The 56,265-nt window shown below is 70.0% G+C and carries 53 protein-coding genes (2 of these 53 cut by a window edge); 28 read left to right on the top strand and 25 right to left on the bottom strand.

Translation table 11 applies throughout. The annotated features are described in order from the left end of the window. The 3 genes in view from IH68_RS0114060 to IH68_RS0114050 are tightly spaced (at most 4 nt apart) and all read right to left on the bottom strand, a layout consistent with a single transcriptional unit that may run on beyond the window. A protein-coding gene (locus tag IH68_RS0114060) for a dipeptide/oligopeptide/nickel ABC transporter permease/ATP-binding protein (protein ID WP_030934044.1) crosses the window boundary here: on the bottom strand, window positions 1–1,160 show its 5' portion. The gene continues 835 nt to the left of window position 1, outside the view; only the first 1,160 of its 1,995 coding nucleotides appear in the window; it begins with the start codon at window positions 1,158–1,160; the stop codon falls past the left edge of the window. Beyond that, on the bottom strand, window positions 1,157–2,119 hold the full coding sequence (locus tag IH68_RS0114055) for an ABC transporter permease (protein ID WP_030934041.1): 963 nt from the start codon (window positions 2,117–2,119) through the stop codon (window positions 1,157–1,159). Before IH68_RS0114055 ends, IH68_RS0114060 begins: the two co-directional genes overlap by 4 nt. Before the next feature lie 4 nt (window positions 2,120–2,123). Continuing rightward, complete coding sequence (locus IH68_RS0114050; protein ID WP_030934038.1) at window positions 2,124–3,722, bottom strand: ABC transporter substrate-binding protein; 1,599 nt, start codon at window positions 3,720–3,722, stop codon at window positions 2,124–2,126. A 201-nt stretch (window positions 3,723–3,923) separates the two neighbouring features. Between IH68_RS0114050 and IH68_RS0114045 the strand changes: the two genes are divergently transcribed. Then, complete coding sequence (locus tag IH68_RS0114045; protein ID WP_030934035.1) at window positions 3,924–4,622, top strand: FadR/GntR family transcriptional regulator; 699 nt, start codon at window positions 3,924–3,926, stop codon at window positions 4,620–4,622. Next, entirely contained in the window at window positions 4,619–5,047 is a 429-nt protein-coding gene (locus tag IH68_RS0114040; RefSeq protein ID WP_030934032.1) for a protein-tyrosine phosphatase family protein, read from the top strand. The genes IH68_RS0114045 and IH68_RS0114040 overlap by 4 nt, the downstream gene beginning before the upstream one ends. On the opposite strand, the gene bla is transcribed toward IH68_RS0114040, so the two are convergent. Next, the gene (bla, locus tag IH68_RS0114035; RefSeq protein WP_051833420.1) at window positions 5,044–5,940 is read right to left on the bottom strand and encodes a class A beta-lactamase; all 897 of its coding nucleotides are present in this window, start codon (window positions 5,938–5,940) and stop codon (window positions 5,044–5,046) included. The two genes, IH68_RS0114040 and bla, sit on opposite strands and share 4 nt — an antisense overlap. Window positions 5,941–6,037: 97 nt before the next feature. On the opposite strand from bla, the gene IH68_RS0114025 reads away from it, so the two are divergent. Continuing rightward, complete coding sequence (locus IH68_RS0114025) at window positions 6,038–7,165, top strand: hypothetical protein (RefSeq protein WP_030934025.1); 1,128 nt, start codon at window positions 6,038–6,040, stop codon at window positions 7,163–7,165. Between the two features lie 67 nt (window positions 7,166–7,232). Here IH68_RS0114025 and IH68_RS0114020 read toward each other — a convergent pair whose 3' ends face one another. From IH68_RS0114020 to IH68_RS0114010, 3 genes are all read right to left on the bottom strand, one after another. Beyond that, a complete protein-coding gene (locus tag IH68_RS0114020; RefSeq protein WP_030934022.1) occupies window positions 7,233–8,708 on the bottom strand; it encodes an alpha/beta hydrolase in 1,476 nt (491 codons plus the stop codon). A 92-nt stretch (window positions 8,709–8,800) separates the two neighbouring features. Continuing rightward, window positions 8,801–9,628 (bottom strand): ABC transporter permease, encoded by an 828-nt coding sequence (locus IH68_RS0114015; RefSeq protein WP_030934019.1) that lies wholly within the window; start codon window positions 9,626–9,628, stop codon window positions 8,801–8,803. Next, window positions 9,625–10,539: an ATP-binding cassette domain-containing protein gene (locus tag IH68_RS0114010; RefSeq protein ID WP_030934016.1), complete on the bottom strand. Its 915-nt coding sequence runs from the start codon at window positions 10,537–10,539 to the stop codon at window positions 9,625–9,627. Before IH68_RS0114010 ends, IH68_RS0114015 begins: the two co-directional genes overlap by 4 nt. A gap of 133 nt (window positions 10,540–10,672) precedes the next feature. On the opposite strand from IH68_RS0114010, the gene IH68_RS0114005 reads away from it, so the two are divergent. Next, the gene (locus tag IH68_RS0114005; RefSeq protein WP_030934012.1) at window positions 10,673–11,872 is read left to right on the top strand and encodes a sensor histidine kinase; all 1,200 of its coding nucleotides are present in this window, start codon (window positions 10,673–10,675) and stop codon (window positions 11,870–11,872) included. Continuing rightward, on the top strand, window positions 11,869–12,537 hold the full coding sequence (locus IH68_RS0114000) for a response regulator (protein WP_030934009.1): 669 nt from the start codon (window positions 11,869–11,871) through the stop codon (window positions 12,535–12,537). Before IH68_RS0114005 ends, IH68_RS0114000 begins: the two co-directional genes overlap by 4 nt. Before the next feature lie 25 nt (window positions 12,538–12,562). Here the strand turns inward: IH68_RS0114000 and IH68_RS0113995 are convergent, their stop codons facing one another. Then, entirely contained in the window at window positions 12,563–13,063 is a 501-nt protein-coding gene (locus tag IH68_RS0113995; RefSeq protein WP_030934006.1) for a GNAT family N-acetyltransferase, read from the bottom strand. A gap of 276 nt (window positions 13,064–13,339) precedes the next feature. On the opposite strand from IH68_RS0113995, the gene IH68_RS0113990 reads away from it, so the two are divergent. From IH68_RS0113990 to IH68_RS0113940, 11 genes are all read left to right on the top strand, one after another. Continuing rightward, window positions 13,340–14,134 carry an SCO2525 family SAM-dependent methyltransferase gene (locus IH68_RS0113990; protein ID WP_037884814.1) on the top strand — a complete coding sequence of 265 codons (795 nt, stop codon included), beginning with the start codon at window positions 13,340–13,342 and terminating at the stop codon, window positions 14,132–14,134. Between the two features lie 101 nt (window positions 14,135–14,235). Beyond that, window positions 14,236–16,089 (top strand): SCO2524 family protein, encoded by a 1,854-nt coding sequence (locus IH68_RS0113985; protein WP_030934002.1) that lies wholly within the window; start codon window positions 14,236–14,238, stop codon window positions 16,087–16,089. A gap of 4 nt (window positions 16,090–16,093) precedes the next feature. After that, entirely contained in the window at window positions 16,094–17,011 is a 918-nt protein-coding gene (locus IH68_RS0113980) for an SCO2523 family variant P-loop protein (protein WP_030934000.1), read from the top strand. Then, window positions 17,008–17,994, top strand: a complete 987-nt coding sequence (locus IH68_RS0113975) for an SCO2522 family protein (protein ID WP_030933997.1) — start codon at window positions 17,008–17,010, stop codon at window positions 17,992–17,994. The genes IH68_RS0113980 and IH68_RS0113975 overlap by 4 nt, the downstream gene beginning before the upstream one ends. Window position 17,995: 1 nt before the next feature. After that, on the top strand, window positions 17,996–18,967 hold the full coding sequence (locus IH68_RS0113970) for an SCO2521 family protein (RefSeq protein ID WP_030933995.1): 972 nt from the start codon (window positions 17,996–17,998) through the stop codon (window positions 18,965–18,967). Between the two features lie 79 nt (window positions 18,968–19,046). Continuing rightward, window positions 19,047–20,039, top strand: a complete 993-nt coding sequence (locus IH68_RS0113965; RefSeq protein WP_234341340.1) for a DUF6879 family protein — start codon at window positions 19,047–19,049, stop codon at window positions 20,037–20,039. A gap of 383 nt (window positions 20,040–20,422) precedes the next feature. Beyond that, window positions 20,423–20,638, top strand: a complete 216-nt coding sequence (locus IH68_RS0113960; protein WP_030933991.1) for a hypothetical protein — start codon at window positions 20,423–20,425, stop codon at window positions 20,636–20,638. A 15-nt stretch (window positions 20,639–20,653) separates the two neighbouring features. Then, window positions 20,654–21,277 (top strand): DUF1266 domain-containing protein, encoded by a 624-nt coding sequence (locus tag IH68_RS0113955; RefSeq protein ID WP_030933988.1) that lies wholly within the window; start codon window positions 20,654–20,656, stop codon window positions 21,275–21,277. A 77-nt stretch (window positions 21,278–21,354) separates the two neighbouring features. Continuing rightward, on the top strand, window positions 21,355–22,101 hold the full coding sequence (recO, locus tag IH68_RS0113950) for a DNA repair protein RecO (RefSeq protein ID WP_030933986.1): 747 nt from the start codon (window positions 21,355–21,357) through the stop codon (window positions 22,099–22,101). A 23-nt stretch (window positions 22,102–22,124) separates the two neighbouring features. Further along, on the top strand, window positions 22,125–22,976 hold the full coding sequence (locus tag IH68_RS0113945; protein ID WP_030933983.1) for an isoprenyl transferase: 852 nt from the start codon (window positions 22,125–22,127) through the stop codon (window positions 22,974–22,976). A gap of 55 nt (window positions 22,977–23,031) precedes the next feature. Continuing rightward, complete coding sequence (locus tag IH68_RS0113940; protein ID WP_051833419.1) at window positions 23,032–23,565, top strand: YcxB family protein; 534 nt, start codon at window positions 23,032–23,034, stop codon at window positions 23,563–23,565. Window positions 23,566–23,569: 4 nt separating this feature from the next. On the opposite strand, the gene IH68_RS0113935 is transcribed toward IH68_RS0113940, so the two are convergent. The 4 genes from IH68_RS0113935 to IH68_RS0113920 are packed head-to-tail and all read right to left on the bottom strand — an operon-like array spanning window position 23,570 to window position 26,724. After that, window positions 23,570–23,989: a Fur family transcriptional regulator gene (locus IH68_RS0113935; RefSeq protein WP_030933977.1), complete on the bottom strand. Its 420-nt coding sequence runs from the start codon at window positions 23,987–23,989 to the stop codon at window positions 23,570–23,572. Window positions 23,990–24,048: 59 nt separating this feature from the next. Beyond that, on the bottom strand, window positions 24,049–24,951 hold the full coding sequence (locus tag IH68_RS0113930; protein ID WP_030933974.1) for a metal ABC transporter permease: 903 nt from the start codon (window positions 24,949–24,951) through the stop codon (window positions 24,049–24,051). A gap of 10 nt (window positions 24,952–24,961) precedes the next feature. Then, entirely contained in the window at window positions 24,962–25,768 is an 807-nt protein-coding gene (locus IH68_RS0113925; protein ID WP_234341339.1) for a metal ABC transporter ATP-binding protein, read from the bottom strand. Then, on the bottom strand, window positions 25,765–26,724 hold the full coding sequence (locus IH68_RS0113920) for a metal ABC transporter substrate-binding protein (protein ID WP_030933968.1): 960 nt from the start codon (window positions 26,722–26,724) through the stop codon (window positions 25,765–25,767). The genes IH68_RS0113925 and IH68_RS0113920 overlap by 4 nt, the downstream gene beginning before the upstream one ends. A gap of 172 nt (window positions 26,725–26,896) precedes the next feature. On the opposite strand from IH68_RS0113920, the gene IH68_RS0113915 reads away from it, so the two are divergent. Together IH68_RS0113915 and IH68_RS0113910 are read left to right on the top strand one after the other, a co-directional pair. Then, on the top strand, window positions 26,897–28,279 hold the full coding sequence (locus IH68_RS0113915; RefSeq protein ID WP_030933965.1) for a glycine--tRNA ligase: 1,383 nt from the start codon (window positions 26,897–26,899) through the stop codon (window positions 28,277–28,279). A gap of 154 nt (window positions 28,280–28,433) precedes the next feature. Continuing rightward, window positions 28,434–29,045, top strand: a complete 612-nt coding sequence (locus IH68_RS0113910; RefSeq protein WP_030933962.1) for a LysE family translocator — start codon at window positions 28,434–28,436, stop codon at window positions 29,043–29,045. 2 nt (window positions 29,046–29,047) lie between these two features. On the opposite strand, the gene IH68_RS0113905 is transcribed toward IH68_RS0113910, so the two are convergent. Beyond that, on the bottom strand, window positions 29,048–30,094 hold the full coding sequence (locus IH68_RS0113905) for a chitinase (RefSeq protein WP_030933958.1): 1,047 nt from the start codon (window positions 30,092–30,094) through the stop codon (window positions 29,048–29,050). Window positions 30,095–30,251: 157 nt separating this feature from the next. Between IH68_RS0113905 and IH68_RS0113900 the strand changes: the two genes are divergently transcribed. Continuing rightward, window positions 30,252–31,262 (top strand): aldo/keto reductase, encoded by a 1,011-nt coding sequence (locus IH68_RS0113900; protein WP_030933955.1) that lies wholly within the window; start codon window positions 30,252–30,254, stop codon window positions 31,260–31,262. Window positions 31,263–31,287: 25 nt separating this feature from the next. Further along, window positions 31,288–31,878, top strand: coding sequence for a TetR family transcriptional regulator (locus tag IH68_RS0113895; RefSeq protein ID WP_030933952.1), 591 nt, complete (start codon window positions 31,288–31,290; stop codon window positions 31,876–31,878). A gap of 151 nt (window positions 31,879–32,029) precedes the next feature. Here IH68_RS0113895 and IH68_RS0113890 read toward each other — a convergent pair whose 3' ends face one another. From IH68_RS0113890 to IH68_RS0113880, 3 genes are all read right to left on the bottom strand, one after another. Next, complete coding sequence (locus tag IH68_RS0113890) at window positions 32,030–33,178, bottom strand: serine hydrolase domain-containing protein (RefSeq protein ID WP_030933949.1); 1,149 nt, start codon at window positions 33,176–33,178, stop codon at window positions 32,030–32,032. An 87-nt stretch (window positions 33,179–33,265) separates the two neighbouring features. Next, window positions 33,266–33,481: a hypothetical protein gene (locus IH68_RS0113885; protein WP_030933946.1), complete on the bottom strand. Its 216-nt coding sequence runs from the start codon at window positions 33,479–33,481 to the stop codon at window positions 33,266–33,268. Window positions 33,482–33,590: 109 nt separating this feature from the next. Next, window positions 33,591–35,018, bottom strand: a complete 1,428-nt coding sequence (locus IH68_RS0113880; RefSeq protein ID WP_030933942.1) for an MFS transporter — start codon at window positions 35,016–35,018, stop codon at window positions 33,591–33,593. 110 nt (window positions 35,019–35,128) lie between these two features. On the opposite strand from IH68_RS0113880, the gene IH68_RS0113875 reads away from it, so the two are divergent. Then, window positions 35,129–36,028, top strand: a complete 900-nt coding sequence (locus IH68_RS0113875) for a helix-turn-helix transcriptional regulator (protein ID WP_030933939.1) — start codon at window positions 35,129–35,131, stop codon at window positions 36,026–36,028. Between the two features lie 146 nt (window positions 36,029–36,174). Here IH68_RS0113875 and IH68_RS0113870 read toward each other — a convergent pair whose 3' ends face one another. Beyond that, window positions 36,175–37,620, bottom strand: coding sequence for an MFS transporter (locus tag IH68_RS0113870; protein WP_030933937.1), 1,446 nt, complete (start codon window positions 37,618–37,620; stop codon window positions 36,175–36,177). A gap of 98 nt (window positions 37,621–37,718) precedes the next feature. Between IH68_RS0113870 and dusB the strand changes: the two genes are divergently transcribed. Further along, complete coding sequence (dusB, locus tag IH68_RS0113865; protein ID WP_030933934.1) at window positions 37,719–38,861, top strand: tRNA dihydrouridine synthase DusB; 1,143 nt, start codon at window positions 37,719–37,721, stop codon at window positions 38,859–38,861. Between the two features lie 13 nt (window positions 38,862–38,874). Here the strand turns inward: dusB and IH68_RS0113860 are convergent, their stop codons facing one another. From IH68_RS0113860 to IH68_RS0113850, 3 genes are all read right to left on the bottom strand, one after another. Beyond that, complete coding sequence (locus IH68_RS0113860) at window positions 38,875–40,638, bottom strand: hypothetical protein (protein WP_030933931.1); 1,764 nt, start codon at window positions 40,636–40,638, stop codon at window positions 38,875–38,877. Between the two features lie 339 nt (window positions 40,639–40,977). Continuing rightward, window positions 40,978–42,915, bottom strand: a complete 1,938-nt coding sequence (locus tag IH68_RS0113855) for a glycogen debranching N-terminal domain-containing protein (protein ID WP_030933928.1) — start codon at window positions 42,913–42,915, stop codon at window positions 40,978–40,980. After that, window positions 42,912–44,411, bottom strand: a complete 1,500-nt coding sequence (locus tag IH68_RS0113850; protein WP_051833418.1) for an MGH1-like glycoside hydrolase domain-containing protein — start codon at window positions 44,409–44,411, stop codon at window positions 42,912–42,914. The genes IH68_RS0113855 and IH68_RS0113850 overlap by 4 nt, the downstream gene beginning before the upstream one ends. A gap of 120 nt (window positions 44,412–44,531) precedes the next feature. Here IH68_RS0113850 and IH68_RS0113845 point away from each other — a divergent pair, with 120 nt between their 5' ends. The 3 genes from IH68_RS0113845 (at window position 44,532) to IH68_RS0113835 (ending at window position 49,778) form a co-directional block, all read left to right on the top strand. Continuing rightward, window positions 44,532–45,728 carry an ROK family protein gene (locus IH68_RS0113845; protein ID WP_030933924.1) on the top strand — a complete coding sequence of 399 codons (1,197 nt, stop codon included), beginning with the start codon at window positions 44,532–44,534 and terminating at the stop codon, window positions 45,726–45,728. Between the two features lie 406 nt (window positions 45,729–46,134). Then, the gene (gene ppdK / locus IH68_RS0113840; RefSeq protein ID WP_030933921.1) at window positions 46,135–48,855 is read left to right on the top strand and encodes a pyruvate, phosphate dikinase; all 2,721 of its coding nucleotides are present in this window, start codon (window positions 46,135–46,137) and stop codon (window positions 48,853–48,855) included. 278 nt (window positions 48,856–49,133) lie between these two features. After that, window positions 49,134–49,778, top strand: coding sequence for a LysE family translocator (locus IH68_RS0113835; RefSeq protein WP_030933918.1), 645 nt, complete (start codon window positions 49,134–49,136; stop codon window positions 49,776–49,778). A gap of 764 nt (window positions 49,779–50,542) precedes the next feature. On the opposite strand, the gene IH68_RS0113825 is transcribed toward IH68_RS0113835, so the two are convergent. Further along, window positions 50,543–51,076 carry a DUF4232 domain-containing protein gene (locus IH68_RS0113825; RefSeq protein WP_078912449.1) on the bottom strand — a complete coding sequence of 178 codons (534 nt, stop codon included), beginning with the start codon at window positions 51,074–51,076 and terminating at the stop codon, window positions 50,543–50,545. A 161-nt stretch (window positions 51,077–51,237) separates the two neighbouring features. On the opposite strand from IH68_RS0113825, the gene IH68_RS0113820 reads away from it, so the two are divergent. The 3 genes from IH68_RS0113820 to IH68_RS0113810 all read left to right on the top strand — a co-directional run bounded on the left by IH68_RS0113820 (window position 51,238) and on the right by IH68_RS0113810 (window position 53,964). Beyond that, the gene (locus IH68_RS0113820) at window positions 51,238–52,164 is read left to right on the top strand and encodes an oxidoreductase (RefSeq protein ID WP_030933910.1); all 927 of its coding nucleotides are present in this window, start codon (window positions 51,238–51,240) and stop codon (window positions 52,162–52,164) included. 220 nt (window positions 52,165–52,384) lie between these two features. Beyond that, on the top strand, window positions 52,385–53,719 hold the full coding sequence (locus IH68_RS0113815; RefSeq protein WP_078912448.1) for a S8 family peptidase: 1,335 nt from the start codon (window positions 52,385–52,387) through the stop codon (window positions 53,717–53,719). After that, complete coding sequence (locus IH68_RS0113810; protein ID WP_030933889.1) at window positions 53,716–53,964, top strand: hypothetical protein; 249 nt, start codon at window positions 53,716–53,718, stop codon at window positions 53,962–53,964. The genes IH68_RS0113815 and IH68_RS0113810 overlap by 4 nt, the downstream gene beginning before the upstream one ends. Before the next feature lie 9 nt (window positions 53,965–53,973). Here IH68_RS0113810 and IH68_RS0113805 read toward each other — a convergent pair whose 3' ends face one another. The 4 genes from IH68_RS0113805 to nirB form a co-directional block, all read right to left on the bottom strand. Next, window positions 53,974–54,759 carry an SDR family NAD(P)-dependent oxidoreductase gene (locus tag IH68_RS0113805; protein ID WP_030933886.1) on the bottom strand — a complete coding sequence of 262 codons (786 nt, stop codon included), beginning with the start codon at window positions 54,757–54,759 and terminating at the stop codon, window positions 53,974–53,976. A gap of 85 nt (window positions 54,760–54,844) precedes the next feature. Further along, complete coding sequence (locus tag IH68_RS0113800) at window positions 54,845–55,429, bottom strand: TetR/AcrR family transcriptional regulator (RefSeq protein WP_030933873.1); 585 nt, start codon at window positions 55,427–55,429, stop codon at window positions 54,845–54,847. 56 nt (window positions 55,430–55,485) lie between these two features. Next, window positions 55,486–55,836, bottom strand: a complete 351-nt coding sequence (gene nirD / locus IH68_RS0113795; protein ID WP_030933870.1) for a nitrite reductase small subunit NirD — start codon at window positions 55,834–55,836, stop codon at window positions 55,486–55,488. After that, window positions 55,833–56,265: the end of a nitrite reductase large subunit NirB gene (gene nirB, locus IH68_RS0113790; protein WP_030933866.1), read on the bottom strand. Its footprint extends 2,177 nt past the window's final position; only the last 433 of its 2,610 coding nucleotides appear in the window; the start codon falls outside the window, past its right edge — the gene reads right to left on this strand; its stop codon occupies window positions 55,833–55,835. The genes nirD and nirB overlap by 4 nt, the downstream gene beginning before the upstream one ends.

Raw genomic sequence — 56,265 nt, 5'->3', positions numbered from 1 at the left:
CAGCCCGACTCGCCCACCAGGCCCAGGACCTCCCCGGGGTTGACCTCGAAGCTGATGCCGTCGACGATGTCGACCCCGCCGTGCCGGCCCTCGAAGCCGATGGCGAGGTTCTCGACCGCCAGGACCGGTTGTCCGCCCCGGGGGAGAGGCCGGGCCCGGGAGCGCAGCCGTGCGGCCGCCGCGTTCAGCCCCGGCATCTGCAGCACCTCGCCGCTGCCGGGTTCCGCGGCCTCCAGCCGGTCGTCGTCCTCGCGTACGTCGACCTCCCGGGCCGGCGGGGCCGCCCAGGCGTCCGACACGCCCTCCGACAGGATGTTCAGCGACAGCACCGTGACCAGCATCAGCAGGCCCGGGAAGACCGTGGCCCACCAGCCGCCGGTCAGCACCATGTCCTTGCCGTCCGCGATGACACTGCCCCAGGAGGGGTCGGGCGGCCGTACGCCCGCCCCGATGAAGGACAGCGATGCCTCGAAGACGATGGCCTCGGCCACCTGCACCGTGCAGAACACCAGAACAGGAGCGGCGCAGTTGACGGCGACGTGCTTCAGCACGATGTGCGGGGTCCGGGCGCCGATCACCCGTTCCGCCGTCACATAGTCCTCGCCGTACTGGTCGAGGACGTTCGCCCGTACGACCCTCGCCACCGGCGGCATGAACAGGAAGGCGATCGCGCAGATCAGCACGGTGATCCCACCGCCGAACACGGCGACCAGGACAGCCGCGAGCGCGATGCCGGGAAAGGCCATCACCACGTCCAGGCAGCGCATCAGCGTCTCGTCGACCCCCTTGCGGGAGGTCGCCGCGACCGCGCCGATCAGCGCCCCCACGACCAGTGCGAGGGCGGTCGCACCGAGGCCGATCGCGAGCGACCAGCGCGCGCCGTACATCAGCCGGCTGAGGATGTCCCGGCCGAGGCTGTCCTGGCCCATCCAGTGCTCGGCGGACGGGTGCCCGGTGCCGTCGACGGGCGCCTGCTGGTCGAGCGGGTCGTCCGGTGCGAGCAGGGGCGCCAGCAGGGCCACCAGCACTACGACGGCCAGGAAGCAGAGCGCGGCCTTCGACAGCGGCGGCAGCCGGCGCCGGCCGCGCAGGCGGATGCCGGGACGGGACAGTGCCTCGGTGAGGCTCTTGCGCGTGAACTGCGTGAACTGGGAGATCATGCGGTCGTGTCCCTCAGTCGCGGGTTGACCAGCAGGTAGAGGACGTCGATGACGAGGTTGACCACGACGAAGCCGGTCGCGGTGGTCAGGACCACGCCCTGGACGACGGCCGGGTCGCCGTTCTTCACCGCGTCGATCATCAGCTTGCCCATGCCGGGCAGCGAGAAGATCGTCTCGATGACGACCGCACCGCCGAGCAGATAGCCGACGCGCAGGCCCAGCACGGTGAGCGGGTTGATGAGGGCGTTGCGCAGCACGTTCCGCCCGACCACCACCCGCGGCGGCAGCCCGCTCCCGATCGCCGTGCGGACGTAGTCCTTGTCCAGCTCCTCCACCACCGAGGTCCGCACGATGCGGGTGAGCTGGGCCGCGACCGGCAGTGACAGCGCGAGGGCGGGCAGGGTCATGGTCTTGAGCCAGCCGGTGAAGGAGTCGGCCGGGTTGATGTAGCCGCCGGTCGGGAACCAGCCCCGGTCGACCGCCAGGTACTGGATCATCAGCAGTGCCAGCCAGAAGGCGGGGGCCGCGACGCCGGTGAGCGAGACGACGCGGATGATCTGGTCGGGCAGCCGGTCCCGGTAGATGGCCGCCGTCACCCCGCCGACCAGGGACAGCACCACCGCGATGCCGAGGCCCAGGAAGGTGAGCTGGAGGGTGAGCGGCAGCGCGGTGGTGACCTGGTCGACGACGGGGGCGCGGGTCAGGGCGCTGGTGCCCATGTCGCCGTGGAGGAGGTCGCCGACGAAGTGGACGTAGCGCACGGGCAGCGGATCGAGCAGACCGTTCTGCTCGCGGAAGTCGTGCAGCTGCTGCGGGGTGGGGTTGGCGCCCTGGAAGAACGCGGACGCCGGGTCGACGTCCGAGAAGCGCATCACCAGGAACACGAACAGCACGATGCCGAGCATCAGCGGCACGAGCAGGGCGATACGGCGGAGCAGGATGCGGAGGACCGCGACCATGGAGCTAGACCCACTTGGCCTGGAGCAGGTTGATGCCGGGATACGGCTGTGCCCTTATGCCGGTGAGCTTCTTCGGGTCCCAGGCGGTCATCAGCTCGTTGTGGACGACCGGGTAGAGGACGGCCTGTTCGGCGACGACGTCGATGTAGTCCTGGATCATTGCCTTCTTCTTCGCCGGGTCGGCCTCCTGGGTGGCCCGGTCCATGTCCTTGAAGAGCTGCTTGGCCACGGAGTTGTCCGCCCAGCGCGTGTACTGCATCCAGAGGTTGGTGGGGCCGTAGTTGTAGTGCATGATCAGGTCGGCGTCGAGGCCGAACTGGTTGGGGTTCGAGGCCGCGGCGACGACCTGGTAGTCCTGCTTCTGGTCCATCTTGGTGAAGACGGCGGTGGTCTCCTGCGGCGAGAGGGTCGTACGGACCCCGATCGCGTCCCAGGACGCCTTGATGGTCGGCAGGCAGTCGACGATCCAACTCACGTTCACGGCAAGGATGTTGATGCTGAGGTCCTTGACCCCGGCCGCCTTCAGCAGGGCCTTCGCCTTCTCGGGGTCGTAGTCGTAGACGGTCTTCGCCCGCCGGTAGCTGGGGTTGCCCTCGTTCAGGAACGAGGAAGACGGCTTCCCGTGCCCCTTCAGCGCGACCTGCACCATCTTCTCGGTGTCGACGGCGTAGTGCAGCGCCTGCCGCACCCGTACGTCGTCGAAGGGCTTGTGCCTGGTGTTGAACATCAGGAACAGGTTGTTCATCCCGGCCCCGCCCGCGACCGTCAGCCCGCCGCTCTTGAGCTGCTCGATGTTGGCGTAGGGGATGTTGTCGGAGATCTGCGCGCCGGCGCTGGAGCCGGAGATCCTGGCGACTCGCGGGGCGGCGTCCACGATCGTCAGCCAGTTCATCTTCTTGAAGGCCGCCGGACGAGGGCCGTTGTAGTCGGCGAACGCCTCGAAGATGGTGTTCGACTTCGGGTGGTGCGCGGACTGCCGGTACGGCCCGGAGCCGATCGCGAGACCCGTGATCGCCTTGTCCCAGGCGCCCGGCTTCGAGAAGACGTGCTTCGGCATGATCTTCGCGAGGGTGAGCCGGGAGAGCCCGTCCGGGAACGGGAACTTGAGCACCAGCTCGACGTTCTGCGCGTCGATCTTCCGGACCTCCTTCAGCCAGCTCGCGAAGAAGCCCTTGGCGAGCGTCTGCGTCTTCGGGTCGAGGATCCGGTCGAACACGAAGACGACGTCGTCGGCGGTGACGGGCTTCCCGTCGTGGAACTTCGCGCCCGCCCGCAGGGTGAACTTCCAGGAGGTGGTGTTGAGGTCCTTGGGCACCGCGGTCGCGAGCGCGGGGTACGGCTTGCGGGAGATCGGGTCGGTGTCGAGCAGACCCTCGTAGATGTGGTTGTTGGCGGCCATGCAGAAGGCGGACGCGGTCTGGGTGGGATCCCAGGTGCCGTCGTTGCCATAGCCGATGACCGCCGTCAGTGTGCGGTCCTTGCCGCCCCCGCCGCCGGTGTCGTTGGTGGACTGGGGCCCGGACGAACAGGCCGACAGCGACGCGGAGACGGCGGTGGCCGCACCCAGCGCGCCGGTGTACTTCAGGAAGGTCCGGCGATGCACGGTTCCTCCAGCGAGAGTGAGGAGATACGACGTCCTACGTCCTGTCGTCAGCCGCGACCATAAGAGGGGCTCCGGGGGCGGTCAAGGGCTCGCACACGAATGGCGTAGCCGTCAGAGGTCGAGCCAATGGCGGTATGAAATGGCGGGAGTTGGCGCATGTCACCGCCGGACATGGGACGTGGGACGTCCGGCGCGCGTACGATGCGGCGCATGTCCGCGGAGTCGAGGAACAGCCGGATACGGCGCGAGGTCGTGCAGCTGATCCTCGACCGCAGGCTCGGACCCGGCGCCCCGCTGCCCACCGAGGCCGAGCTGATGGAGGACCTCGGCGTCAGCCGCAACTCCGTACGCGAGGCCCTCAAGGCGCTCCAGGCGCTGGACATCGTGGAGATCAGACACGGCTACGGCACGTATGTCGGCCAGGCCTCCCTGGCACCCCTCGTCGACGGCCTCACCTTCCGCACCCTCGCCCGGCACGACGACGACACCGGGGCGCTCGCCGAGATCCTCCAGGTGCGGGAGGTGCTGGAGGAAGGGCTGGTCCGGCGGATCGCGGGGACGGTCACGGAGGCGGAGCTGGACGCGCTGGACGCGGTGGTGGCCCGGATGGAGGCGGCGGTCCGGGCGCAGCGCCCGTTTCCCGAACTCGACCGCGAGTTCCACGAGTTGCTCTATGCCTCCCTGGGCAACGCGTTCGTGCCCCAGCTGCTCGGTGCCTTCTGGACCGTGTTCCGCAGGGTCGCGGGCGCCCGCGGCTGGACGGACGACCCGGCGCCCGAGGTGACGGTCCGCCGCCACCGGGACATCGTGACGGCCCTGCGCGCCGGGGACGCCGAGGGCGCCCAGCGGGCGATGGCGCACCACTTCCGCGGCATCGAGGCCCGTACGCTGACCCGATGACGGACACCTGGCATCCGAGGGACCCCGGTGTGCTGCGACTGCCGTCGGGCCGACTGGTCCGGGGCCGCGGACTACGGCACCCCCTCGCCCCGGGGACGCCCACGCCCTCGTACGCCCTCTACCTCCTCGGCCGACAACCCCCGCCCGTCCCCTGGGAGTTCACCTGGATCCGCTGGCCCGACTTCCGCCTTCCCGCCGACCGCCCGGCCGCCCGCGCCGCGCTGGCCGAGGCCTGGGAGCGGACGGCGGACGAGCGCGTCGAGATCGCCTGCGGGGGCGGACGGGGGCGGACCGGGACGGCACTGGCCTGTCTGGCGGTCCTGGACGGCGTACCGGCCGGGGAAGCGGTGACGTATGTGCGCGCGCACTACGACCGGCGGGCCGTGGAGACGCTGTGGCAAAGGCGGTACGTGCGGAGGTTCTAGCCGAGGGCCGGGGCCAGGACCGCCGCGGCCTCCGCGATCAGTTCGTGGTCCCACGCAGCGTCTCGTTCGGGCTTCGTCACCTGCACGGCGAGTACGACCGGTGTGCCGTCCGGTGTCCACGCGATGCCCACGTTGTTGTTCGCGCCGTAGAACCCTGCGCCGGTCTTGTCCGCGACCGTCCACGTGCTGGGCAGGCCCGCGCGGAGACGGTTGCCGCTGGTGGTGTTGCCCAGCAGCCAGTGGGTGAGGAGGGCGCGGTCCCGGCGGTCGAGGACGTGGCCGAGGACCAGGCGGGCGTACGAGCGTCCGATCGCGCGCGGGGTCGTCGTGTCGGTGATCCGCCACGGTTCCGCCGAGTTGAGGTCGGTCTCCCAGCGGTCGAGGCGGGTCACCGGGTCGCCGACGGAGCGGGCGAACCGGGTGATCGCGGTGGGGCCGCCCAGTTCGCGCAGCAGCAGGTTGCCGGCGGTGTTGTCGCTGTAGCGGATGGCCACGTCGGCGAGTTCGGCGACCGTCATGCCCTCGGCCAGGTGCTCCCTGGTCCTGTCCGACCCGTCGACGAGGTCGGCCTCCGTGTAGTGGATGCGCCGCGCGAGGACCTCGCCGTGCCGGTCCAGATCGCGCAGGACGGCCGCGGCGGCCAGGGTCTTGAAGAGCGAGCAGATCGGGAAGAGTTCGTCGGCGCGGTGCTCGACGGTCCGCTTCGTACGGACGTTGTGTGCGAACACGCCGAGACGGGCGCCGTGTTGCTGTTCCAGCTCGCGCAGGCGGTCGACGACGGCGGCGTGGGCGGGTGCGCCGGTGAGGAGCGCGGTGGCGGTGGCGGTGCCTGCGGTGAGCAGGGTGCGTCGGCCTAAGATCTTGGTCTCCTTCGCTCGGTACGGGGTGTCGATCTCTTCAGTGACCGACGCCGTACGTCATCCCTTGGTTGCCCGGCCGTAGACCATCGGCGGACGGCCGCGCGGGCCCGGTTTCGCCACAGTGAGGGGCATGGAGAAGACGAAGGAGATCAATCGGGCACAGTTCCTGGCGGGAGCGGCGGCCCTCGGTCTGTCGGCGGCAGTGTTGCCGTCCCGCCCGGCCGCAGCGGCCTGCCGTGGCCTGCGGCACCGCGGCGTCGTCTACACCGTCGGCGAGGGCGAGACCCCGGGGACCGCCTGGAGTGCCGCCCGGATGCGCCGGGACATCCGCGCCATCCGCGACCGGCTGCACGCCGACACCGTGGACGTCACCGGCGACGGCGTCGAACGCCTCACCGCCACAGCCGCCGAGGCCGCCGAACGGGGGCTGCACGTATGGCTCCAGCCGACCCTCGCGGACGCCCCCCAGCGCGACACCCTGGAGCACCTGGCGGAGTGCGGCCGGTTCGCGGAGCGGCTGCGGCGGCAGGGCGCGAGTGTCGACTTCAGCGTGGGCTGCGAGTTCTGGCTGCTCGTGCCCGGGATCGTGCCGGGGGAGACGGTCCTGGACCGCGTACGGAACATGCTGAACGGCACCTTCGATCCCGTGAGGATGCAGCGCCGCCTCGACCGCTTCACCGCGAAGGCGGCGGCGGTCGGCCGGTCCGTCTTCCGCGGCAACCTCAGCTATGCCGCCGCCCAGGACGACAAGGTGGACTGGCGGCTCTTCGACATCGTGGGCATCGACTACTACTCGTACTTCCACCAACACACCCACTACGTCCGGGAGTTGAGGAAGTATCTGCGCTGGGGCAAGCCCCTCGCCATCACCGAGTTCGGGACCTGCACCTACGTCGGCGCCCCGGCGGCGGGCGGCATGGGCTGGAACGTCGTCGACTACGACAAGGACCCGCAGGAGATCAAGGGCCATCTCGTCCGCAGCGAACACACCCAAGCTGCCTACCTGGCGGACCTGCTGGACGTCTTCGAGTCGATGGGCCTGTACGCGGCGATGGCCTTCGAGTTCGTCACCCCGGACGCCCCGCACCGCACCGACAACCCGCGCTACGACCTCGACATGGCGAGCTACAGCATCACGAAGAGCATCAAGGACCGCCCCGACGACCCCCGTTCGGGCTGGCACTGGGAGCCGAAGGAGGCATTTCGCCTGCTGGCGCGCCAGTATGGGAGGGCGGCCAGCCTGCGCCGGGCACCGTAGAAGCGGTGGAGCGGCTGACGCGGCAGGAGTTCGAGGCCCGCATCGACGTGGCGTAGGCGGGGAGTGGTCAGCGGCAGTGGACGTCCTGCCGCGGTCGCTCGCCCGTCGCCAGGAAGCGTGAGACCGTTTCGTCGCCGCACCTGGTGCCGTTGGCGAGATAGGCCTCGTGGCCGGTGGCGTCGTTGATGACCATGACGGCGCGGCGGCCGAGCGCCTTGCGGAGCTTGAGGGCGCCGCTCAGCGGTGTGGCGACGTCGCGCTCGTTCTGGACGAGCAGGACGTCGGACGGGCCCCGGTCGGTGATCCGTACCGGAGTCTCCTTCGGCTGCCACGGCCAGGCGGCGCACACCAGCGCGTTCCTCGGCATGCCCGCGGTCAGGGGGTGCTTGGCGCGGCTGGTGTCGACGCCCTTCCGGTACGTGAGGGCATCGCGCGGCCATGCGGCGTCGTTGCAGATGGTGGCGGCGCTCACCGCGACGAGGTTCTGCATGGCAGGGTCCGGCGGGGCTGCCGGTGCGGGCGGGACGGTGCCCTTCAGGGTTGCTGCGATCAGCTTGGCCAGGGCGGGGTACTGGTCGGGGTCGTCGAGGCTGTCCAGCATCGTCTGGCGCAGTACGTTGCCGTTCAGTTCCTCCGGGTTGGCGCCGGGCCAGGGGATCGGCTCGCGGTCCAGGCGGGCGGCGAGGCGGAGGAAGAGCGGGCGGACCTCGGCGGCCGTGTCGGCCAGGCGGTACGGGTTGCCGGGCGCCGCGGCCCACTCGGCGAACTCGGGGAAGTTGTCCTCGACGCCCACCTCGTACGCGGCGACCCAGGCCCGCTCCGCCCGGACCGGGTCGGGGTTGTCGTTGCTGTCCAGCACGATGCGGTCGGTGCGCTGCGGGAACATCTCGCTGTAGGCGGCGCCGACATACGTGCCGTACGAGACGCCCCACGCGGACAGCTTGCGTTCGCCGAGCGCGGCCCGGATGCGGTCGATGTCGCGGGCGTTGTCCTTGGTGGTGATGTGGCGCATCAGCTCACTGCTGTTGGTTGCGCAGGCGGCGGCCACCCGTCGGGCGGTGCGCATGTTCTCGGTGACGGAGCCGTCCGGGGCGGGCCAGGGGCGCAGCTTCGACAGGGCCAGGTCGGCGTGGTCGAGCCCGCAACTGACCGGGGTGGAAGGCGCGTTGCCGCGCGGTGCGAACCCGATCAGGTCGTAGGCGTCCCGCACGTCCTGCGGCAGCTTCTGCCCCTTGCCGGAGGGGTCGCCCAGGCTGGTGCCGCCCGGCCCGCCGGCGATCAGCAGCAGGGCGCCCCGGCGGGCGGACGGTTTCTCGGCGGGGATGCGGGAGACGGCGATGTCGATCGTCCGGCCGCCGGGGTGGGCGTAGTCCATCGGGACTTCGAGGGTCGCGCACTGCTGGCGGGGGTCGAGGCCGCTGCCCGCGCACCTGGTCCACTGGATCGGCTCCTCGGCGGCGGACGCGGTGAGCGGCGTGACGACACCGAAGACGATGCCGGAGGCGGCGGCGATCAGGGCTGCGCTTTTCGTGATCTCCTTCATGAACACGAGACTCCCGGATGCCGCCCCCCCATCCCATCCGGTCAACTGCCTTGTCGGCAGGGGGGTTTACCCCCGCCCGGACGCAGGGTTCCTCATACGTCCCGCCGGTCCACGACCACCACCGCCACGACGGCCGCGACCACCGCCCACACCGCGAACACGACCCACCCGCCCGCGACGGTCGCCGGATACTTCGGGACCAGCATGTGGGACTGCCCGTAACCCACGTCCACGATCCGCGTCCAGGCGTTGAAGGGAAAGGTGTGACGGACCGACGCCGTCCAGCGGTAGCGGTCCGTGACGAAGGACGGCAGGAGCAGCAGCACGAACGTCGTCAGGACCATCGTCGTGGCGCTGTGCCGGATCACCGCGCCCAGACCCATGCCGACCAGCGCACACACCGGGGCGAGCAGGGCCGACGCCACGACCACCCGCCAGGCGCCCGGGTGGCTGATCGGCACGCCCAGGCCCCGCCCGTCGAGGATGGCCTGCGAGGAGGCGTAGGAGGCGGCCGCGACGAGCGCGCCGAACAGCGTCATGACCGCCGTCAGCACGACCACCTTGGCCGCCATCAGGGCACGCCGGTCCGGCACGGCGGTGAACGTCGTACGGACCAGGCCCGTCGCGTACTCGCCGACGATCGTGATCGCGCCGATGCTCGCGCACACCAGCACGAGGATCATGGCGGACCCGTCGGTGAAGGCGTCCCGCAGCGCCCAGTACACGAAGTCGTCGCGGATCGGCCCGCCGTAGTGCGGGTAGTTGACGTAGTCGGCGCGGGCCGCGTTCGCGTTGAAGCCGACGACGGCCAGCGCCCCGCAGCCGAAGGCCCAGTAGGTGGAGCGCAGGGAACGGAGTTTGATCCACTCGGCGGCGAGCAGGTCGGTGAAGCGGGAGGCGGGCAGCGCGAGGGTGGTCATCGGGTCTCTCCAGCCGCGTACTCGACGCTGTCGGCGGTCAGTTCCATGAAGGCCGTCTCCAGGGAGGCCACTTGCGTTGTCAACTCCCAGAGCTGGAAGCGGTGTTCGTGCGCCAGCTCACCGACCCGGACGGCGCTCGCCCCGTCCACCTTCAGCGTCTCCTCGTCGTACGGCGCCACCACCGCACCCTCCGACTCCAGTACGGCGGCCAGGGCACCCGCCTGCGGCGAGCGCACGGTCACCGTCGGCGCCGTCCCGCGTGCGGCGAACGCGGCGAGGCTCTCGGCGGCGATGAGCTCCCCGCGGCCGATGACGATCAACTCGTCGGCGGTGTTCTCCATCTCCGACATGAGATGACTGGACACGAAGACCGTCCGCCCCTCGTGCGCCAGCCTCCGGAACAGCCCCCGCACCCACAACACCCCTTCCGGATCGAGCCCGTTGAGCGGCTCGTCGAACATCAGCACCGGTGGGTCCCCGAGCAGCGCCGCCGCGATGCCGAGCCGCTGCTTCATGCCCAGCGAGAAGGAGCCGACCCGGCGCCGGGCGGCGGCCTCCGTGAGCCCCACCTCGGCGAGCACCTCGTCCACCCGCGCCCGCGGGATGCGGTTGCCGCGGGCCAGCGCGTGCAGATGCGCCCGTGCACTGCGCCCGCCGTGCACGTCATGGGCGTCGAGGAGGGCGCCGACGTGCCGCAGCCCGCGTGGGTGGTGGCGGAAGGAGTGACCGCTGATCGCAGCGGTACCGGCGCTCGGCTCGACGAGCCCGAGCAGCATCCGCAGGGTCGTCGTCTTCCCCGCGCCGTTCGGGCCGAGGAAGCCCGTGACATGGCCGGGGCGGACGGTGAAGGACAGGTCGCGTACGGCGGTCGTGGCGCCGTACCGCTTGGTGAGCTGCTCGACTTCGATCATGCGGACCACGGTGGCGCGGGCGGCGGGTGCGGGGCATCGGGCAGGGGCAGACACTTGTACGGCACTGGTGTCGACCCTGGTTGTACGTCCATGGGCCGATGACCGGGCCGGGCGCCCGGCCTACGATCGCGGCATGCCCGCCACTTCGCCTCCGCTGCCCCTGGTCAAACGCGTGTCGCCGGCCGGGTGGACGGCGGTCGTATGGTGCGCGAGCACGCTGTTCACCCTGCTGACGACGTTCCGGCTGCCCGGTGAGATCCAGCCGGCCCAGTGGCCGGCGGCCCAGTTGTACCGCTGGGACGGACTGACGTTCCTGGTGGTGTCGACCGCGTTGGCGTTCCAGAGCGGTCGGCTGCTGCAGCGCAGGCCGCTGCTCGCGACCACCCTGGCGATCCTGGCCGGGGTCTTCGAGACGACCACCCTCGGTGTCGCCCAGCTGCCGATGAACCAGTACCTCACGGCCATGGTGGTCCTGTACTTCGTCGCGGTCGCCCACCCTCGGCGCACCGCGCTCATCGCCCTGGGCATGGCGGTCGGCACCCTGATCGTGTACATAGCCGTACGGATGGCCCGCTCCTGGCCCGCCGGCACTTCCGCCGAACTGGCCGTCGCCCTGGTCACCGTGATCGTCTGGCTGCTCGGCAATTCCGCGCACCAGTCCCGGGTGCATGCCGAGCGGCTGAGCGCCGAGCACGCGGCCCGGGCGGTCACCGCCGAACGCCTGCGCATAGCCCGCGAGATGCACGACACGGTCGCCCACAGCATCGGCATCATCGCCCTCCAGTCGGGTGCGGCCTCCCGGGTGGCCACCGCGCACCCCGAAGCGGCCCTGGCGGCGATGCGGGCGGTGGAGAACGAGGGCCGCCAGACCCTCGCAGGCCTGCGCCGCATGCTGGTCGCGCTGCGTGCGGCGGACGCCGGGCAGGACCCGGAGCTCGCCCCGGCGGGCCTGGACGACGTCGACCGGCTGGCGGCCACGACGACCGCGGCGGGTGTTCGGGTGGAGGTACTGCGGCTCGGCGATCCACGTCGACTCCCGCCCGACATCGACCTGTCGGCCTTCCGCATCATCCAGGAGTCGGTCACCAACGTCGTACGGCACGCGGGCACCCGCGCGTGCCGGGTCACCGTCGACTACCGCGGCGACGAGGAGCTGGCCCTGGAGATCACGGATGACGGCCTGGGGCAGGGCAGTTCGACCGACACCGGCTTCGGGCTGGCGGGCATGCGCGAGCGAGTGGCCCTGCTGCACGGCGAGTTCAGCGCGGCCCCCCGCCCCGGGGGCGGCTTCCGCGTGGCCGCCCGGCTCCCGCTCCCGGCGGCCGTCCGATGACCGCGCAGACCCCACAGCCCGTACGGGTCCTCCTGGTCGACGACCAGGAGCTCATCCGTACCGCACTGAGCATGGTCATGGCCGACATCGAGGACGTGGAGGTCGTCGGAGAGGCGGCGACGGGGGAGAAGGCGGTACGACTGGCCGGTGAACTCGCCCCGGACGTCGTGGTGATGGACATCCGCATGCCGGGGATCGACGGCATCGAGGCGACCCGACGGATCACGCAGATGCAGACCGACGTGCAGGTGGTCGTCCTGACCACCTTCGACGACGACGCCTACGTCTACGGGGCACTGCGGGCCGGCGCGTCGGGCTTCCTGGTCAAGGACATGGCGCTGGACGACATCATCGGCGCGGTACGGGTGGTGGCGGCAGGCGACGCGCTCATCGCGCCGAGCGTGACCCGCCGCCTGATCCATGACTTCGCCTCCCGCCCCGAACCGGCCGTCGGGCGCCGGGAGTTGAATGCCATCACGGACCGCGAGCGCGAGGTCCTCACCCTGGTTGCCGGCGGCCTGTCCAACGCCGAAATAGCCGCCGAGCTGTGCATCAGCGTGGCCACGGCGAAGACGTACCTCACCCGCCTCCTCACCAAGCTGGACGCCCGGGACCGGGTCCAGCTGGTGATCATGGCTTACGAGGCGGGGTTGGTGTCCCCCTGATCCCTCTGATCTCCTGGCCCCTGGCTCACAGCCCCAACGCCATGATCAGCCGATCCTCCCCGGGCCCGAAATAGCCTTTGCGCACCCCGCCCTCGAAGGAGAAGCCCAGTGACCGGTACAGCGTGATCGCGGCCGCGTTCGTCGGTTCCACCGTCAGGCGGACCTGGTGGACGCCCTCGCTGCGCAACCGGCGTATCACCTCGAGCATCAGCCGGCGGCCCAGCCCGCGTCCGCGCAGTTCGGGGGTGACGGCGAGACTCTTGATCCAGTTCACGTAGCCGTCCGAGGTGGTGACGAACAGGACATAGCCGTGCAGGTTCCGGCCGTCGTCGAGGACGAGGATGCGGTCGCCGTGGATGTCGTAACTCTGGCGCAGCTCGAAGTAGTGGTACGGCTCCTCCGGGAAGGCTTCCCTGTCGACGCGGTGCAGTTCGGGCAGGTCGGCCTCGACGACGCCCCTCATGGTCAGGGGGCGGTCGGTGCGGTCGGCCGTGGAAGGAAAACGTTTCTCTGGAAGAGCCGTCATGCCGCCCCCTGCGGGTTGGGAGTCAAGGGCGCGTTGACACCCGTACGAGTGGTACAGGTGAGACGCCTGTTGTCTGCCTTTCTGGTGTGTTCGGCAGAGTTCCGACCATCTTCAGCGGGACAATCCGGCCGTTCAAGGCCCGATCAGGCCGCACGAATGCATTCGCCCCGGTGCGCCCCCAGTGCGCCCCGTCCCGCTGCCGGGGACATGACGTAATTCTCGGGACATTGACCGCAGGGGGATCCGGAGGGCCTCCGGTGTTGGTACCGTAGGTAAATGACCTTGAGATCGTCGGGGGATGCCCAGGTGAAGAATGCGGACGCGCCCTGGGACTCATTCGACCCGATCGCCTACGTTCGGCACAACTACCGCTTCTTACAGGCGGAGGACGAGGAGATCCTGCATATCATCCGGGGTCATTTCGGCGGTTATTTCCGGAAGCAGGGCGTCGGGCCGGTTTACGGCATCGACGTCGGCGCCGGGGCGAATCTCTATCCCGCGCTCTCCATGCTGCCCTGGTGCGACGAGATCACCCTCTTCGAGCACTCGCTCGCGAACGTGGAGTACCTCGAGGGTCAGGCGGGCGGCTACGACGAGAACTGGGACCCGTTCTGGAACGCCCTGTGCGAGCACGATGCCTACGGCTCCCGCTACTTGGACCCCCGCGAGCGGTTCCGCAAGGTCGTCAAGGTCGAGCAGGGCAACATCTTCGGTCTTGAGCGCTTCGGCGGGCGGTGGTCCGTGGGGACCATGTTCTTCGTCGCCGAGTCGATGACCACCTCCCACCAGGAGTTCAACCTGGGGGTGAGGCGTTTCATGTGCGCCCTGGCCCCCGGTGCCCCCTTCGCCGCCGCCTTCATGGAACATTCGAAGGGCTATCACGCCGGGGAAGAGTTCTTCCCGGCCTGTGACGTGGGAGAATCCCATGTGCGCGCGAGTCTCGCACCATTCGCGGGCAACTTCGAGGTGCAGCGGCTCAAGTCTGCGGCAGGTGTGCGCGACGGGTATTCGGGAATGATCCTGGCCTACGGTTGGCGACGGAATACGGACGCAGGCATTCCGGCCGTTTGACCAGTGGTTGTCCGAGCAGTGGCTCCACTGCGAAAAATCTTCACAACAGAAAAGGGTCATTCCTCAAATGACGGCAGTGCGGCCTGTGTGAGGGGCATGGGATGCAGATCAAGCCACGCCAGCATTTGCTGGACATCTGGCAGGCCATCGCCCGCCACTCCTTCGAGCGGGAGCAGTGGGACTGGGGCGAGTGGGGCGGGCAGAGCAGCGTCGCCGACGCCGAGCGGCTGCTCTGCCTGCTGTACCCGGCCACGGAGATCCCCGCGTTCCGGCTGGACGACCCGGACACCACACAGGAGGACGTCCAGCAGGCCCTGAGGAAGGCCGGTGGGCGGCTCGACCTCCCGGCCAACCTCGTCAAGGCCGCGTCCGAGTTCATGCGCACCCACACCGGCGAGGACAAGAGGCCCACCTTCGCCGGGGGCTACTACTTCGGCTCCGCGGACAAGACCCAGGGAGAACCCACCGAGGAACAGCGCCAGCTCGGCGTGGTCGACTCCTTCTCCATGTCGATCACCCTCTGCCTGGCCACGCTCGGCTTCCTCAAGGTCTACGAGACCAGGACCAGACGCAGCGACATCCAGGAGACGATCGCCGAGCTGCGCGCGGCCACCAGCAACCGGCTCACCGCCGCCATGGTGAGCCTGCTGCGCTCCTTCACCGTCAACGCCTTCGACGCCGACTCCGCCCAGGGCCGCAACCTGGTCGAACTCCTCGGCCAGGGACGGCTGTCGCAGCGGCAGGTACTGAACATGTACCAGAGCCGCTTCCGCGCTCTGCGCGCCGCGATCGTCGAGAGCCTCACCCTCGGTATCGACGTCCAGGCGGGCCTCAAGGACGAGAACCAGTTCTTCGAGTGCGGCTGGTCGTGGAGCCTGGTGAAGGACGCTCCCGAGGTCGAGACCGACGAACTCATCGGGCCGCAGCCCAAGGGTGCCGCCGACCCGGTGCCATACCTCTACTTCACCGTGGTCGCCCTCGACGGCATCCAGGACCTGTTCTCCGAGCGCACCCTCACCCTGGGCCTGCTCAACACCGAACAGCAGAAGCTCGCCGAGGCGCTCCGGCTGCGCTGGGAGCTCACCCAGCAGTACTGGTCCGGCATCGCCCGCTTCGACCCCGAGCGCTGGCCCCTGGAGGACATCCCCTGGCGTACGACGGGACAGGAACTGGAGTCCGAGTACTTCTCCCTCTCCGTCGCCGCCATCCTCGTCCACGACCTGATGCGGCGCCGGGCCACCGACGACGACCTGGCCCGCACCGTCACCGTCATGGAACGCCTCGCCGAACGCGGCCGTATCACCAGCCGTATGACCCGCGACGACCGCACGGTCTTCGAACTGCACAACGCGGGCGTCAAACTGCCGTTGCAGGGCAGCGAGCGGCTCGGCCCGCCGATGACGTGGTCCCTGCACGACTTCTCGGCGCAGCTGCTGAAGCGGACCATCCAGCTGCGCGCGCTCTCGCGCAACCTCGACTCGCACGACCGTCTGCTCAGACTCGCCGAGGACGTCTTCGACCACATGTGGCGCCGCCGGATCCGGGAGGGCGAGGGCACCGGCCTGTGGGACTACGTCCACGCCGCCTATCCCGAGGCGGAGATCGTCACACGCCGGGTGCCGGTGTCGTGGAACATCACCGAGCGCGTCGCCGAGGTGATGGTCCAGGTCCACCAGATGTACCGGCAGCCCCCGGTCCGCAGCCCCGAACTCTCCGAACTGGCAGGCGCGTTGCTCAGCGAGTCCGCGCATTTGCTGGGCAACGAACAGATGGAACCCGCGCCCACCGACGACGGCCGGCACGGAATGCAGCTCAGGAACATCGAGGTCAAGCTGCGCCGAGCCCGCAGTCTCCTGGACCAACAGCCGGGCACCGCCTACGCGTTGGCGCTCGACGTGCTGGGACAACTCGACTCGCTCACCCGGGCTCGCGAAGCCGCGGCCCAGGGACGGTGACCGCGTGCTGATCTTCGCCGCCTCCGACAAGGGAGGCACGGGCCGCTCGGTCACCAGCGCCAACCTCGCCTACCACCGTGCGCTGGCCGGGGACGACGTCTGCTACCTGGACTTCGACTTCGGCTCGCCCACCGCCTCGGCCGTCTTCGACGTGGCCGATGCCCGCGCGGCCGTCGAGGACCGCGGTCTGCACTCCTACCTGATAGGGGAGGTCGGCGAGCCGGAGCGCATCGACGTCTGGGCCAGGACGGAGCACCAGGTGCTGCGCGACCCGCCGCCCGGCTGCGGCCGTCTGGTGCTGATGCCCGGCGACGTCAGCGGCGGTGAGTTCGCCACCACCGGCGACCACGTGCGGCTCTGCGTCGACCTGCTGATGAAGCTGTACTACGAGTTCGACCTGGTCGTCGTGGACCTCAGCGCCGGCCGCTCCTACGCCGTCGACATGGTCCTGGAGGCCACCGCACAGCCCGAGATGCGGGAGATCACCGCCCGCTGGCTGGTCTTCCACCGCTGGACCCGCCAGCATGTGGCGGCCGCCGCCAGCCTGGTCTTCGGCGAGCGCGGCATCGTCGCCGGCGGTGTCGACCGCGGCCACGAGGAGGAGGCGCTGCGCGGCGCCATCCGCTTCGTCCGGGCCGCCGTACCCGATCCCGAGTCACCGCTGTGGTCGCAGGTCTCGCCCACCCAGTCGGCGTGGATGCGCAAGACCGACAGCGACCTCAAGCAACTCGCCTCCACGCATGGCATCGGCTACAGCCAGGTCCTCGGCTCCATTCCCCTCGAACCGGTCCTGCAGTGGCGGGAGCAGCTCATCACCGACGAGGACGTGCTCGACAGCCAGATCGCCAACATGGAGACCTGGCGGGCGCTGAACCAGCTGGCCGCCCGGCTCACCGACGACAAGTACTGGGAGCAGGCGTGAGAGAGGCCGTCTTCCGGGAGACCACGGCGGAGCTCCGCACCCAGTCCGTGCCGCTGTCCCATCTCTCCCTGGAGCTGGGCCACCTCTACATGGAGGACTTCGAGGCCGGCCCCGAGCGACTGCGGGAGCACTTCGCCGAGGTCCGGCTGTGGGTGGACGCGGCGCGTGCCTCCGCCGCCCGTCGCACCGGCGGCAAACGACCCCGCATCAGCACCTGCTTCCTCATCGACGACTACTTCACGCGCTTCTCCACACCCGCCGAACTCATCCCGCTGGTGCTGAAGGAGGCCGAGAAGGCAGGCCTGGTCATCGACTACCTGGCCCGCGAGTCGGGCTGCGCGGTCGCCGACCGTGTCGAGCTGGCCGAGTCCGTCATGCACCGCCTGGTCGAGTCGCCGCCGCCGGGCAGCTACGGCTCCCGCCCGTCCGTCAGCCAGACCGGCTGGCTGGCCAACGGACAGCGCACCCCCACCACGAAGCGCGCCGCCCTGGGCGAGGTCAGGGGCTGGCAGCCGCCCCAGGAGACCGCGGCCCGCAACCACTCCGTCTTCATGGACGTCGAGCTGTGGTCCGAGAAGGACGGCCGGCGGCTGTGGTCCTGCCCGTTCCTGGCCGCCGTATGGCAGCTGGCCAGGCTCGGACTGTTACGGCACCTCGGTGAGCAGGTGCTCGTCCCGAGCCCCTGGAACGGCGAGGACTTCCCGCAGGACTGGGACCGGCTGCCGCCCCTGCTCCAGCTCAACCCGCGGGCCGCCGCCTTCAGCGCCTACCGCACCTGCACGCTGATGCCGAACCGTTTCCTGGCCGTCGAGGACGCCGTGCGGCTCATCCTCGACCAGACGGAAGTCGACTCCGGGGCGCTCCGGCAGGTCGCCGAGCGCTCGGCCCGGGAGGGGCTCGCGGTTCCGGCCGCGGTCGCCCAGCGCGCTACGTACGTCTTCTACGAGGAGCCGGTCAACGCCCTTGCCATCGAGGGGCCCTGACATGACGACGGCCCTCGGACAGCCCGCGCGCCCGGTCCTCGCCTGTGGTGAGGTGCGTACCTGTCTGCTGCCGTCCTTCCAGGCGCTGGACGGCCGGGCCGCCGCCCAGCTGCTCAGACTGCGCGCCGACGAACACGTCCGGGTCTCCGAGCGGCCCAACCTGTACGCCCTGTCCCCGGAGGTGCTGACCGGGGTGGACTGCCGGCTGCCCACCTCCAACGGCGCCAAGGTCCGGGTCGTCGGCACGGTGGCCACCCGCGTGGCGCTCACCGAGGGCCGTCTGCTGCAGTCCACCGCGTACTTCAGCGCACCGGCCGCGGGCCCCGACACACGCCGCCCCTGGGGGCACTATCTGGTACGGCCCGGTGTGGTCGAGCCCTTCGGCAAGCTGCCCGAACAGGCCACCGCGGAGGGCGTGCTGCGCGGCGCCGGGCGCGGTGAACTCGACCTGGGGATGATCGCCGAGTCCCTGCTGACGCGGCTGCTGCGCCACCCGCTCCTCGATCGCAAGGTCCCCTTCAAGTCCCGTCGCACACACCTGCGTTGGGCGGCCCACCGGATTCCGGAGGGCGAGCGGGCGGAACTGACGCGGTTCACACTCGCCGAGGACGGGCTGCGGACCGTGGAGCTGCGGCTGCCGGAGAATACACCGGTCTCCGCGGCCGCGGGTCTGTGCGAGGACCTCGCGCTGCACGACTGGCTTTTGACGACGGTGGTGCACATGCTGGACAGCAGTCGGCTCGCCGCGGCGGACGGGCGAGCCGCGGTCCAGGCGCTGCGCCCGGCCGTCGACCATCTGCTGCATCTGTGGATGCCGCACGCGCAGGTGGACCGCTCGCTGGTCCACCTGTGGGAAGTGCTGGAGCGGGAACCGGGGTTCACACGCCAGTGGCAGAACCTGGTCCAGCGCATCCGGGACCAACTGGCCGTCCAGGCCATACCGCTGCTGCACCAGGCACTGAGCACGAGCTGAGGGGCGGCACCAACCACATACCCGACGGGGGAGAGACATGAGCGGAGCGTCGTTAGGGTCCGGGGACAACGGAGCGAGGGTGCAGCGGCAGGGCATACCCAAGCTGTTCTGGAAGATCCTGATCACGGCGTCGGCGGCGGGCGGCGCCTTCCTGCTGACCATCCTGCTGAACGGCGACAACAACGACATCTGGCAGTGGGTGGCGTCCATCGTCCTCGGCAGCGCCACGCTGATCGTCCAGTACCTCGTGGACTTCGGGGAGCGCCTCGAGGTGGTCGAGGAGAGCCAGCGCCGGCACATCGACGACATGAAGCAGAGCCTGGCCAACCACCATGCGGAGATGCGCACCGCGGTCGACCAGAGCTTCGCCAAGATCAACGAGGCTACGGAGCTGTTCAGCAAGGTGGACGGTTCCGTCCTGCGCTCCGAGGAAGTGACCCGGCTGGTCAAGGCGTACACCCAGGTCGGTGACGAGGCGCCGGGGATCGTGAAGAGCTTCGCCGAGGAGGAACTGAAGCGGCTCGCCGAGCTGATGGAGGACCTCATCAGCGGCAGAGCGGACTCCTCGTTCGAGAACCACGAGTGGCTGATCGACCTCGCCCTGTGCGTCAAGAAGACCCTGTACGCCACGAGCACGACCGTCGACCGGGACTTCTGGTCCAGCGAGCCCGCGAAGCGGTATCTCAGCGCGCAGGAGAAGGCCATCAAGACCCGGGGCGTGGAGGTCCGGCGCCTGTTCCTCGTGGACGAGCCGGAGGAGGTCACCGAAGCCCTCGAGCAACTCTGCGCGCGGCAGCGCAGGTACGGCATCGACGCGCGTATAGGCGTGCAGTCGCAGCTGGATCCGGGCGGCACGGTGATGGACTTCATCATCTTCGACGGGGAGCTGTCCTACGAGACGCGGCCGGACAATCACGTCAGGCCGGACATGACGATGCTGAGGATGAAGCACGAGCACGTCGAGGACCGCGTCAACCTGTTCAACGAGCTGTGGGCGGCGACGGAGCCGGACCATGAGCCCGAGCCGGAACTGGGGAGCGTCCGCCGCCGGCTGCGCCGGGTGGCCGAGTGACCGCACCCTCGCCGCTGCTGTGACTGCTTTCTTCGTATAGGCAGCCGGTGGCGCCTCTTCGAACTCCATGAACCGCTCGAAAATACCGTCGGTTTGCAGGGCCTGGTCAATGCGCATCGCGATTTCGGGCTGAGGCTTTTCGAAAGGCCTGCTCGAACTCCCGGATTGCGAGCCGTGACGCGTGCGAAGCGTTGGCCATGGCCCAACCACCTCTCCCTGGCCAGCACTTGTGGAGCACAGACTCCTGCCGAGTGTAGGCGGAACGGTCCACGCCGGAGACGAAAAGCGTGAAACTCAAAAGGAAAGGGGAGCACGCTGTAGGCGCAACGGACACGGTGCCCGCAATTATGAGTCGTGTTCGTTACGGTCGTTAAGGAGAGGAAATGAAACCGCCCGTCGGCACTCATGTCGTGGACACGCGTACTGGAAAGGTGGGAATCGTCATGGGGCACGAAGGGCCGTACGTGCAACTGAGACCGTACGGGGGCGGCAGGGAGTGGGACGCCGATCCCGCCGCCGTGCGCGGGGCCACCCAGGCGGAGCGGCTGAGCGCGGCGACCGCGTACGCCAACGCCCGCAGCCGGGGTGAAGTGCCTTGAGTAAGGTGCGGGCGCATGAGTCTGCCGAGCATATGGAGATGGCTGAAGCCGCGGGCCGTGCGGCGCTACCCCGACCCGCTCACGGCACACCAGCTCTGGATGGTGTCGCTGAGCGCGCCGGTCAGCCGGGACCGCGGCGCCTCGCGGACCACCCTGTACCCGTTCACGCGGATCGACGACGACAGCGCCCGCAGCCGGCTGGCCGAGCAGTGGGAGATCACCTCGCGCACCGAGCTGACCGACCGGCTGGACGGGCTGTCGCGCAGCGGCTACCGCGCGCGGGCCAGGCAGCTCCTCGGCGTCTCACCGCTCGCCTGGGACGCCGCCCTGTACGCCGACATCGCCCGGCTCGGCTTCGGGTGCGGGATGGTCACCGAGGCCGAGGCCTGGACCGCGCTGAAGAACATCGTGCCGGCGGTCGTCGGGACGTACGCCTCCTGGCAGGAGTACGCCGATCACTACCTGCTGGGGCGGACCGTGTGGCGGGACGGGCTGCGCGGCACCCAGGACGCGGCCTTCCCCGCCCCGCAGTCCGCCGCCGACGCGCATCTGCGCGCCCTCCTGGACCCGGCGAACGGGGCCAGCCCGTGGAACCTGGCCCCCTGGGACAGCATCAGCCACCCCGACCGTCCCCGCTGAGTCCGGCGGTACGCGAGAATGGACCTCATGAGTCTGTTCCCTGAGGAAGACCGGCCGGAGCCCTGCGGGGGTCGGCGATGAGTCTTTTCCGGGACGACGGCATCGTGCTGCGGACCCAGAAGCTCGGGGAAGCGGACCGCATCATCACCTTGCTCACCCGTGGTCACGGGCGCGTGCGGGCCGTGGCACGCGGGGTCCGGCGTACCAAGTCCAAGTTCGGTGCCCGGCTCGAACCCTTCTCCCATGTCGACGTGCAGTTCTTCGCGCGCGGCAGTGAGCTCGTCGGGCGCCATCTGCCGCTGTGCACGCAGAGCGAGACCATCGCGCCGTACGGCGGCGGGATCGTCGCCGACTACGCCCGCTACACCGCGGGCACCGCCATGCTGGAGACCGCCGAGCGGTTCACCGACCACGAGGGCGAGCCGGCGGTGCAGCAGTACCTGCTGCTCGTGGGCGCCCTGCGCACCCTCGCCCGCGGCGAGCACGCCCCGCACCTCGTCCTCGACGCCTTCCTCCTGCGCTCCCTCGCCGTCAACGGCTACGCCCCCACCTTCAGCGACTGCGCGAAGTGCGGGATGCCCGGGCCGAACCGGTTCTTCTCGGTCGCCTCCGGCGGAGCCGTCTGCGTCGACTGCCGGGTGCCCGGCAGCGTCGTACCCTCGCCGCAGACCCTGGAACTGCTGGGCGCGCTGCTTACGGGAGACTGGGAGACCGCGGACGCGTGCGAGCCGCGGTATGTCAGGGAGGGGAGCGGGCTGGTGTCCGCCTATCTGCACTGGCATCTGGAACGCGGGCTGCGTTCGCTGCGTTACGTAGAGAAGTAAGCCGTAGAGGAGACGAGAAGCACATGGTCGTACGCGGGATCCTGGGACGCCAGCGCCGCGAGTACAAGGCACCGGAGCCGCACCCGTCCGGCGCTCGCGCGCCGAAGCTGCCGGGCGAGCTGGTCCCGAACCATGTGGCGATCGTCATGGACGGGAACGGCCGGTGGGCGAAGGAGCGCGGGCTGCCGCGGACGGAAGGGCACAAGGTCGGTGCCGAGCGTGTGCTGGATGTTCTCCAGGGCGCGGTCGAGATGGGCGTCGGCAACATCTCCCTCTACGCGTTCTCCACCGAGAACTGGAAGCGCTCGCCCGAAGAGGTCCGCTTCCTGATGAACTTCAACCGCGACTTCATCCGCAAGACCCGCGACCAGCTCGACGAACTCGGCATCCGGGTGCGCTGGGTGGGCCGTATGCCCAAGCTGTGGAAGTCGGTCGCCAAGGAGCTCCAGGTCGCCCAGGAGCAGACCAAGGGCAACGACAAGCTGACGCTGTACTTCTGCATGAACTACGGCGGGCGGGCCGAGATCGCGGACGCCGCGCAGGCGCTCGCCGAGGATGTGAAGGCGGGGCGCCTCGACCCCTCCAAGGTCACCGAGAAGACCCTCGCCAAGTACCTCTACTACCCGGACATGCCGGACGTGGACCTGTTCCTGCGGCCGAGCGGCGAGCAGCGCACCTCCAACTACCTGCTCTGGCAGAGCGCATACGCCGAGATGGTCTTCCAGGACGTGCTGTGGCCGGACTTCGACCGGCGCGACCTGTGGCGGGCCTGCGTCGAGTTCGCCTCGCGCGACCGCCGCTTCGGCGGCGCCGTCCCGAACGAGGAACTGCTCGCCATGGAGCGGGACATGCGGGGCGGGCCGGCCACCTCGTAGTTTCGGCCCAAGCTGATCACCTGGCGGCCGAAAAGCGCCTGTACTATCCCGCCTCATGGTCATGGACATGGGGCGGGACGCCGAACAGGGCGTGGTCGAGCTGGTGTATCAGCCGGTCGCGGGGGATTTCTCGGGGGCGCTGCGGGAGCGCAGGCGCTTCAACCGGGCGGGGAAGATACAGAAGTGGGCGGTCGGCTTCGTCGCCGTAGCCTTCGTCATCGAGATCGCGGGTGCGCTCGCCGGGGGACACATCGACTGGTTTCTGCTGATCTGGCTGCCGCTGCTCGCAGGACTCCTGCTCCTCATGCCACAGTTGCAGGCCCGTACGGTCGTCAAGATCGCCGCTCGCAACGGCACGTACCGCGCGACGGTGACGGACGCCGGGCTGACGATGGCGACCGACAACAGCACGACGTCGGTCAACTGGGCCGCGCAGCCCCGCTATCGGGAGACCAAGGACGCCTTCTTCACCTTCAGCGACGACAAGAACGCCACCTGCTTCACGGTCCTGCCCAAGCGCGGCCTGCAGAACCCCGCGGACGCGGACCGGCTGCGGGAGATCCTCGACCGCAACCTGACCCGCGTCTGAGGGCTCAGTTCTTCTGCGTCGCCGCGCAATCCGCGCACGTGCCGAAGATCTCCACCGTGTGCGCCACGTTCACGTATCCGTGCTCCGCCGCGATCGCCTCCGCCCACTTCTCCACCGCGGGGCCCTCGACCTCGACCGCCTTGCCGCAGACACGGCAGACCAGGTGGTGGTGGTGTTCGCCGGTGGAGCAGCGGCGGTAGACGGACTCGCCGTCGGAGGTGCGCAGGACGTCCACCTCGCCGGCGTCGGCGAGGGACTGGAGGGTGCGGTAGACCGTGGTCAGGCCGACCGAGTCGCCCTTGTGCTTGAGCATGTCGTGGAGATCCTGCGCGCTGCGGAACTCGTCGACCTCGTCGAGCGCCGCCGCCACAGCTGCCCGCTGGCGGGTTGCACGGCCCTTCACGGGCGGTCCAGCGGTCGTCACCGGTTGCCTCCTCACATCTGCGTCTGCCGGGCCATTGTGCCAGCCCGGCCTGTGCGCAGTCAGACGCCGACCTTCCCCTCGGGGGCCCGCGCGGCCGGAATTGCGCACTCCGCCGGGTCGCCGGCGGGCTGTCCGGCCGCCGCGGCACGGGCGCGGCGGCGGGCCAGCGGGGCCGCCAGCGCGGTCAGCGCCATGAAGGCCGCGATGGTCAGCAGCACGATCGTCGCGCCGGGCGGCACGTCCTGGTAGTACGACGTGATCGTGCCGCCGATGGTCACGGAGACCCCGATCGCCACCGCGATCGCGAACGTCGCCGCAAAGCTGCGGCTCAACTGCTGTGCCGCCGCCACGGGCACCACCATCAGAGCGCTCACCAGCAGCAGACCCACCACCCGCATCGCGACCGTCACCGTCACCGCCGCCGTGACGGCGGTGAGGAGGTTCAGGGCACGCACCGGAAGGCCGGTCACGCGCGCGAACTCCTCGTCCTGGCTGACGGCGAAGAGCTGCCGGCGCAGACCGAGGGTGACCAGCACCACGAAGCCCGCGAGCAGGCAGATCGCCGTCACGTCCGACTCCGAGACGGTCGACAGGGAGCCGAAGAGGTACGAGGTCAGGTTGGCGTTCGAGCCGCCCGGCGCGAGGTTGATGAACATCACGCCGCCGGCCATACCGCCGTAGAAGAGCATCGCGAGGGCGATGTCGCCGCGGGTGCGGCCGTACCAGCGGATCAGCTCCATCAGGACCGCGCCGAGCACGGAGGTGAGGGTCGCCATCCAGACCGGGGACGCGGAGAGCAGGAAGCCGAGGCCGACGCCCGTCATCGCCACATGGCCGATGCCGTCGCCCATCAGGGCCTGGCGGCGCTGCACGAGGTAGATGCCGATCGCCGGGGCGGTGATGCCGACGAGGACGGCGGCGAGCAGGGCCCGCTGCATGAAGGCGAAGTCGAGAAAGTCCATTACAGATCCATCAGCTCAGCAGGCCGGTGCGCACGGGTGTGTGCTCGTGGGGGTGTACGTGGTCGTGGCCGGGCAGCGCGTGCTGGCCGACGGCCTGCGGAGGCGGGCCGTCGTGCAGGACGCAGCCGTCGCGGAGCACCACCGCGCGGTCGATCAGGGGCTCCAGCGGCCCGAGTTCGTGCAGGACGAGCAGCACCGTCGTACCGGCCGCGACCTGCTCCCGCAGCGTCTGCGCGAGCACCTCCTGGCTGGCCAGGTCCACGCCCGCCATCGGCTCGTCCATGATCAGCAGTTCGGGTTCGGCGGCGAGCGCGCGGGCGATCAGCACGCGCTGGTGCTGACCGCCGGAGAGGGCGTTCACCGAGTCCTTGGCCCTGTCCGCCATGCCGACCAGCTCCAAGGCCCTGCGTACGGCCGCGTGGTCCGCCTTGCGCAGCACACCGAAGCGGGCCCGGGACAGCCGGCCCGACGACACGATCTCGGTGACGGTGGCCGGGACTCCGCCCGCTGCGGTCGTGCGCTGCGGCACGTACCCCACCCGCGCCCAGTCCCGGAACCGCTTCCGCTCCGTCCCGAACAGCTCGACCTCGCCGGCGCTCACCGGCACCTGGCCGATGAGCGTGCGGATCGCGGTCGACTTGCCGGAGCCGTTGGCGCCGAGCAGCGCGACGACCTCACCGCCTGCCACGGTGAGGTCGATCCCGCGCAGGACGGGGCGCGAGCCCAGGTCGGCGCGGACTCCGCGCATCGCTATGACGGGCTCGATGCCGGGATCGCCCAGTGCGCCCACGCCCATGTCGTCCTCCGTAAACGTCATTTGGATCCCAGGGCCGTCTGCAGCGCCTTGAGGTTGGCCTCCTGGACCGAGAAGTAGTCCTTGCCGCGGGACTTCGACGTGATGCCCTCGATCGGGTCGAGGACGTCCGTCTTCAGTCCGGCGTCGGCGGCGATGGTCTTCGCGGTCTTGTCGCTGACGAGCGTCTCGTAGAACACGGTCGTGACGCCGTCGGCCTTCGCCATCTTCTCAAGGTCCTTCACGCGGGCCGCGCTCGGCTCGGACTCGGGGTCCAGGCCGTTGATGGCCTCCTCGGTCAGGCCGTAGCGCTCGGCGAGGTAGCCGAAGGCGGCGTGCGTGGTGACGAACACCTTGGACTTCGAGCCCGAGAGGCCGTCCTTGAACCGGGTGTTGAGTGCGTCGAGCTTCTTGACCAGGGCCGCAGTGTTCTTCTTGTAGTCGGCCGCGTGGTCCGGGTCCGCCTTCGCGAAGGCGGCGCCGACCCCCTTGGCGACCTGGGCGTACCTCACCGGGTCGAGCCAGATGTGGGGGTCGAGGCCGGCCAGCTCCTCGTTCTTGGAGCTGTCGTGGGAGGCCGCGTGGCCGCCGACCTCGTTGCCGTGCTTCTCCAGCGAGGTGAGGGAGGCGGCGTCGATCTTCGTCTTGACCTCGGACTGGGCCACCGCGTCGTCGACGGCGGGCTGGAGGTTCTTGAGGTAGAGCACCGCGTCGGACTCCTGGAGCTGCGCGGTCTGCCGGGCGCTGATCTCCAGGTCGTGCGGCTCCTGCCCGGGCTGGGTCAGGTTGGTGACGTGCACATGGCTGCCGCCGATCTGCTCGGCGAGGAACTCCAGTGGGTAGAACGACGCGACGACGTCGAACTTGTCCGTATTGCCCGTGGCGGCGTTCGCGCCCGAGCAGGCGGAGAGGGTGCCGAGGCCGAGTGCGGCGACGGCCGCCATGGCCGCGCCGGATATGTGCTGTCGTCGTACGTTCATGACAGTCATTTTCAACAAACATGGAAACCGTTGTCAACAAAGCTCGGTAAAGCCTCGTGCAAGGCTCCTAAGCCGAACCGATTTGATTGAGGGGGAGCCCCCGCCGGTACCCTGAAGCATTCGCTCTGAAGCGTCTCGCTTCGTCGCCCGTCGTCGTAATGAAGAGAGCACCGTGGCCGCCGACAAGATCGACACCATCGTCAGCCTGAGCAAGCGCCGTGGCTTCGTATTCCCTTGCAGTGAGATCTACGGCGGCCAGCGCGCCGCCTGGGACTACGGGCCGCTGGGTGTCGAGTTCAAGGAGAACATCAAGCGCCAGTGGTGGCGCTACATGGTGACGTCGCGCGAGGACGTGGTCGGCATCGACTCGTCCGTGATCCTGGCCCCCGAGGTCTGGGTCGCCTCCGGCCACGTCGCCACCTTCACGGACCCGCTCACCGAGTGCACCTCCTGCCACAAGCGGTTCCGCGCGGACCACCTGGAGGAGGCCTACGAGGCCAAGCACAAGCGCCTCCCGGAGAACGGCCTGGCGGACGTGAACTGCCCGAACTGCGGCAACAAGGGCCAGTTCACCGAGCCCAAGCAGTTCTCGGGTCTGCTGTCGACCCACCTCGGCCCGACGCAGGACTCCGGCTCGATCGCGTACCTCCGCCCGGAGACCGCGCAGGGCATCTTCACCAACTTCGCCCAGGTGCAGACCACCTCGCGCCGCAAGCCGCCGTTCGGCATCGCGCAGATGGGCAAGTCCTTCCGCAACGAGATCACGCCCGGCAACTTCATCTTCCGCACCCGCGAGTTCGAGCAGATGGAGATGGAGTTCTTCGTCAAGCCGGGCGAGGACGAGAAGTGGCAGGAGTACTGGATGGAGCAGCGCTGGAACTGGTACACGGGCCTTGGTCTCCGTGAGGAGAACATGCGCTGGTACGAGCACCCGGCGGAGAAGCTCTCCCACTACTCCAAGCGCACCGCCGACATCGAGTACCGCTTCCAGTTCGGCGGCAACGAGTGGGGCGAGCTGGAGGGCGTCGCCAACCGCACCGACTACGACCTCTCCTCGCACGCCAAGGCCTCCGGCCAGGACCTCTCCTACTTCGACCAGGAGGCCGGCGAGCGCTGGACGCCGTTCGTCATCGAGCCCGCGGCCGGTGTCGGCCGTGCGCTGCTCGCGTTCCTGCTGGACGCGTACGTCGAGGACGAGGCGCCCAACGCCAAGGGCAAGATGGAGAAGCGCACGGTGCTGCGCCTCGACCACCGCCTGGCGCCGGTGAAGGTCGCGGTGCTGCCGCTGTCCCGCAACCCCGAGCTGTCCCCGAAGGCCAAGGGGCTCGCCCAGGCGCTGCGCCAGAACTGGAACATCGAGTTCGACGACGCGGGCGCGATCGGCCGCCGTTACCGGCGCCAGGACGAGATCGGTACGCCGTACTGCGTGACCGTCGACTTCGACACGCTGGACGACAATGCGGTGACGGTGCGTGAGCGTGACTCGATGAAGCAGGAACGCGTGTCGCTGGACCAGATCGAGGGTTACCTGGCCGGGCGTCTCGTCGGCGCCTAGACCCCCGATCGGCCCTGAAAGGGCCTCGTCCTCAAACGCCGGACGGGCTGGAAAGCTCGTCCGGCGCTTGTATGTGGAGCTTGTATGTGGACCCCGATACAGGACCCGCAGTGGCCCTGTATCCGGGGCCGTTCCGTCACCCAGGCTGGCCCCCATGAGCCTTGCCTTTCTCCTCACCACCCTTGTCGTCGTCGCCACGCCCGGCACCGGCGTCGTCTACACCCTCGCCGCCGGTCTGTCCCGTGGCCGTCGCGCGAGTGTCGTCGCGGCCTTCGCCTGCACGCTGGGGATCGTGCCGCATGTGCTGGCCACGGTCACCGGTCTCGCCGCGCTGCTCAACGCCAGTGCGGCCGCCTTCCAGATCCTCAAGTACGCCGGTGTCGCCTATCTGCTCTACATGGCCTGGGCGACCGTGCGGGACAGGGATGCGATCGCCGTCGACGAGGAGGCCGCCCCCGGCTCGGCGGGACGCGTGATCGTGCGGGGCGTGCTGATCAATATCCTCAACCCGAAGCTGACGATCTTCTTCTTCGCGTTCCTGCCGCAGTTCGTGGACCCGGGTGAGCCGGGTGCGCTGCCGCGGATGCTTTGGCTGAGCGGCGTGTTCATGCTGACGACCTTCGTCGTCTTCGCCGGGTACGGGATCCTCGCGGCCTCGGTGCGCAGCCACGTCACCTCACGGCCGGGTGTGATGGCGTGGCTGCGGCGGGGCTTTGCGGGGTCGTTCCTGGCGCTCGGCGCGAAGCTGGCGCTGACCGCCAAGTAGTCTCAACGGCCTTGCAGCGCCCTCACGTTGTCGCCGAACGTCCAGTTCTTCGAGCCGTCCCAGTTGATCGACCAGGTCATCAGGCCCTTGAGCGCGGTGCCGTAGTGCTTCCAGGCCTGTGAGACGAGCGACGGTGACATGTAGCCGCCGCCGGCGCCCGGCTGGGCGGGGAGGCCGGGGACCTGTTTGTCGTACGGCACCTTGATCGTCGTACCCTGCACGACCAGGCCCCTGTTGAGGCAGTCGGTCTGGGCGACGAAACCCGCCACCGTGCCGGCCTGGTACGAGTCGCCCGAGCAGCCGTACATGCTGCCGTTGTAGTACTGCATGTTCAGCCACCACAGGCGGCCGTTGTCGGCGTATTTCTTGATGATCGGCAGGTACGCGCCCCAGATCGAGCCGTAGGTGATGCTGCCGCCGGTGACGTAGGCCGTCTCCGGGGCCATGGTGAGGCCGAAGTCCGACGGCATCTGCGCCAGGATCCCGTCGATGATGCGGATCAAGTTGGCCTGGGATGTGGAGAGTTGGGTGATGCTCCCGCTGCCCACCAGGCCCGTCTCGATGTCTATGTCGATACCGTCGAAGTTGTACTTCTTCAGGATCGGGACGATCGTCGAGACGAACCTGTCGGCCACCGCGGTCGAGCCGAGGTCGATGCCCGCCGCCGCTCCGCCGATCGACAGCAGGATCGTCCGGCCGGACGCCTTCGCGGCGCACATCTCCGCGGGTGTCGCCACCTTCACACCCGAGTCCATGCCGTCCTCCCAGAGGGCCGTTCCGTCGGAACGGATCACCGGGAAGGCGGCGTTGATCACGTTGTAGCCGTGCGCGGGGATGCGGGAGTCGGTGATGGGGGTCCAGCCGAAGGGCGGGTGGACGCCGTTCGCGGAGCCGTCCCAGTTCTCCCAGTAGCCCTGGAGGACCTTTCCGGCGGGCCTCGACCTGACCGCGCAGGTGTCGGCGGCGGAGGCGGTGGGGGCGGCGGGGAGCTGGGTGAGGGTCGCGGTCGCGAGCGCGGTGGCGAGCAGGGCCAGGGTGCGGCGGAGCATCGGGCCTCCCGGTGGGGGATCGGTGAGGTGTCGTAGGCATGACAGTGCTCTGGTCCAGACCTCTCGTCAATAGGTCTGGACCAGTCCATGGAGAGTGTGTGGCGAAGTTGGAATGACAGATATTGAAATCTGTCATCTGTCATGTCAGGCTGGAGCCATGACGATGCGAACCCGATCCCTCGGAACCACCGGCCCCCAGGTCTCCGCCCTCGGCCTCGGCTGCATGGGCATGTCCGGCATGTACGGCGAGGCGGACCGCGCCGAGTCCATCGCCACCATCCACGCGGCCCTGGAAGCCGGCGTGACCCTGCTCGACACCGGCGACTTCTACGGCATGGGCCACAACGAACTGCTGATCAGCGAGGCCCTGCGCACCGCCCCGCCCGCCCTGCGGGAGAACGCGCTGACCAGCGTGAAGTTCGGCGCCCAGCGCGGCCCGGACGGCGCCTGGCACGGCTACGACGCGCGCCCGGCCGCCGTGAAGACCTGGGCCGCGTACTCCCTCCAGCGCCTCGGCGTCGACCACATCGACGTCTACCGCCCCGCCCGCCTCGACCCGAACGTGCCGATCGAGGAGACCGTCGGCGCGATCGCGGAACTGGTCGAGAAGGGGTACGTCCGCCACATCGGTCTCAGCGAGGTCGGCGCGGAGACCGTCCGCCGGGCCGCGGCCACCGCCCCGATCGCCGACCTCCAGATCGAGTACGCGCTCATCTCCCGCGGCCCCGAGCGGGAGATCCTGCCCACCCTGCGCGAGCTGGGCATCGCCGTCACCGCCTACGGCGTGCTCTCCCGCGGGCTGATCTCCGGCCATGTCACGGCCGGCCAGGAGTACGCGGCGAACGACTTCCGCGCCCACTCGCCCCGCTTCCAGGGCGACAACCTCCAGCACAACCTCACGCTGGTCGAGTCCCTGCGCAAGATCGCCGAACAGAAGGGCGTGTCCGTCGCGCAGATCGCCATCGCCTGGGTGCTTTCCCGCGGCGAGGACATCGTCCCGCTGGTCGGCGCCCGCACCCGCGAGCGGCTGGGCGAGGCCCTGGGCGCCCTGGACGTGACCCTGGACGCGGCCGACCTCGCCGCCATCGAGTCCGCCGTACCCGCGGACGCGGCAGCCGGCGAGCGGTATGCGCCCGCCCAGATGGCCATGCTCGACAGCGAGCGCTGATCACGGTGCCGGGTACCGTCTAGCCATGCCTGCGACCAGCGAGACCCTGACCGCCGAGCGCATCCTCGCCGCCACCGAGGAAGTGCTGCGCCGCCACGGCCCGGCCAAGGCCACCGTGGTCGACGTGGCCCGTGCGCTCGGCGTCAGCCATGGCAGCGTCTACCGCCACTTCCGTACGAAGGCGGCGCTGCGGGAGGCGGTGACGAAGCGGTGGCTGGACCGTGCGACTCAGGACCTGGCCGGCATCGCCGCGGACGCGGAGCGGGACCCGGAGGCCCGGGTTCGGGAATGGCTCGCGGCGCTCTTCGCGGCCAAGCGCCGCAAGGCGGGCGGGGATCCCGAGCTGTTCGCCACGTACTCGGTCCTGGTCGGCGAGGCGGGGGAGGTGGTCAGCGGCCATATCGCCGAACTGACCGGCCAGCTGACCGAGATCGTGCGGGCGGGCGCCGAAGCAGGCACCTTCGCCGTCGCGGACCCGGCGACCGCCGCCCGCGCGCTCTTCCAGGCCACCGGCCGCTTCCACGACCCGGGGTATGCCAAGGAGTGGGAACGGCCGGGTGTGGAGGGGGAGTTCGAGGCGGTGGTGGAGCTGCTGGTGCGGGGCCTGCGGCGCTGAGCGGCTCCGGGGCGATGTGCCGTGACGGGCCGTCGATTGGCTGCGGGACCGTCGTGGCTGGTCGCGCCCGCGCGGCGGAAGCCGCAGATTCAATACAGCCCCGCGCCCCTTTGGGGCGCGGTCGCACCGTAGCGGCTTCAGCGAGGCCGCTTCAGCCGCACGCCACGCAGCCCCAGAAGTCCCGCATCACCGGGGTCGGGGTCGGGTTTGCCATGCCTGCCTGGGTCAGCAGGATCGCCACCGTCCCCGTGGTCGGGATCATGTGGGCCGTCGTGCCGGTGCCGCCGACCCAGCCGTAGCGGCCGGGGACGTTCCAGGGGTCTGCCGGAGTGACGTCGACCTGGCCGCCGTAGCCCCAGCCCTGGCCCTCCAGGAAGAGGGGGACGGCGTCTCGCTGCTCGGCCGTGAGGTGGTTGGTGGTCATACGGCTGACCGAGGTGGGGGAGAGGAGCCGGTGTCCGTCGGGGCTCGTGCCGGCGTTCAGGAGCAGACGGGCGAAGGCGAGCCAGTCGTCGGCCGTGGAGACGAGGCCCCCGCCGCCGGAGTGGAAGCGCGGGACGCGGCTCCAGTCGCCGTCCCGGGTGTCCGCCAGGTGAAGGGTGCCGTCCTCGGCCGGGGCATAGGACGAGGTGAAGCGGTGCCGTTTCGACGACGGGACCTCGAACGCCGTGTCCTGCATGCCCAGCGGTTCGAAGATCCGTTCCGCGAGGAACTCGGGGAACGTACGGCCCGACGCCCGGGCGACCAGGATGCCCTGCAGGTCGGACGAGGTGCCGTAGAGCCAGGCCTCGCCCGGCTGGTGGAGCATCGGCACCTGGGCGAGGAGGCGCAGCCAGGTGTCGTGGTCCGGCCAGTCCTGGAGGTTCCGGCCGTCCTTCTGCACTGTGAACAGGGACTGCACCGCCGGGAGCGAGAAGTCGGCGGGGAAGCCCCAGCCGGTGCGGGAGCTGAGCAGGTCCTCGACGGTGATCGGGCGGGCCGCCGGGACCACGTCGTCGACGGGGGCCTCAGGGGTGCGGACCACGACCGGCTTCGCCAGCTCCGGCAGCCACTCCTCCACCGGTGAGTCCAGCCCGAGCACCCCGTCCTCCACCAGCATCAGCACGGCCGCCGCCGTGATCGGCTTGGTGATGGAGGCGATACGGAAGACGGAGTCCCGGGCCATCGGGGCGGTGCCTTCGGTGTCCACCGAGCCGACGGTCACCACCTCGACGTCGTCGCCGCGGGCCACCAGGGCAACGGCGCCGGGCACGGAGCCGTCGTCGACGTGCCGTTGCAGGGTGTCGTACAGAGCGCTCATCGGTCGGCCTTCCGGTCCGGGGCGGTCGTCCTGAGTACGACTCCGGGGATGCCGGAAAGTCATCGGGCCGCTCGCTCCCCGGCGGCCCTACGCCTCCGACACCCCCGACGGATCCACCGTCGCCTGGTGCTCCTCCGCGAGATGCTCCTCCGCCTTCAGCCAGGGCAGGAACTGCGCACCCTTGCGCCAGCCGCACGTGTCACATCTGATCATGCGCTGCGCGCCCTTGCGCTGCACTCGGACGACGTGCTCGCGCCCGTGCTGGTCCCAGCGGCTCACCTTGCTCGTGTTGATCTCCAGCATGATGTCTCGCCTCCGGCACAGGAGTGTGCAGCAAGACCAACATCAACAGGGACTTCTGCACGGCGAGTTGACCAAGCCGTGGCCGATTCCACACAGGATCGCGCGGGCGTCAGCCGATGGTGCGCGGCAGACGCAGGCTGAGCAGGCAGGTCAGGGCCACGCAGCCCAGCTGGGTCACGAGCGTGACGACCAGGGCGTCCCGCATGCCCAGCGCCGGGACCAGGGACAGGAAGAGGGTGCCGAGGGCCGCCACCCCGAGGGCCAGGGACGACTGCTGGGTCGTCATCATCACTCCGCTGCCGACACCGGCCCTCGCGGGCTCCACCTCGGACAGCACGACCCGGAAGACGATGGGGAGTTGGAGGGCCTGACCGGCGCCGGCGAGGGCCGCTCCGGGGAACAGTTCGACGAGGCCGAGGTCCGGCCAGGACCGCCAGGCGGCCAGCGCCATCAGACCGATGCCCGCCCCCTGGATCAGAGCACCGGCGGTCACCACCCGGGTGCCGTACCGCGCGACCAGCCGCGGCCCGGCGAGCGAGACGAAGAAGAAGACGACCGCCATCGGCGCGAGTGCCAGCCCCGCCGGGACCGGCCCAAGACCCGCGCCCCGTTGCAGCGCCACCGCGACGACGAACATGAAGCCGCTGAAGCCGACGCCGAACGGCACGATCATCACCAGGCCGCGGCGGAGCGAGGTGAGCGCGAACAGGCTGGGCGGGACCAGCGGCGTACGGCCCCGGCGGTCCGCCCGGCGCTCCACCGCGTAGAACGCCGCCGCGACGAAGGGGAACGCGGCCAGCGACAGCCACGTCCACAGCGGCCAGCCCGCCGAACGGCCCTCGGTGAGCGGGGCCAGCAGGGCGAGCAGGGAGGCGGTGAGCAGGACGGTGCCGGGGCCGTCGACCGGCTCCGGGTGCTGGGAGCGGGTCTCCGGGACGGCACGGGCCGCGAGGACCAGGCCCGCGATCACCACGGGCACGTTCACCAGGAACACCGAGCGCCAGCCGGTGCCCCAGATGTCGGCGGCGACCAGGACCCCGCCGAGGATCTGCCCGGCCACCATGGACAGCCCGGCCGTGGCGCCGTACAGGCCCATGGCCTTCGCCCGCCGCTGTCCCGAGGTCGCCGCCTGGATGGTGGCGAGCACCTGCGGCAGCATCGCGGCGGACGCCGCACCCTGCGCGACCCGCGCCGCGACCAGGGCCCAGGCGTTGGGCGCGAGCCCGCAGGCCAGCGAGGTCAGCCCGAAGGCCGCCACACCGCCGAGGAAGAACCGCCGCCGCCCGAACAGATCGCCCAGCCGTCCGCCGAGGACGAGCAGGACGGCGTACGCGAGTCCGTACCCCGCGACGACGAGCTCGAGAACGGCCTCACTCGCGTGCAGATCCCTGCCGATGGTCGGCAGCGCGACATTGACGATGAAGAAGTCGATGAGCGGAAGTGCCGCTGCCAGCAGCACGGTGAAGAGTCCGAGGCCGCCGAGCGTGGGTGGCGCGCCAGGCGATCGGACGGTGCGTGGAGCGATGGTTTCGGTCACGCTTCCGAGCGTGCGCCTTCGCCCAGACAGGTACCAGAGTCTCCTTATCCTGGTAGAAGAACCACCTGGAAACAGTGTCCGCAGCACGGCAGGCTTAAGGCATGGCGACGATGGCTCAAGTGACGAAGCAGGAGACGGCGCCCGCCCGGTCGCACGGCACGGGCGCCGAGGTACGGCGCCATGAACTGGCGGCCTTCCTGCGCAGTCGCCGCGAGCGCATCACCCCGGAGGAGGTGGGGCTCCCGCGCGGCCGCCGGCGCCGCACGCCCGGTCTGCGCCGTGAGGAGGTCGCCCAGCTCTCCGCGGTCGGCGTCACCTGGTACACCTGGCTCGAACAGGGCCGTGACATCCAGGTCTCCGTCCAGGTCCTCGACGCCCTCGCCCGCACCCTGATGCTCGACGCCACCGAGCGCGCCCACCTCTTCCAGCTGTCCGGCGCGGTGGACCCGACACCGGCCCTGATGTGCCCGTCGGTGACACCCGCCCTGCGGGTCATGCTGGAGCAGCTGGAGCCGTACCCCGCCAGCGTCCAGAACAGCCGGTACGACATCCTCGCCCACAACCGCACCCTCGGCCTGCTGCTGTGCGACCTGGAGGCGGTACCGCCCGAGGACCGCAACTGCATCCTGCTGTCCTACACGAACGAGGACTGGCGCAACTCGATCGTGCACCTGGAGGACACCCGCCGCCTTATGGCCGCCCGTCTCCGCGCCGCCATGGCCGGCCATCTCACCGAACCCGCCTGGAAGATGCTCCTCAAGCGCCTGCGCGAGTACCCGGAATTCTGCGAGGCCTGGGAACGCCACGAGGTCGTCGCCGCCCACAGCAGACGCAAGGAGTTCCTCAACCGCCTGGTGGGCCGAGTGGTCCTGGACCAGTCCGAACTGTGGTTGGGCCCGGAGCTGGGCTCGCGGATGGTGACGTACGTCCCGGCGGACGAGGAGTCGAGGGTGCGGCTGGAGAGGCTGCACGAGATGGCCCTCAAGAAGGGTGCGACTCAACCGGCGTAGGTGGAGCGGCCTTGGAAGGGGCCGCGGGGGAACTTGGGTGGGCGGAGCGGCCTTTGAAGGGGCGCAGGGAAACCGGCGTAGGCGCAGCGGCCTTCAGGGGCGCGGGGAACTGCGCGACCAGCCCCCACCGACCCGCACCCGCCGAACTACGCACTGACCCCCGTCGGTTGGCGCACCTCCGCAGACGAAAGCTCCGCAGCCGTCCGCTCAGCACTACGCCGAGCCCACCGCCCACTGCTCAGCGCCCCAAGCCCAAGCACCGCAGCCCCACACCCCGTGAGAATCCACCACCCCGGCACGGAGGCCGACACGAACACGTCCTTGTACGACGAGGCCTCCACACCGGAGGCCAGCACCGCCCCCACCACAGCGACCCCGAGCGTCTGCCCGAGCTGCCGGCTGGTGGACGCGACGGCGGCGGCGACCCCCGCCTGGGCGCGAGGCATCCCCGACACCGCCGTATTGGTGATCGGCGCGTTCACGAACCCGAACCCGATGCCGAACAGCATGTACGCGACGAACAGGGTGACGTTCGACGTCTCGGCCTCGAACCCCGCGAACAGCACCCCGCTCGCCGTGATCGCCGCGCCGGCGACGAGAAGCGACAGCCGCGGCCCCCTGCTCCCCACCAGCCGCCCGGACAGCGGCGCACACAGGAACGTCGGTACCGCCATCGGCAGCATCCACAGCCCCGCGTGCAGGGCGTCGTACCCGCGCACGTTCTGCAGATACAGCGTCGACAGGAAGAGGAACCCGCCGAGCGCGGCGAACGCGCTGATCGCGATCACCGTCGCCCCACTGAACGGAACCGACCTGAAGAACCGCAGGTCGATCAGCGGTTCGGCGCGACGGGGCTCGTACCACAGCAGCCCCGCAAGGGCGGCCAGCGCGACCGTGACGAAGGGGAGCACGTAGGCCGCGCCCGAGTTCGGGGCCTCGATGATCGCGTACGTCAGGGAGCCGAACAGGGCGATCACCAGGAGCTGGCCGACCGGGTCGGGGCGGCGGGCCTTGGGGGCGCGGGACTCGGGGACGTAGCGCAGTGTGAGCAGCAGGGCCGCGAGGCCGACCGGCAGGTTGACCCAGAAGATCGAGCGCCAGCCGACCGACTCCACCAGCAGTCCGCCGGCCAGCGGACCCGCGGCCATGGAGATGCCGACGACGCCTCCCCAGACGCCGATCGCACGGGCGCGCTCGGCCGGGGCCGTGAAGGTGTTGGTGATGATCGACATGGCGACCGGGTTGAGCATCGAACCGCCGACCGCCTGGATCATGCGGAAGGCGATGAGCGAGTCGAGGTTCGGAGCGAGGGAGCACAGCAGCGAGCCCGCCGTGAAGATGATCAGGCCCGCCATGAAGACCCGCTTGCGGCCGATGCGGTCGGCCGTGGAGCCGGCGAGCATCAACAGCGAGGCCAGGACCAGCGTGTACGCGTCGATGGTCCACTGCAGGCCGGCCGTGCTCGCGTGCAGCTCCCGCTGCATCGACGGAAGGGCGACGTTCAGAGCGGTGACGTCGAGGCTCACGATCAGCAGGCTCATACAGCAGATCGCGAGGACCAGGAAGCGTCGGCGGTGGCTGAGCTCGGGCATGCGCTTCACTGTACGCCGACATCGATAGTGCGTCTAACTAATAGTGCAGCTAACTAATGGCCGCTACATGATCACTCTCGATGCGCGACAATGGGCCAATGTCCACGCCCGTGTCCCCGCTGCAGATCGGCCCGCACACCGTCGAGCCGCCCGTCGTCCTGGCCCCGATGGCCGGCATCACCAATGCGCCCTTCCGCACCCTGTGCAGAGAGTTCAGCGGTGGCAAGGGGCTGTTCGTGAGCGAGATGATCACGACCCGGGCGCTGGTCGAGCGCAACGAGAAGACCATGCAGCTGATCCAGTTCGACGCGACGGAGAAGCCGCGCTCGATCCAGCTGTACGGCGTAGACCCGGCCACCGTCGGCAAGGCCGTCCGCATGATCGCGGAGGAGGACCTCGCCGACCACATCGACCTGAACTTCGGCTGCCCGGTCCCGAAGGTGACGCGCAAGGGCGGCGGCTCGGCCCTCCCCTACAAGCGCAACCTGCTGCGCGCCATCCTGCGCGAGGCGGTCTCCGGCGCGGGCGACCTCCCGGTCACCATGAAGATGCGCAAGGGCATCGACGACGACCACATCACCTTCCTCGACGCCGGCCGGATCGCCGTCGAGGAGGGCGTGACGGCCATCGCCCTGCACGGCCGCACCGCCGCCCAGCACTACGGCGGCACGGCGGACTGGGACGCCATTGCTCGCCTGAAGGAGCATGTGCCGGAGATCCCCGTCCTCGGCAACGGCGACATCTGGTCGGCCCAGGACGCGCTGCGCATGGTGCGCGAGACGGGGTGCGACGGGGTGGTCGTCGGCCGCGGCTGCCTGGGCCGGCCGTGGCTGTTCGCGGATCTGGTGGCGGCCTTCGAAGGCCGTACGGATGACATCGCGCGCCCCTCTCTTCGCGAGGTCGCCGACATCATGGTCCGCCACGCCACCCTCCTCGGCGAGTGGATCGGCGACGAGTCCAAGGGCGTCGTCGACTTCCGCAAGCACGTCGCCTGGTATCTGAAGGGCTTCGCGGTCGGAAGCGAGATGCGCAAGCGCCTCGCGATCACCTCCTCCCTGGCCGAACTCCGCTCCGGGCTCGACGAGTTGGACCTCGACCAGCCCTGGCCCACCGGCGCCGACGGGCCCCGCGGCCGCACGTCCGGCAACAACCGGGTGGTTCTGCCGGACGGCTGGCTGAAGGACCCGTACGACTGCGCGGGGATCGGCGAGGACGCGGAGCTGGACACCTCCGGCGGCTGAGCCCCCGGCCTCCTCAGTCCTTCTTAGGGTGCGGGGTCGAGCCGTATGCCGTCAGGAACTTGTCACGGAACGCGCTCATCTTCCAGACCGGGGCGTTGTGCGCCGGGCGCAGGCCGTCCGACCAGCCCCAGCTGTCGATCTTGTCGAGGACCTTGGGGTCCTTGGCGACGATCGAGATCGGCACGTCACGGCTGGCGTGGTTGCCGCTGACCCGGGCGATGGGCTGGTGGTCGCCGAGGAAGACCAGGACCGTGTTGTCGTTGCCGTAGCGCTCCAGCCACTGCGTGAGGGCCGTCACCGAGTACTGCACCGACTTCCCGTACTCCGCCTGGGACTTGGGCGAGCTGGCGATGATGTCCGACGGCTTGTTGCCGGCCTTCTGGATGGCCTTGAAGACCGAGCCGTCACCGAGGTCGTTCCAGGGGACCATCTTGGGGATCGGCGCCCAGGGCTGGTGGCTGGAGGTCAGGATGACCAGCGACATGAGGGGCTTGCTGCGCTTCTTGCTGTGCTCCAGGTTCTGGAACTGCTGGAGTGCGTACTGGTCCGGCATCGTCGACCAGCTGAACTTCGGGCCCTTGTAGCCCATCTGGAAGGCGTTGCGGTACTTGTCCAGGCCGTAGAACTTCGACTCCGGCCAGCTCTTCTGCACTCCCGGCATGATGCCGACCGTGTCCCAGTCGCCCGTCTTCTTGAACGCCTCGGTGAGACTCATGTGGTCGCTCGCCATGAGCGTGCGGTAGCGCTGCTGGTTGCTGATCCACAGGCCCGACATGGTGGTGGAGTGACCGAGCCAGCTGCTGCCGCCGTACGTCGCCGACGTCAGCCAGCCGCTCTTGGCGTGGAAGCCCGCCTTCGCGAGCGCCTGGGTGCGTGCGTCGAGCGTCCTGTCGACGCCGGGTGCCTCGACCGGGTCCTCGATCGCGCTGCGGCCGTAGCTCTCGATGAACGTGAAGATCATGTCCTTGCCGCGCAGGTCCGGCACCAGCTGACCGGGCGGTGTGTTGCCGAACTCGTCGACCTTGGCGACCTTCTGGAACTCCGCCTCGTCCCGCAGCGTGTCCCGCACCCGGACCGCCTGGATCGCCACCGCCCCGGCGGTGCGGTCGGAGGCGATCGGCACGCCCATGATCTGCAGGCCGAGCGCTGAACACAGCACCCAGACCGTCGTGGCGACCAGTGTCGCCCTCGTCGCCACCTGCTTGTTGTGGGCCAGCAGATTGCTGAGCCGGACCATCGCCAGCGCCATCAGACTCAGCGCGAGGAGGACCAGGACCACGGCACCGACCGCCGCGCCGATCGCCACTGCCCTGCCCATCGAGTCCTGGACGTAGGACTGCGCGTCGGGGAGCAGCTCCCAGTCGAGGACGACATTGAAGGGGCGGCCGAGATATTCGATGAACCCCATGTCCAGGAGGTTCACGATCGTCATCGCGCCCAGCGCCGCCCCGGACAGCACCGCCACCACCAGCCGTGGCCGGCGCGGCAGCGCGAGCGCGACGGCGGCACCGATGATCGCCTCCACCGGTATGCGCAGGAACCGGTCGGTGTGCAGCGCGGTCATCCGGTTCGGCAGCAGGAGCGCACCGAGGACGAGCGCGGCGGCGAGCACGGTGATCGTCCACCGGATGGTGCGCACGGCCGTGGGGTGCCGCTCCCGCCGGGCGGCGAGACGCGCGCGCAGCGTGACGCGCACCGGCGCCTGCTGCTCCGACGCTTCCGGCTCGGCCTCGGGTGACGTGCCTTCTATGACGTTCTCGACGGTGTCCGGCTGCACCCGAAGGTCCTTCCGCGCGTGGCCCGTGACAAGGCGGCGGGCCACGCTGGGGAGGCAACGCGGATCAGTTCCAGGACCCGCTTGGCCCGCCGCCATCTCGTACGGCTTGCCTCACACCCCTGTTCAGGGCATGAGGCAAACACCGGGCAAACGCCTGTTCAACGGCACGCCTGAGCGCTCCGCGGGAAGTGCAGCGATGCGTCGTCGATCGACCGCGGCGCCATCGTGGCTGGTCGCGCCCGCGCGGCGGAGCCGCATATGTCACAGCCCCGCGCCCCTTCAGGGCGCGACCAGCCCCCACCGACCCGCACCCGCCAAACGACCTACCAGACCGAGCCCTTACGCGCCCCCCACGGCAGTGAGCAGCGCCAATGGGGCCGCTGCCGACCGTGATTCCCGTACACACGCGTGCGGATACGGCACGGGCTCCGCATGAGTAGACCGCCCATACCCGGCAATGACTTCCGGCAGTCGATGCCCCGCGGCGGTCGCCGCGTCCACCAGCGCATGCGCCACCCCCCGGGCTTCGTCATGCAGCCCGTAGCGCGCCAGCCCCAACGCGATCAGCGCGTTGTCGTGCGGCCACACCGAACCCCGGTGGTACGACAGCGGGTGATACGCCGCCTGGCCCGCGGCCAGGGTCCGCACACCCCACCCCGAGAAGAAGTCCGGCTCCAGCAGCCGTCGGCCCACCAGCTCGCCGTACTCCTTGTCCAGCAGCCCCGACCACAGCAGATGCCCGGCATCCGAGGCCAACGCGTCCACCTGGTTGCCCTCGCCGTCCAGAGCCAGCGCCGGGAAGGAGCGCTCCGGCATCCAGAAGTCCCGCTGGAAACGGTCCCGCAGGTCACCGGCCGCCTGCTCAAGCAGCGCCGCGTACACCTCGTCCTCCCAGACCGTGCGCGCGACCCACGCCGTGCGGCGCAGCGCGTCGTACGCGTACCCCTGGGCGCCGGCCGCCATCACGGCCCCGCTCGGCCGGGTCCCGTCGGCGGAGCAGATCGCGCCGGGGGAGTCCTTCCAGTTCTGGTTGGCGAGGCCGCCCTGGTCGGCGCGGTAGACGAGGTAGCCGCGGGAGGTGAGCCCGCCGTGATCCAGCATCCAGCCGATCGCGGCGCGGGCGTGGGGCTCGAGGCGGCGCGCGAGCGCAAGGTCCCCGGTCTGCTCGACGTACGCACCGAGCAGCACGAGGAACAGCGGCGTGGCATCCACGGAGCCGTAGTAACGCCCGTACGGCACCTGTCCGAAGTGCGCCAGCTCCCCGTGCCGTACCTCGTGCACGATCTTGCCGGGCTGGGACACCGAGTTCGCGCCGGTCTCGGTCGCCTGGGTGGCGGCGAGGGCGGGCAATGTGGCGGCGGCGAGCTGCGGGCGGTAGGGGAGGGCGAAGAGGGAGGTGAGCAGGGCGTCGCGGCCCAGCAGGGTGAGGAACCAGGGGGCGCCGGCGGCCGGTACGCGCAGCTCCTCGCCGTCCGGGCCGGTCGCGGTGACCTGCAGCGAGGCCAGGTCCGCGAGACCGCGTGCGCAGGCCGCCGCCAGCTCGGGCCAGCCGGTCGGGAAGGGCACGCCCTCCGCGAACTCGCCCTCCAGGGCGAGCAGTTGCGCGTTGGCGGCGGCGGGCGAGTCGGGGATCCGGGCGCTCTGCACCGCTCCGTGCGGACGGGCGGTCACCCGCAGCGCCAGTTCCGCGGTGCCGTGCGGCTCCAGTTCCAGCGTCCAGACGAGGCGCCTGGCGCCCGTGCCCGTCTCCTCGACGCCGTCCGGGGCGGGCTCGGCCGTCACCGTCGTACAGGAACGCCATTCACCGCGCTGATAGCTGAACTCCACGCCGTCGTCGAGGGCCTGGCGGGAGCGGGTGGCGCCGATCTTGGTGTAGGTGCGGTGGTCGGAGCGCAGCTCGAACTGGTCGGTGAAGTCGGCGTCCGCGGTGACAGCGAGGCGGATCGTCGTCGGCACCGGGCGGTTGCTGGTCACCCGCAGGGACTCGACGAACGCGCTGTCGCCGACGGCCTGTTCGCGGAAGATCGTGTACGCGGGCGGCTCCTGGCGTCCGCCGCGTGGTACGAGGACACAGCGGGCCGTGTCCCCGTCCGCGACCGGCGTGAGAGCCTCCGGCACCGCGCCGTCGACCGTCAGCTGCCAACGGCTCAGATGCCGGGCGTCGCGCACGAATAACCCGTCCGGGGCGCCCGACCCCCGCACGCCGCTGATGTCCCCGCCGTCGCCGACGGCCGCGAACGTCCCGCCGTGCACGAGCAGATGATGCCGGTCCGTCATGCCCGGTCGCCTCCCCTGTTTTCCTTGTCGCTCCTGGCGAAGTCGCTTCCGTCGCAGCCGCTGCTGCCGAGGTCGCTGCTGCCGAGGTCGCTTCTGTCGAACGTGCCGATGCCCGTGCGGGACACGCCGTGTCCGGGGCGCTCGTGGAGCAGATCCAGCGCGAGCGCGGCGGTCCAGCCGAACCCCCTCGCACCGCACGCCTCGCCGGTGAACGGGTCCACGTACTCGGCGAACCCGGAGGTGCCGGCGATGTCCAGGACGGCCTCCCGCAGCGCGTCGGCCCGCGTCTGCTCGCCGTGCGTGCGCAGCCCGCGCTCCAGCAGCCAGCTCGTGTTGAACCAGGCCGGACCCCGCCAGTAGCGGTGCGGGTCGAAGGCCTCGCCGAGGAGGTCGTAGGAGGGGGCCAGGCGGGTCGCGCCGCCGAGGCCGAAGTGCGGGCCGCAGGCCGTGCGGACGAGGGCGGCGGCCGCCTCGCGCGGCAGCGTGGGCAGCAGGAGCGGGACGAGGCCCGAGACGCTCCGCTCCCGGATCAGCTGCCCGCCGCGCACGTCCCGGCAGAAGAACATCCCCTCCGCGGGGTCCCAGAGCCGGTCGAGCATCGCGCTTGTCAGCCGCTCCGCGCGCGCGTGGCGGGCCGTGCCCGGCGCGCCCAGCTCGTGCGCGATCCGGGCCAGGGCGTGCTCGGAGGCGATGAGCAGGGCGTTGAAGGACGGGTCCTCCACCGCGAACTCGGCGCCCCCGTCGGCGTAACCGCGATCCCTGTAGTCCGTCGCCAGCCGCACGTACCGCCCGTAGTCCAGATCCGTCGGCCGGTCCTCGGCGGCCCCGTGGTCGAGGTCGGCGCGGCGGAAGGAGCGGGCCGGGGCGGGCGTGATGCGGGCCAGCGGGGCGTCCCAGCAGGGGCTGTTGTCCATGCCCTGTTCCCAGGGGTGCACGACGGACGCCAGGCCGCCGCCGCCCAGGTCCCGCCTATGCAGCAGATAGCGGTGCCAGGCGGCCAGCCGGGGATACATCCGGGTGAGGAAGCCGCGCGCACGGGACAGCCCGGGGTCGGCGCAGTGCACCAGCCAGACGGCGAGCGCGTGCACCGGTGGCTGCACGATGCCGGAGGTCTGTACGGTGCGCGGGGCGCCCGCAGCGCGCCCCGCGGTCGAGGAGCGCCAGAAGTCCGGGCTCGGGAAGTACGCGTCGAGCGGCACGGAGGGGTTGAAGACGATGTGCGGGATGCGCCCGTCCTCCCACTGGGCGGCCAGCAGCGTCTCCAGCTCCGTCTGTGCCCGTAACGGCGACAGGTGTCTGAGGCCGATCGCGATGAAGGCCGAGTCCCAGGACCACTGGTGGGGATACAGGCTGCGCGAGGGGACCGTGGACGCTCCCGTCCAGTTGTCCTCCAGCACCCGGGCGGCCCTGACGTGCAGCGAACCCGGCAAGGCGGGTGGATCGTATGCAATGGGGTGCTGTGCCTCACGGCTGGTGAGTTGGGCAGTGCGATCCACTCGGGGCTCCCCGAAAGACGTGCGCTCGACCGGTTCGGTCGTGGCTACCGTAGAGTTACGTCTATTTAACACGCAAAACCCAGGATGTAATGCAGGCTTGAGAAACACAAGGGGGTGCGCATGACCGGACGGAGCCAGGCCAGCGCCGGAGATCTGCTCGAACTGGTACGAAGCGGGCGTGCGACCACACGCGGCGCGCTCCAGCAGGCCACCGGACTGTCCCGCGCCACCGTCGGCCAGCGCCTCGACCGGCTCTTCCGTGCGGGCTGGCTGCGCGAGGGCGCCGGCGGCCCGGTCGACTCACCCCTCGGTGGCCGCCCCTCCATCACCCTGGAGTTCGACGACGACCACGCCGTGGTCCTCGCGGCCGACCTCGACACCCGCCATGCCCGCGCCGCAGTCCTCACCCTGACCGGCGAGATCCTCGCCGAACACTCCGGCACGCTCGTCGTCGAGGACGGCCCGGACGCCGTACTCGGCGAACTCGGCCGCTGGTTCGCCGAGTTGCTGGAGAAGGCCGGGCAGCGGGCGGGAACGGTCTGCGGTATCGGACTCGCGGTGCCGGGGCCCGTCGACACCGAGACCGGGCGGGTCGTGCAGCCGCCGATGATGCCGGGCTGGGACGGCTACGACATACGAGGCCGCCTCGCCAGATCCTTCACCGAGCACACGGGCGCCGGTCCCGTGCCGGTGCTGGTGGACAACGACGCGAACCTCATGGCGTACGGCGAACAGCGCACGGGATACGCCGACTGCTCGGCGTTCGTGCTGGTCAAGGTGTCGACCGGCATCGGCGCCGGGGTGGTGGTCGACGGCTCGATCTATCGCGGCATCGACGGAGGCGCCGGCGACATCGGGCATATCCGGGTGGGCGCGGAGGCGCTGTGCCGGTGCGGGTCGTACGGCTGTCTGGCCGCCGTCGCGAGTGGTGGCGCCGTGGCGCGGCGGCTCGCGGAGACCGGGGTGCCGGCCGCCTCCGGCTCAGATGTGCGGGACCTGCTGGCGGCCGGGCACCCGGAGGCGGTCGGGTTCGCCCGGGAGGCGGGGCGGCAGGTCGGGGACGTGCTGGCGACCGTCGTCACGCTGCTCAACCCCGGGGTTCTGATGATCGCGGGAGATCTGGCCGGAACTGCATTCCTCACCGGCGTACGGGAGTTGCTGTACCAGCGGGCGCTGCCGCGCTCCACGGCCCACCTGGACGTCGTCACCGCGCGGCTCGGGGAGCGGGCGGGGCTGGTGGGAGCCGGTGCGCTGGTCGTGGAGTACCTGTATGCGCCGGAGCGGGTGGAGGAACGGCTGCTGGCGATGGGCGTGTGACGTCCCGGTTTCTGTCCCGGAACGCGTCCGCATGGTGAAATCCGGGCCTCTGTGGCAGCGTGATTCTTGCCACCCTTGATAAGGGTTACGCTCAGATGAGCGGATCTTGAGCGACTGCACTTCTCCAAGGGGTGGCACTCGGTGCCACCCCTTGATCGTTCATCGATCGAAATCAGACGTGCAGGATGACTGCTCATCTGAGCGGAATACCGTGCTCATGGGCGGTCTTGCGTTCAAGAAGTGAAAACATCTACCCGTCACCGCTTGCCAAGCCTTGACTTTCGATCCGCTGGCGGACGACTGGTTACGAGCGCATGACACACGAGTAGACGTACCCAGACGCCTTTGATCTGGGTATGTTCCTCGCCGTCAGGGCAGCCACCGCGTCCTCGAGGGAGTCGAGACCGTGTCGGAAAACAAAGAACCCCACGTAGCGAAGTTCGTTTACGACTTCACCGAGGGAAACAAGGACCTCAAGGACCTCCTGGGTGGCAAGGGCGCGAACCTCGCCGAGATGACCAACCTGGGACTCCCCGTTCCTCCTGGCTTCACCATCACGACCGAAGCCTGCAAGGTCTACCTCGACAGCGGCGAGGAGCCGACGGCACTGCGTGACGAGGTGAGTGCGCACCTCGTGGCCCTGGAAGAGAAGATGGGCAAGAAGCTCGGCCAGGCCGACAACCCCCTGCTCGTCTCGGTCCGTTCCGGCGCGAAGTTCTCGATGCCCGGCATGATGGACACCGTCCTGAACATCGGGCTCTCCGACAAGTCCGTGAAGGGCCTCGCAGAGCAGGCCGGCGACGAGCGGTTCGCCTGGGACTCCTACCGGCGCCTCATCCAGATGTTCGGCAAGACGGTCCTCGGCGTCGAGGGCGAGCTCTTCGAGGACGCGCTGGAGGCGGCGAAGGCGGCCAAGAAGGTCACCGTCGACACCGAGCTCGAGGCGGCCGACCTCAAGAAGCTGGTCACCAAGTTCAAGAAGATCGTCAAGACCGAGGCCGGCCGGGACTTCCCGCAGGACCCGCGCGAGCAGATGGACCTCGCCATCCACGCGGTCTTCGACTCCTGGAACACCGACCGCGCCAAGCTCTACCGCCGCCAGGAGCGCATCCCGCACGACCTCGGCACGGCCGTCAACGTCTGCTCGATGGTCTTCGGCAACCTCGGCCCGGACTCCGGCACCGGCGTCGCCTTCACCCGCGACCCCGCCTCCGGCCACCAGGGCGTCTACGGCGACTACCTGCAGAACGCGCAGGGCGAGGACGTGGTCGCGGGCATCCGCAACACGGTCCCGCTCGCGGAGCTGGAGCAGATCGACAAGAAGTCGTACGACCAGCTGATGCAGATCATGGAGACCCTGGAGAACCACTACAAGGATCTCTGCGACATCGAGTTCACCATCGAGCGCGGCCAGCTGTGGATGCTGCAGACCCGCGTCGGCAAGCGCACGGCGGGCGCCGCCTTCCGTATCGCCACGCAGCTCGTGGACCAGGGGCTCATCGACGAGACCGAGGCCCTGCAGCGCGTCAACGGCGCCCAGCTCGCGCAGCTGATGTTCCCGCGCTTCGACGAGGACGCGAAGGTGGAGAAGGTCGGCCGGGGCATCGCGGCCTCGCCGGGTGCGGCGGTCGGCAAGGCCGTCTTCGACTCGTACACCGCGGTGAAGTGGTCGCGTTCCGGCGAGAAGGTCATCCTGGTCCGCCGGGAGACCAACCCCGACGACCTCGACGGCATGATCGCGGCCGAGGGCATCCTGACCTCGCGCGGCGGCAAGACCTCCCACGCGGCCGTCGTCGCGCGCGGCATGGGCAAGACCTGTGTCTGCGGCGCGGAGGAGCTGGAGGTCGACACCAAGCGACGACGGATGACCGTGCCCGGCGGGCATGTGGTGGAGGAGGGCGACCTCATCTCCATCGACGGCTCCAGTGGCAAGGTGTACCTGGGCGAGGTCCCGGTGGTGCCCTCCCCGGTCGTCGAGTACTTCGAGGGCCGGATGCACGCCGGCGCCAACGACGCCGACGAACTCGTCGAGGCCGTGCACCGGATCATGGCGTTCGCCGACCGCAAGCGCCGGCTGCGGGTGCGCGCCAACGCGGACAACGCCGAGGACGCGCTGCGCGCCCGTCGCTTCGGCGCCCAGGGCATCGGCCTGTGCCGTACGGAGCACATGTTCCTCGGCGACCGCCGTGAGCTGGTGGAACGCCTGATCCTGGCCGACACGGACGCCGAGCGCGAGGAGTCCCTGAAGGAGCTTCTCCCGTTGCAGAAGCAGGACTTCGTCGAGCTGTTCTCGGCGATGGACGGCCTGCCGGTGACGGTCCGCCTCCTCGACCCGCCGCTGCACGAGTTCCTGCCGGACATCACCGAGCTGTCGGTCCGGGTCGCCCTCGCCGAGTCCCGCAAGGACCCGCACGAGAACGAGCTGCGGCTGCTGCAGGCGGTGCACCGCCTGCACGAGCAGAACCCCATGCTGGGTCTGCGCGGCGTACGCCTCGGTCTGGTCATCCCCGGTCTGTTCACCATGCAGGTACGAGCGATCGCCGAGGCCGCGGCCGAGCGCAAGAACGCCAAGGGCGACCCGCGCGCGGAGATCATGATCCCGCTCGTCGGCACGGTCCAGGAGCTGGAGATCGTCCGCGAGGAGGCCGACCAGGTCATCGCGGAGGTCGAGGCGGCGACGGGCACGCAGCTCAAGCTGGCCATCGGCACGATGATCGAGCTTCCGCGAGCTGCCCTCACGGCCGGTCAGATCGCGGAGGCGGCGGAGTTCTTCTCCTTCGGCACCAACGACCTCACCCAGACGGTGTGGGGCTTCTCCCGGGACGACGTGGAGGCCTCGTTCTTCACCGCCTACCTGGAGAAGGGCATCTTCGGGGTGTCGCCCTTCGAGACGATCGACAAGGACGGCGTGGGCTCGCTGGTCGCCGCCGCGGTGAAGGCGGGCCGCGAGACCCGTCCCGACCTGAAGCTCGGCGTCTGCGGCGAGCACGGCGGTGACCCCGAGTCGGTCCACTTCTTCCACGAGGTGGGTCTCGACTACGTCTCCTGCTCGCCGTTCCGTATCCCGGTGGCCCGTCTGGAGGCGGGGCGCGCGGCCACGCAGTCGGCGGGCAGCGACCACCGGTAGGCCGTACGGCCACTGAAGCCCCGGAGCCGCCGCCCGTCCCCGACCCTCAACACCGATGGGCGGCGGCTCCGGACCACGAAAGAGGGCGGCACCCTGTGCGGGGGTGCCGCCCTCTCCCGCATTCTTTGCGGGCTCCGGAGGTGCATGAAGGTACCGAGCGGCAGGGCCGTATTCTGCAGCAGGCGGGACGGGGTCTGCTGATGCGTCGTAGCCGTCCGTTGCAACCGGGCGATCCGTTCCGTATTCAGGTGCCCGACGAACGACCAGGAGGTTGACCGGTGATCACTCTGACCGCAGTCGGAGGAGTGGCCCTGGTCGAACTGGGGATGGCACTGACTCCCGGACCGAACATGATTCACCTCGCCTCCCGTGCGATCACCCAAGGCCGCAGGGCGGGCCTGGTCAGCCTCGGTGGGACCGCCGTGGGATTCGTGTGCTATCTGCTGGCCGCGGCTGCGGGCCTGTCCGCGTTGTTCGCTGCCGTGCCGGTGGCGTTCATGGTGGTCAAGCTTGCCGGGGCCGCCTACCTGGCCTACCTCGCCTGGGGCATGCTCAAGCCCGGCGGCCGCTCGCCCTTCGACCTCGCCCAGGACCTGCCTCCGGTCTCCGACGCCCGCCTGTTCTCGATGGGGCTGCTGACCAACCTGCTCAACCCCAAGATCGCTCTTCTGTATGCCGCCCTACTGCCCCAGTTCCTGGACCCGCAGGCTGGTCCGGCCTGGGGGCAACTGCTCCAGCTCGGGGGTGTGCAGATCGTCGTGGGGCTCTCGGTGAACGCTCTGATCATGCTGGGCGCAGCGCGGGTGTCGGCGTTTCTGGCCGCCCGGCCCCGCGCCATGATCGCCCAGCGGTTCACGGCAGGCGGTCTGCTCGGCGTCTTCGCGCTGCGAACCGCCCTGTCCGGCGCTCCGGCCTCCACCTGAGCCAGGCTCACGGGCCTGTGACACCGGTTCTGCTGTGAGAGTCGATGTGGGGACGTCCACGGCGTCTGACCAGCCGCTATCGGGGGCTCAATTCCTCATCCAGGACGCGTGGCCAGTCTTCGTGAGCCAACCCCGCAGCCACGAGCAAGTCGCGCCAGTCCGTCCGGGCGAGGCGAATCGCCGAGCGAAACCTTCCCACGTCCCCGTCAGCGATCAGCACGGCCGCAGCCAACAGCCGCTCCGCGTCCTGCCGTGAATGCTCGAGTTCGACCGCGAGGCCCCGCAGAGCGCCCTCTATCCCCTTCGCGGAGCCAGGCTCTGCGAAGTCGCGCTGGATCCTCTTGTGCAGCCGAGCACTGATCGGTTCCTCAGTCACGCCATCCCCCTGTTCGTACAGCGACAGCCAGGACGGCCCGCTTCTCGCGCAAGTCCCGGGCGTCCCTGGTCTCCAGTTCTCGGCAGACCTGTTGGAGGTCACCCAGCTTGCCCCAACAGACCGCCCCCTGTCCGGCGAGTGGCACTCACCCTCGCCGTTGGCGGAGCGCCCGTGCTGCCGCCTCGGGGCAAGGTGCCGTTCGGCAACCGCCGGGTCGGGCGCGGGCCGTCGCTCACCACCCAGGCGGCGCCGGGCCGATCGTGGTCGACCCCGGCATCGTGTGGGCGCGCGCGAGGGCCCGCCATCCGCACCGTGCGCACCACTCGGGGCGAGCACTGGATCCACTTGGGCGCCATGCAGTCAGCCGACGCCGTGCTGCTTCGCCTCCTCAGAAGGTGCCCTGGGTGTTGACCGGGCCGACCTGGAAGATGCCGGAGCAGATCGTCCAGGTAGCCGGGACGAGGACTGCCTGGTGCGAGGCCGGCGGATAGATCCGCAGGTAGGTGCCGGTGCGCAGACACGGCCCGCCGATCGGTCCGTTCGCGGTGCGGATGACCGCCGAGACGGTGTGGGCGGGGGCGAGCGTGACGGTGGAGTGGGCCTGGCCGGTGCGGGTGGCGGCCGGGCCGATCTGCCGGTGGCCCGTGTCCAGGGCGCTGACGCCCGGATAACCACGCAGGGTGCAGCCGGTCGTAGAGGTGTTGGTGAACCGGATCGGCCAGTACACCGAGCCCGCCGCGCCCTCCTTGCGCCCCATGGAGACGTAGAGGTCGCTCACGGCGCAGGTACGCAGTCCCTGCGCTGCCGTCGCGGTCGCTGCCGTCGCGCTCCATGCCGCTCCCGCGCCCGCGAGACCGAGGAGGCCGGCGGACAGGAGGGCGGCTACACCGCGTCGGGAACGTCGCTGAGAGTGAACAAACATGGCATATCCGCCTCCGTCGGGCGAATGGGTGGATGTGTACGTTCTGTTGGATGAGTGCTCAGCGGAAAAAGTTGTACCGGGTGGCTGACGAACCCCTCGGGCGACATGCCCGGACCCCTCTCCTACGCTGGGAAGCACCCGAACGCGGAGGGAGCCCGCCCATGTCCGGCTGGAACGAGAAGGCCATCCCTGACCAGAGCGGGCGCATCGCCGTCGTGACCGGGTCCAACAGCGGACTCGGCTACGTCGTCGCGCGGGAACTGGCGCGCAAGGGGGCGCGGGTGGTGCTCGCGTGCCGGAGCGAGGCGCGGGGGAGCGCGGCGGCGGACCGGATCGTGGCCGAAGTGCCGGGAGCGATCGCGGAGTTCGCGCGGCTGGATCTCGGGGACCTGGACGCTGTACGGGAGTTCGCGGCGTCGTATCGCTACGACTATCTCGATCTGCTCGTCAACAACGCCGGGGTGATGGCGTTGCCGTACGGGACGACGGCGGACGGCTTCGAGACGCAGTTCGGGGTCAACCACCTCGGGCACTTCGCGCTCACCGGGCTGCTGCTGCCCACCCTGCTCGCCACTTCCGGCGCCCGTGTCGTGAGCGTCTCCAGTGGGATGCACGCGGTGGCCAACATCGACATCGACGACCTCAACAGCGAGCACCGGTACCGGCGTTGGATCGCGTACGCCCGCTCCAAGACAGCCAATCTGCTGTTCGTCCACGAGCTTGCGCGCAGGCTGGCGGCGCACGACGCGGACGTGGTGGCTGCCGCGGCCCATCCCGGGTACGCGGCCACCAATCTGCAGGGCGCCGGACCCCGGATGGAGGGGCGCAGGCTGGTCGGGCGGGCGGTGGAGCTCGGCAACCGGGTCTTCGCGCAGTCGGCGGAGGCCGGCGCGCTGCCCGTCCTGTACGCCGCCACGGCGCCGGACGTGCGGCCGGACTCCTTCACCGGACCGTCGTTGATGATGTGGCGCGGGGCGCCCGCCCCGTCCTGGCGGGCGCCGTGGACGCTCAACGACTCGGCAGGGGAGCGGCTTTGGGCCGCGTCCGAGCAGCTCACCGGCGTGGTGTACGACGCGTTGAAGGTGTGACCGGGCACGTCCTGCGCGCTGTCGTGTTGCGGGCCTGCGTGCTCGATGCGACGGTTGTCCAGGGGGCGATGCCGACGGCCTGACGAAGGGATCCTTGCAGGTCACGGCAGTACGCGTCGATCCACACGACTGATCCGCGCCCCTTGTCCGGCGCTGACTCTCCGTGTCCCGACGTGTGTCCACGAACGGGGGGAGCAGCGCACAGAAAGCGGGAAATTCAATGGCGAACGGACCCATGGACAGGCGCGCCTTCGGCGAGCACCCCGATCGGCCCCACCCCCGATTCGAAGGCCAGGGAGCGGAGTACACCGGCCGGTACGTGGTGTTGCTCGACCCGAGCAACCAGGAGAGCGGGTTGAACGCACTGCGTTCCTCCGCAGACATCGCGTCCGTCGAACGTGTCCGCGGAACCGACGTCGAGAACGTCTCGGAACTCCTCGAGCGTCCTGACGTGTCGGTGCACTTCGAGGAACTCGGCGCGGCCGTCGTCGAGGTACGGCCCGAGCAGCGTCATGCGCTGGTGACCACGGCGGAGAGGGAGTCGTCGATCATCGCGGCGGAGCCGGAGCGCAAGGTGTACGCCTTCCCGGTCACCGCTCCGACTCAGGCGCCGACCGAGTTCTACCCGGCCTACCGCAGTGACGAGGACGTGGTCGGCCGCCACTCCAGGGCCGAGATGGCCGCCGCCCAGGGCCCGGCGTGGGACGAGCAGAGCTGCACCTGGGGCCTGCAGGCGATCCGGGCCCACCTGTCCCAGCTGACCGGGCGCGATGTGAAGATCGCCGTGCTGGACACCGGCGTGGACACCGACCATCCGGACTTCGCCGGCCGTATCGAGGCGACGGCCTCGTTCGTCCCCGGCGAGCCCGTCAAGGACGGCCACGGCCACGGCACGCACTGCATCGGCACCGCCGCAGGCCCGGCCCACCCCCAGCAGGGACCCCGCTACGGCGTGGCCTGCGAGGCCCGCATCCTCGCGGGGAAGGTGCTCAACAACCAGGGCTCCGGCACCGACGGCCAGATCCTGGCGGGCCTGGCCTGGGCCGTGGCCCACGGCGCGAAGGTGATCTCCATGTCGCTGGGCGCTCCGGTCCAGCCGGGTGAGCTCTTCCCGCAGACGTACGAGAAGCTGGCTCAGCGCGCGCTGGAACGCGGGACGGTGATCGTCGCCGCCGCGGGCAACGACAGTCACCGGCCCACGGAGACCTTGCCCGTCAGCCGGCCGGCCAACTGTCCCTCCATCCTCGCGGTGGGCGCGCTGGACAAGGCGATGAGGACGCCGTTCTTCTCCAACGGCGCCATCAACGGGCTGGGCGGCGAGGTCGACATTGCCGCGCCCGGCTGGCAGGTGTTCTCGGCCAAGCTCGGCGGCGGGCAGCAGGAGATGAGCGGTACCAGCATGGCCACCCCGCACGTGGCGGGTGTCCTCGCCCTGCTCGCCCAGGCGAATCCCAACGCCTCCGCGATGGAGCTGTGGACCGCCCTGCTGGCCGGTTCCTATCCGCTGATGCAGTCGAGCAAGGACATCGGCACGGGCCTCCTCCAGGCCCCGTGACCGAGTCGTCCCACTCCGCTCCGGTCGGGGTCGTCCTCGCGGTCGACCCCGACCGGTTCGCGGAGGTCGTCGAGGCCCTGCGGCGGGCCGGTCTCACGGTCACGGGCGAGCAGCCGATCCTCGGTACGCTCTCCGGGACCGTCGCGGAGGACCGGATCCCGGCCCTGGAAGCGGTCGACGGCGTGGACGCCGTCGACAGGGAACTCACCATCCAACTCCCGCCCCCTGACGAGCCGATCCAGTGATCCCACTGCTCAGGCCGTCGCCCCGCTGTCCACCACCAGGTCCGTGCCCACCACCGAGGCCGCGTCGTCCGAGGCCAGGTAAAGGACGGCGGCGGCCACCTCTTCAGTCGCCGAGAGGCGGCCGAGGGGGAGGGCGGCCCGCACCCGTTCGGCGCGGTCCGCCTCCGTCTCGCCGGGGCGCAGGGACATGGGGGTGGCGGTGGCGCCGGGGCTGACCACGTTGATGCGGACGCCGTCCCGGATGTGGTCCAGGGCGGCGCCCCTGCTGAGCGCGGCGACGGCGGCCTTGGAGGCGGCGTACGCGGCGGCCCCTGCGATGCGGCTGTGCGCACCGAGGTTGGAGGCGACGTTCACGATCGCGCCGCCGGAGGGCTGGGCGCGCATCTGGCGGATCTGGGCCCTGAGGGCCAGGAACGTGCCGGTGACGTTGATGTCGAGCTGCGTGTGCCAGTCGGCCTCCGGCAGTTCGGCCAGCGGGCCGCCGCCCCGCAACACGCCCGCGTTGTTGACCGCCACGTCGAGCGAGCCGAAGGCTTCGACGGCCGCCTCCACCAGCGCCTGGTTGTCGGCGGCTGCGGACACGTCGGCGGTGACCGCCAGCGCCTTGCCGCCCCGGTCCTCGATCAGGCGGACCGTCTCGTCGAGCGGTTCCCTTCGGCGTCCTGCCACGACGACCCGGGCGCCCTCCGCCGCGAACGCGAGCGCGATCGCCCGTCCGATGCCGGAGCCCGCGCCGGTGACCAGGGCGGTCCGGTCCGAGAAGCGGCTGCCGGTGGTGTGAGCGGTGGTGGTCATGATCTCCCCTGTTCTTGACCGATCGGTTCAGTATGTGGGCGTGCAAAACGCCCCTCGGAGGGAGGGGCGCTCCCGGAGTTTCATTTCAGTCGAGCAGGGTCAGTGCCTGCTCCGCCGCGTCCCGGACCCTGGCCGGATCGGCTGACGCCTTGCCCACCACCCGCAGACCCTGCAGCAGCACCAGAAGCATGCGGGCGAGGGTGAGCGGATCGCGGTCGGCGGGCAGTTCGCCCTGGGCCTGCGCGCGGACCAGGGCCGAGTGCAGCACGGTCTCGAGATGGTCCCAGTTGCGCTCCACGCGCCGGGCGGCCGCCGGGTCGTGCGGGGCGAGTTCGCTCGCCGTGTTGGTGACCAGGCAGCCGTTCAGGCGCAGTTGCTCGTCGGTCGCCTCGGTGGCGTAGCGCCGTACGAGTGCTCGTACGGCGGGCAGGGCCGGCCCCGGCTGGGACAGCTCCCGCACGATCGGCGGGAGCCCGGCCCGGTCGTAGCGCTCCAGCGCTTTCAGGTACAGCTCGTGCTTGCTGCCGAAGGTCGCGTAGATGCTGGCGCGGCCGATGCCCAGGTGGTCCACCAGCTCGGACATCGACGTCGCCTCGTAGCCGCGCCGCCAGAACAGCTCCAGGGCCGACTGCAGCGCGGCGTCCGGATCGAACTCCTTGGTCCTGGCCACGTGGCGCAGCCTAGATCCAACGAGAACGGTCGGTCAAGAAATCCCGGAGTGGGAGCCTACGCCGCCCGCACCTCGTAGGTCGCGATCCGCACCGACTCGTCGTCCAGGCACTGCCCGGACAGCAGGTCGAACCGCTGCTTCAGCAGGGGCGAGGCGACGAACGGGCGGCCCTGGTGGGTACCGGTCAGGCCGCGGGAGAGGACCGCTGCACCGCCGAAGGGGTCGCGGTTGTCGATGGCGTACAGCTCGCCGTTGCGGTCTCGGAACAGGGCGGCCTGACGGCCGTCGGGCAGGAGCGCGGCCACTCCGCGGCCGGGGACCAGCTGGTTCAGCTCGCAGACCGCGAACCAGTCGTTCTCCAGCTGCAGTTCGACCTTCAGGTCGGTGGTCTCGGGTGCCAGGGTCATCGCTGGGCGCTTCCTTCCAGGAGGTCTGCAGTGTTCTCGCTGGTTCGCATGCCGATGGACAGCAGCGGCAGGTCGGGCTTGATCTGGTCGCGTTCCGGGACGAAGCCGACGACCGGGTCGGGGGTGTCCGGCGCGTTCACGAAGGACACGAACCGGGCGAGCTTCTCCGGGTTGTTGATGGTGGTCGCCCACTCGTCGGCGTAGTTCGCCACGTGGTCCGCCATCAGGGACTCCAGCTCCTCGCAGATGCCGAGGGAGTCCTCCACGACGACCTCGCGCACGTGGTCCAGGCCGCCCGGGATGCGCTCCAGCCAGGTCGAGGTGCGCTCCAGGCGGTCGGCGGTGCGGATGTAGAACATCAGGAACCGGTCGATCAGGCGGACCAGTTCGGCGTCGGAGAGGTCCTGCGCGAGCAGGTCCGCGTGGCGC

The organism is Streptomyces sp. NRRL S-646, from assembly GCF_000720765.1.
Taxonomy (GTDB): domain Bacteria; phylum Actinomycetota; class Actinomycetes; order Streptomycetales; family Streptomycetaceae; genus Streptomyces.
This window is presented reverse-complemented; position numbering and strand designations above follow the sequence as displayed.

Excerpts from the sequence above, each read along its gene's own strand:
- IH68_RS0114055 (WP_030934041.1), bottom strand. The coding sequence starts at position 2,119 with ATGGTCGCGGTCCTCCGCATCCTGCTCCGCCGTATCGCCCTGCTCGTG.
- IH68_RS0114045 (WP_030934035.1), top strand. The coding sequence starts at position 3,924 with ATGCGGCGCATGTCCGCGGAGTCGAGGAACAGCCGGATACGGCGCGAG.
- IH68_RS0114040 (WP_030934032.1), top strand. The coding sequence starts at position 4,619 with ATGACGGACACCTGGCATCCGAGGGACCCCGGTGTGCTGCGACTGCCG.
- IH68_RS0114025 (WP_030934025.1), top strand. The coding sequence starts at position 6,038 with ATGGAGAAGACGAAGGAGATCAATCGGGCACAGTTCCTGGCGGGAGCG.
- IH68_RS0114020 (WP_030934022.1), bottom strand. The coding sequence starts at position 8,708 with ATGAAGGAGATCACGAAAAGCGCAGCCCTGATCGCCGCCGCCTCCGGC.
- IH68_RS0114015 (WP_030934019.1), bottom strand. The coding sequence starts at position 9,628 with ATGACCACCCTCGCGCTGCCCGCCTCCCGCTTCACCGACCTGCTCGCC.
- IH68_RS0114010 (WP_030934016.1), bottom strand. The coding sequence starts at position 10,539 with ATGATCGAAGTCGAGCAGCTCACCAAGCGGTACGGCGCCACGACCGCC.
- IH68_RS0114005 (WP_030934012.1), top strand. The coding sequence starts at position 10,673 with ATGCCCGCCACTTCGCCTCCGCTGCCCCTGGTCAAACGCGTGTCGCCG.
- IH68_RS0114000 (WP_030934009.1), top strand. The coding sequence starts at position 11,869 with ATGACCGCGCAGACCCCACAGCCCGTACGGGTCCTCCTGGTCGACGAC.
- IH68_RS0113995 (WP_030934006.1), bottom strand. The coding sequence starts at position 13,063 with ATGACGGCTCTTCCAGAGAAACGTTTTCCTTCCACGGCCGACCGCACC.
- IH68_RS0113990 (WP_037884814.1), top strand. The coding sequence starts at position 13,340 with ATGACCTTGAGATCGTCGGGGGATGCCCAGGTGAAGAATGCGGACGCG.
- IH68_RS0113985 (WP_030934002.1), top strand. The coding sequence starts at position 14,236 with ATGCAGATCAAGCCACGCCAGCATTTGCTGGACATCTGGCAGGCCATC.
- IH68_RS0113970 (WP_030933995.1), top strand. The coding sequence starts at position 17,996 with ATGACGACGGCCCTCGGACAGCCCGCGCGCCCGGTCCTCGCCTGTGGT.
- IH68_RS0113960 (WP_030933991.1), top strand. The coding sequence starts at position 20,423 with ATGAAACCGCCCGTCGGCACTCATGTCGTGGACACGCGTACTGGAAAG.
- IH68_RS0113955 (WP_030933988.1), top strand. The coding sequence starts at position 20,654 with ATGAGTCTGCCGAGCATATGGAGATGGCTGAAGCCGCGGGCCGTGCGG.
- recO (WP_030933986.1), top strand. The coding sequence starts at position 21,355 with ATGAGTCTTTTCCGGGACGACGGCATCGTGCTGCGGACCCAGAAGCTC.
- IH68_RS0113945 (WP_030933983.1), top strand. The coding sequence starts at position 22,125 with ATGGTCGTACGCGGGATCCTGGGACGCCAGCGCCGCGAGTACAAGGCA.
- IH68_RS0113940 (WP_051833419.1), top strand. The coding sequence starts at position 23,032 with ATGGTCATGGACATGGGGCGGGACGCCGAACAGGGCGTGGTCGAGCTG.
- IH68_RS0113930 (WP_030933974.1), bottom strand. The coding sequence starts at position 24,951 with ATGGACTTTCTCGACTTCGCCTTCATGCAGCGGGCCCTGCTCGCCGCC.
- IH68_RS0113925 (WP_234341339.1), bottom strand. The coding sequence starts at position 25,768 with ATGACGTTTACGGAGGACGACATGGGCGTGGGCGCACTGGGCGATCCC.
- IH68_RS0113920 (WP_030933968.1), bottom strand. The coding sequence starts at position 26,724 with ATGAACGTACGACGACAGCACATATCCGGCGCGGCCATGGCGGCCGTC.
- IH68_RS0113910 (WP_030933962.1), top strand. The coding sequence starts at position 28,434 with ATGAGCCTTGCCTTTCTCCTCACCACCCTTGTCGTCGTCGCCACGCCC.
- IH68_RS0113905 (WP_030933958.1), bottom strand. The coding sequence starts at position 30,094 with ATGCTCCGCCGCACCCTGGCCCTGCTCGCCACCGCGCTCGCGACCGCG.
- IH68_RS0113900 (WP_030933955.1), top strand. The coding sequence starts at position 30,252 with ATGACGATGCGAACCCGATCCCTCGGAACCACCGGCCCCCAGGTCTCC.
- IH68_RS0113895 (WP_030933952.1), top strand. The coding sequence starts at position 31,288 with ATGCCTGCGACCAGCGAGACCCTGACCGCCGAGCGCATCCTCGCCGCC.
- IH68_RS0113890 (WP_030933949.1), bottom strand. The coding sequence starts at position 33,178 with ATGAGCGCTCTGTACGACACCCTGCAACGGCACGTCGACGACGGCTCC.
- IH68_RS0113885 (WP_030933946.1), bottom strand. The coding sequence starts at position 33,481 with ATGCTGGAGATCAACACGAGCAAGGTGAGCCGCTGGGACCAGCACGGG.
- IH68_RS0113875 (WP_030933939.1), top strand. The coding sequence starts at position 35,129 with ATGGCTCAAGTGACGAAGCAGGAGACGGCGCCCGCCCGGTCGCACGGC.
- IH68_RS0113870 (WP_030933937.1), bottom strand. The coding sequence starts at position 37,620 with ATGCCCGAGCTCAGCCACCGCCGACGCTTCCTGGTCCTCGCGATCTGC.
- dusB (WP_030933934.1), top strand. The coding sequence starts at position 37,719 with ATGTCCACGCCCGTGTCCCCGCTGCAGATCGGCCCGCACACCGTCGAG.
- IH68_RS0113855 (WP_030933928.1), bottom strand. The coding sequence starts at position 42,915 with ATGACGGACCGGCATCATCTGCTCGTGCACGGCGGGACGTTCGCGGCC.
- IH68_RS0113845 (WP_030933924.1), top strand. The coding sequence starts at position 44,532 with ATGACCGGACGGAGCCAGGCCAGCGCCGGAGATCTGCTCGAACTGGTA.
- IH68_RS0113825 (WP_078912449.1), bottom strand. The coding sequence starts at position 51,076 with ATGTTTGTTCACTCTCAGCGACGTTCCCGACGCGGTGTAGCCGCCCTC.
- IH68_RS0113820 (WP_030933910.1), top strand. The coding sequence starts at position 51,238 with ATGTCCGGCTGGAACGAGAAGGCCATCCCTGACCAGAGCGGGCGCATC.
- IH68_RS0113815 (WP_078912448.1), top strand. The coding sequence starts at position 52,385 with ATGGCGAACGGACCCATGGACAGGCGCGCCTTCGGCGAGCACCCCGAT.
- IH68_RS0113805 (WP_030933886.1), bottom strand. The coding sequence starts at position 54,759 with ATGACCACCACCGCTCACACCACCGGCAGCCGCTTCTCGGACCGGACC.
- nirD (WP_030933870.1), bottom strand. The coding sequence starts at position 55,836 with ATGACCCTGGCACCCGAGACCACCGACCTGAAGGTCGAACTGCAGCTG.